The sequence below is a fragment of the Vibrio kasasachensis genome (assembly GCF_050337565.1).
GTDB lineage: Bacteria > Pseudomonadota > Gammaproteobacteria > Enterobacterales > Vibrionaceae > Vibrio > Vibrio kasasachensis.
In genome coordinates this window covers 1-47,820 of record NZ_JAKJTB010000030.1, presented here as the reverse complement: position 1 = coordinate 47,820, position 47,820 = coordinate 1, and the positions used below count along the sequence as shown (strand labels likewise).

40 protein-coding genes and 3 pseudogenes are annotated in these 47,820 nt (G+C 41.2%); 16 read left to right on the top strand and 27 right to left on the bottom strand.

The features are described from left to right. Nucleotides 1-395: 395 nt before the first annotated feature. Nucleotides 396-1,283 (top strand): hypothetical protein, encoded by an 888-nt coding sequence (locus L4C38_RS20255; protein WP_428799351.1) that lies wholly within the window; start codon nt 396-398, stop codon nt 1,281-1,283. 45 nt (nt 1,284-1,328) lie between these two features. On the opposite strand, the pseudogene L4C38_RS20250 reads toward L4C38_RS20255, so the two are convergent. Then, a pseudogene (locus tag L4C38_RS20250) lies at nt 1,329-1,939 on the bottom strand (transposase). A 176-nt stretch (nt 1,940-2,115) separates the two neighbouring features. On the opposite strand from L4C38_RS20250, the gene L4C38_RS20245 reads away from it, so the two are divergent. Together L4C38_RS20245 and L4C38_RS20240 are read left to right on the top strand one after the other, a co-directional pair. Continuing rightward, nucleotides 2,116-2,439, top strand: a complete 324-nt coding sequence (locus tag L4C38_RS20245) for a hypothetical protein (RefSeq protein ID WP_428799350.1) — start codon at nt 2,116-2,118, stop codon at nt 2,437-2,439. A gap of 142 nt (nt 2,440-2,581) precedes the next feature. Further along, nucleotides 2,582-3,382, top strand: a complete 801-nt coding sequence (locus L4C38_RS20240; protein WP_428799349.1) for a class I SAM-dependent methyltransferase — start codon at nt 2,582-2,584, stop codon at nt 3,380-3,382. A 119-nt stretch (nt 3,383-3,501) separates the two neighbouring features. Here the strand turns inward: L4C38_RS20240 and L4C38_RS20235 are convergent, their stop codons facing one another. After that, nucleotides 3,502-4,398, bottom strand: a complete 897-nt coding sequence (locus L4C38_RS20235) for an alpha/beta fold hydrolase (RefSeq protein ID WP_428799348.1) — start codon at nt 4,396-4,398, stop codon at nt 3,502-3,504. Between the two features lie 418 nt (nt 4,399-4,816). On the opposite strand from L4C38_RS20235, the pseudogene L4C38_RS20230 reads away from it, so the two are divergent. Both L4C38_RS20230 and citG read left to right on the top strand, forming a co-directional pair. Next, nucleotides 4,817-4,963, top strand: a pseudogene (locus L4C38_RS20230) (citrate lyase holo-[acyl-carrier protein] synthase); the annotation flags it as partial. 45 nt (nt 4,964-5,008) lie between these two features. Further along, nucleotides 5,009-5,935 (top strand): triphosphoribosyl-dephospho-CoA synthase CitG, encoded by a 927-nt coding sequence (gene citG, locus L4C38_RS20225; protein ID WP_428799354.1) that lies wholly within the window; start codon nt 5,009-5,011, stop codon nt 5,933-5,935. A gap of 215 nt (nt 5,936-6,150) precedes the next feature. Here the strand turns inward: citG and proX are convergent, their stop codons facing one another. The 3 genes from proX to proV are packed head-to-tail and all read right to left on the bottom strand — an operon-like array spanning nt 6,151 to nt 9,424. Continuing rightward, nucleotides 6,151-7,158 carry a glycine betaine/L-proline ABC transporter substrate-binding protein ProX gene (gene proX / locus L4C38_RS20220; protein WP_428799347.1) on the bottom strand — a complete coding sequence of 336 codons (1,008 nt, stop codon included), beginning with the start codon at nt 7,156-7,158 and terminating at the stop codon, nt 6,151-6,153. Then, nucleotides 7,155-8,234 carry a glycine betaine/L-proline ABC transporter permease ProW gene (proW, locus tag L4C38_RS20215; RefSeq protein WP_428799346.1) on the bottom strand — a complete coding sequence of 360 codons (1,080 nt, stop codon included), beginning with the start codon at nt 8,232-8,234 and terminating at the stop codon, nt 7,155-7,157. Before proW ends, proX begins: the two co-directional genes overlap by 4 nt. A 2-nt stretch (nt 8,235-8,236) precedes the next feature. Beyond that, on the bottom strand, nt 8,237-9,424 hold the full coding sequence (gene proV, locus L4C38_RS20210; RefSeq protein WP_428799345.1) for a glycine betaine/L-proline ABC transporter ATP-binding protein ProV: 1,188 nt from the start codon (nt 9,422-9,424) through the stop codon (nt 8,237-8,239). A 556-nt stretch (nt 9,425-9,980) separates the two neighbouring features. On the opposite strand from proV, the gene L4C38_RS20205 reads away from it, so the two are divergent. Then, entirely contained in the window at nt 9,981-13,544 is a 3,564-nt protein-coding gene (locus tag L4C38_RS20205; RefSeq protein WP_428799344.1) for an ATP-binding protein, read from the top strand. A 74-nt stretch (nt 13,545-13,618) separates the two neighbouring features. Here L4C38_RS20205 and manA read toward each other — a convergent pair whose 3' ends face one another. The 15 genes from manA to L4C38_RS20130 all read right to left on the bottom strand — a co-directional run bounded on the left by manA (nt 13,619) and on the right by L4C38_RS20130 (nt 32,350). Further along, the gene (manA, locus tag L4C38_RS20200; RefSeq protein ID WP_428799343.1) at nt 13,619-14,818 is read right to left on the bottom strand and encodes a mannose-6-phosphate isomerase, class I; all 1,200 of its coding nucleotides are present in this window, start codon (nt 14,816-14,818) and stop codon (nt 13,619-13,621) included. Nucleotides 14,819-15,000: 182 nt separating this feature from the next. Continuing rightward, the gene (locus tag L4C38_RS20195; RefSeq protein WP_428799342.1) at nt 15,001-15,633 is read right to left on the bottom strand and encodes a LuxR C-terminal-related transcriptional regulator; all 633 of its coding nucleotides are present in this window, start codon (nt 15,631-15,633) and stop codon (nt 15,001-15,003) included. A 124-nt stretch (nt 15,634-15,757) separates the two neighbouring features. Beyond that, on the bottom strand, nt 15,758-17,125 hold the full coding sequence (locus L4C38_RS20190; protein WP_428799341.1) for a phosphohexomutase domain-containing protein: 1,368 nt from the start codon (nt 17,123-17,125) through the stop codon (nt 15,758-15,760). 22 nt (nt 17,126-17,147) lie between these two features. Continuing rightward, entirely contained in the window at nt 17,148-18,623 is a 1,476-nt protein-coding gene (locus tag L4C38_RS20185) for a mannose-1-phosphate guanylyltransferase/mannose-6-phosphate isomerase (protein ID WP_428799353.1), read from the bottom strand. Nucleotides 18,624-18,638: 15 nt separating this feature from the next. Then, nucleotides 18,639-19,727: an alginate lyase family protein gene (locus tag L4C38_RS20180; protein WP_428799340.1), complete on the bottom strand. Its 1,089-nt coding sequence runs from the start codon at nt 19,725-19,727 to the stop codon at nt 18,639-18,641. Next, on the bottom strand, nt 19,724-21,082 hold the full coding sequence (locus tag L4C38_RS20175) for an alginate O-acetyltransferase AlgX-related protein (protein ID WP_428799339.1): 1,359 nt from the start codon (nt 21,080-21,082) through the stop codon (nt 19,724-19,726). Before L4C38_RS20175 ends, L4C38_RS20180 begins: the two co-directional genes overlap by 4 nt. Nucleotides 21,083-21,084: 2 nt before the next feature. Beyond that, nucleotides 21,085-21,699 carry an alginate O-acetyltransferase AlgF gene (locus tag L4C38_RS20170; protein WP_428799338.1) on the bottom strand — a complete coding sequence of 205 codons (615 nt, stop codon included), beginning with the start codon at nt 21,697-21,699 and terminating at the stop codon, nt 21,085-21,087. Continuing rightward, a complete protein-coding gene (locus L4C38_RS20165) occupies nt 21,696-22,751 on the bottom strand; it encodes an alginate O-acetyltransferase AlgX-related protein (protein ID WP_428799337.1) in 1,056 nt (351 codons plus the stop codon). The genes L4C38_RS20170 and L4C38_RS20165 overlap by 4 nt, the downstream gene beginning before the upstream one ends. Before the next feature lie 6 nt (nt 22,752-22,757). Beyond that, a complete protein-coding gene (locus tag L4C38_RS20160) occupies nt 22,758-23,987 on the bottom strand; it encodes an MBOAT family O-acyltransferase (RefSeq protein ID WP_428799336.1) in 1,230 nt (409 codons plus the stop codon). A 180-nt stretch (nt 23,988-24,167) separates the two neighbouring features. Next, a complete protein-coding gene (locus L4C38_RS20155) occupies nt 24,168-25,592 on the bottom strand; it encodes a NosD domain-containing protein (RefSeq protein ID WP_428799335.1) in 1,425 nt (474 codons plus the stop codon). Between the two features lie 104 nt (nt 25,593-25,696). Continuing rightward, the gene (locus L4C38_RS20150; RefSeq protein WP_428799334.1) at nt 25,697-27,031 is read right to left on the bottom strand and encodes an alginate export family protein; all 1,335 of its coding nucleotides are present in this window, start codon (nt 27,029-27,031) and stop codon (nt 25,697-25,699) included. Then, nucleotides 27,028-28,350, bottom strand: coding sequence for an SEL1-like repeat protein (locus tag L4C38_RS20145; RefSeq protein WP_428799333.1), 1,323 nt, complete (start codon nt 28,348-28,350; stop codon nt 27,028-27,030). Before L4C38_RS20145 ends, L4C38_RS20150 begins: the two co-directional genes overlap by 4 nt. 2 nt (nt 28,351-28,352) lie before the next feature. Beyond that, nucleotides 28,353-29,507, bottom strand: coding sequence for a PilZ domain-containing protein (locus tag L4C38_RS20140; RefSeq protein ID WP_428799332.1), 1,155 nt, complete (start codon nt 29,505-29,507; stop codon nt 28,353-28,355). A gap of 52 nt (nt 29,508-29,559) precedes the next feature. Next, complete coding sequence (locus L4C38_RS20135; protein ID WP_428799331.1) at nt 29,560-31,032, bottom strand: glycosyltransferase family 2 protein; 1,473 nt, start codon at nt 31,030-31,032, stop codon at nt 29,560-29,562. A 7-nt stretch (nt 31,033-31,039) separates the two neighbouring features. Continuing rightward, entirely contained in the window at nt 31,040-32,350 is a 1,311-nt protein-coding gene (locus L4C38_RS20130) for a nucleotide sugar dehydrogenase (protein ID WP_428799330.1), read from the bottom strand. Between the two features lie 651 nt (nt 32,351-33,001). Here L4C38_RS20130 and L4C38_RS20125 point away from each other — a divergent pair. The 3 genes from L4C38_RS20125 to L4C38_RS20115 all read left to right on the top strand — a co-directional run bounded on the left by L4C38_RS20125 (nt 33,002) and on the right by L4C38_RS20115 (nt 34,480). Further along, complete coding sequence (locus L4C38_RS20125; RefSeq protein ID WP_428799329.1) at nt 33,002-33,418, top strand: hypothetical protein; 417 nt, start codon at nt 33,002-33,004, stop codon at nt 33,416-33,418. A gap of 5 nt (nt 33,419-33,423) precedes the next feature. Continuing rightward, nucleotides 33,424-33,672: a hypothetical protein gene (locus L4C38_RS20120; protein ID WP_428799328.1), complete on the top strand. Its 249-nt coding sequence runs from the start codon at nt 33,424-33,426 to the stop codon at nt 33,670-33,672. A gap of 409 nt (nt 33,673-34,081) precedes the next feature. Next, nucleotides 34,082-34,480 carry an NUDIX hydrolase gene (locus L4C38_RS20115; protein WP_428799327.1) on the top strand — a complete coding sequence of 133 codons (399 nt, stop codon included), beginning with the start codon at nt 34,082-34,084 and terminating at the stop codon, nt 34,478-34,480. Nucleotides 34,481-34,793: 313 nt separating this feature from the next. Here the strand turns inward: L4C38_RS20115 and L4C38_RS20110 are convergent, their stop codons facing one another. Together L4C38_RS20110 and L4C38_RS20105 are read right to left on the bottom strand one after the other, a co-directional pair. Next, nucleotides 34,794-36,017, bottom strand: a complete 1,224-nt coding sequence (locus tag L4C38_RS20110) for an HlyD family secretion protein (protein WP_428799326.1) — start codon at nt 36,015-36,017, stop codon at nt 34,794-34,796. Beyond that, nucleotides 36,011-36,340, bottom strand: a complete 330-nt coding sequence (locus L4C38_RS20105) for an MFS transporter (RefSeq protein ID WP_428799325.1) — start codon at nt 36,338-36,340, stop codon at nt 36,011-36,013. Before L4C38_RS20105 ends, L4C38_RS20110 begins: the two co-directional genes overlap by 7 nt. Nucleotides 36,341-36,448: 108 nt before the next feature. Between L4C38_RS20105 and L4C38_RS20100 the strand changes: the two genes are divergently transcribed. After that, nucleotides 36,449-37,459: an AraC family transcriptional regulator gene (locus L4C38_RS20100; RefSeq protein ID WP_428799324.1), complete on the top strand. Its 1,011-nt coding sequence runs from the start codon at nt 36,449-36,451 to the stop codon at nt 37,457-37,459. Here the strand turns inward: L4C38_RS20100 and yjeH are convergent. Then, nucleotides 37,449-38,705, bottom strand: a complete 1,257-nt coding sequence (gene yjeH, locus L4C38_RS20095) for an L-methionine/branched-chain amino acid transporter (protein WP_428799323.1) — start codon at nt 38,703-38,705, stop codon at nt 37,449-37,451. The genes L4C38_RS20100 and yjeH overlap by 11 nt on opposite strands. Nucleotides 38,706-39,002: 297 nt before the next feature. Here yjeH and L4C38_RS20090 point away from each other — a divergent pair, with 297 nt between their 5' ends. The 5 genes from L4C38_RS20090 (at nt 39,003) to L4C38_RS20070 (ending at nt 42,491) form a co-directional block, all read left to right on the top strand. Next, nucleotides 39,003-39,452 carry an Lrp/AsnC family transcriptional regulator gene (locus L4C38_RS20090; protein ID WP_428799322.1) on the top strand — a complete coding sequence of 150 codons (450 nt, stop codon included), beginning with the start codon at nt 39,003-39,005 and terminating at the stop codon, nt 39,450-39,452. Further along, nucleotides 39,445-40,365 (top strand): LysR family transcriptional regulator, encoded by a 921-nt coding sequence (locus tag L4C38_RS20085; RefSeq protein ID WP_428799321.1) that lies wholly within the window; start codon nt 39,445-39,447, stop codon nt 40,363-40,365. The genes L4C38_RS20090 and L4C38_RS20085 overlap by 8 nt, the downstream gene beginning before the upstream one ends. 92 nt (nt 40,366-40,457) lie before the next feature. Continuing rightward, nucleotides 40,458-41,072, top strand: a complete 615-nt coding sequence (locus tag L4C38_RS20080) for a LysE family translocator (RefSeq protein ID WP_428799352.1) — start codon at nt 40,458-40,460, stop codon at nt 41,070-41,072. 5 nt (nt 41,073-41,077) lie between these two features. Next, nucleotides 41,078-42,064, top strand: a complete 987-nt coding sequence (locus L4C38_RS20075; protein ID WP_428799320.1) for a Gfo/Idh/MocA family protein — start codon at nt 41,078-41,080, stop codon at nt 42,062-42,064. 28 nt (nt 42,065-42,092) lie between these two features. Beyond that, entirely contained in the window at nt 42,093-42,491 is a 399-nt protein-coding gene (locus L4C38_RS20070; protein WP_428799319.1) for an OsmC family protein, read from the top strand. A gap of 33 nt (nt 42,492-42,524) precedes the next feature. Here L4C38_RS20070 and L4C38_RS20065 read toward each other — a convergent pair whose 3' ends face one another. Continuing rightward, on the bottom strand, nt 42,525-43,001 hold the full coding sequence (locus L4C38_RS20065; RefSeq protein WP_428799318.1) for a L,D-transpeptidase family protein: 477 nt from the start codon (nt 42,999-43,001) through the stop codon (nt 42,525-42,527). Nucleotides 43,002-43,386: 385 nt separating this feature from the next. On the opposite strand from L4C38_RS20065, the gene L4C38_RS20060 reads away from it, so the two are divergent. Next, entirely contained in the window at nt 43,387-45,492 is a 2,106-nt protein-coding gene (locus tag L4C38_RS20060) for a GGDEF domain-containing protein (protein ID WP_428799317.1), read from the top strand. A gap of 42 nt (nt 45,493-45,534) precedes the next feature. Here the strand turns inward: L4C38_RS20060 and L4C38_RS20055 are convergent, their stop codons facing one another. The 3 genes and pseudogenes from L4C38_RS20055 to L4C38_RS20045 form a co-directional block, all read right to left on the bottom strand. Next, entirely contained in the window at nt 45,535-45,702 is a 168-nt protein-coding gene (locus tag L4C38_RS20055) for a hypothetical protein (protein WP_428799316.1), read from the bottom strand. 129 nt (nt 45,703-45,831) lie between these two features. Then, entirely contained in the window at nt 45,832-47,460 is a 1,629-nt protein-coding gene (locus tag L4C38_RS20050; protein ID WP_428799315.1) for a BatD family protein, read from the bottom strand. Then, nucleotides 47,454-47,820: pseudogene (locus L4C38_RS20045) on the bottom strand (hypothetical protein); the annotation flags it as partial. The pseudogene L4C38_RS20045 and the gene L4C38_RS20050, both read right to left, overlap by 7 nt.

Here is a 47,820-nt window from a genome sequence, read left to right as displayed (position 1 = left end):
GTTTGACGGTGGTTTTCGTTTCAAGTTTTCTGCCAAGTTTGGTTAAGGTTAAATCAGAACCATTGAGAACGCTTTTAGTGGCAAGTATAAGAGATCTAAGTCGTTTTTTGTGAATATTAGGGCATTGGTCTTCAAGAGTTTGCTGTAGAATTTGAATATCGCGCATCGTTAGGTATCCCTATTAAATCCATTTGATAAGGTGTGTTTTTGGCGAAATTCATTAGATCAGAATGAGCGATGCGCGTCTACTCATTGTTTTTGTTGGAAATTATGAGGGGATTCCCGAGAATGCGGCGTTAGTTTGCAACCCCAAAACAGTAGTGGTACATATAGATGTTGACAGAGCTATATCTAGATGGCTCTGTAAAGTAATAAGAGAAAATGGATTGTAAAATATGCAGTGTTACAAACTTTTACCACCTATAGGTGTCTACAAGCAGCTATCAGCAAATTCATATGAAAGGGATACGAAAAAAGAGTTCCCTTACTTCCAAACTATAAATAGTGTTGAACGTTACCTTGCTTGTTGCCCTGGTTGCTCAAACACCATACAGATCGTTAACCTTTATAATGATAAAAAGGTTGAAGCTGATCAAAGAGTTCAAAGAATGCACGCAAGGCATTATAAGGCTTTAGCACAAGGTTTTCCGATTTTTGACCAAGCAGCTTATGACGAGTGCCCGTTTTCAAATCCACTATCGTTTTCAGGGCAGTCCAAGAAGTCAAAAGGTGCAGGTGATAATGAGTTACTGTCTATCTTGCTAGATCATACAGAGACAGTGTTGGCCTTTATGAGGAACGTAACGGGCGTAAAAATATCAGAGAATCTTTTTGAAAGAATGTTGGGTAAGTTTATTGATAGCGATGGTATTAACTTTCGGCACGTAAATAAATTCAATCTACCATATTCATTTTTATATATGTCAGGGAACCAAAGTGTTAACTTTCAATTTCTAAATAGTAGTGATTCCATTTGTCTAGAGTCAGACATTAACAAAAAAAGTAAATATTTTTCAGTACAAAACGGTCAAATTAAGAAAAAAGACCAGAGTAGTCATGCCCAAATTAGGATGTATTTTACAGATCATAAGAGTGTGCTGCGACATGATGAAGTTATACAAAAAATGACGATGGTTTTGCATGAAGAACTTTCAGGAACAGAGAATACTATAACCGAAAAGACCATTGAATTTGATAGTAGTTACTTCTTCAATACTATCTCGAAACATCAAAGGCTAAGAGCCAGTGCGAAGGAAAAATACGGCAAGAAAGCATTTGATTAGATAAATACTAAATCGCAAACTAACAAGAGACTATGGCGTCAATAGTTAATTTTTGGCGCTATCTGCATCCCACACACAGCCATCTCTGAGCATTGAATTTAGGATGACTACCATCTTTCTGACGCAGGCAATGATCGCTACTTTTTTTGGTTTTCCTGCGGCTAAAAGTCGTTGATATGTCTCCTTAAATACAGGGTTACATTGCATCGCTGACATCATGGCCATGTATAAAACAGTCCTTACTTGCATGCGTCCACCTTTGATCATTCTCTTGCCTTTAAAGCTACCACTTTCACGCGTAATTGGTGCGACCCCGATTAATGAAGCGGCTTGTTTATTGGTGATGTAACCTAGCTCAGGAACGTTACTGATGAGTGAGGCTGCGGCGATTTTCCCGATACCAGGGACGCTCTGTAGTATCTCGTTTTTAGCTCTATTGCCAAGAGCGCTAGAAAACTTTTTGATGTGTAATGGGTTCACGATGACATAAGGTAAATTGGCATTTTCACACGCTAAGATGAATGGCATCTCCAATCGACCCGTTGCTTCAATAACAATCCGTTCTGGATGATATTTAGCAATAGTTCGAATGGCTTGTTTGATCCCTTTTCATCATTTGTGACGTTAGAGTAGATATCGAGAGGGCGGATATAGATATCAAGTTGTGTCTTACCCTGATTCGTTAGTTGTTATCCATACAAGCGTTTAAGACAGATTCGCAACGCTTGGCATTTTCGGTTTGCTTTGAATTTAGTGTTTACGGCACAATAGTTTAGGTAAGGTGGTGGCGTCGCTCACGACTTAACGCAGCGTATGAATCATAGGAGTGGAAATGTACAAGGTAGTGTTATTCTCAATCGCAATTTGCATAGGTCTTGTAGCGATACCTTCGTTAGTCTTCGATTTTGGCGACTGGACTGAGCTTATCTTACGCTCTTCGGTTGGTTTCTTTTTTGGCTTGCTTATAGCTCCGGAGATTGATCGGAAGATATTTAGATCTCCAGCAGTATTTCAATCGATTTCGGGTTTTTGCTGCGGTTTTACGTTGGCTTATCTTTTAAACGCCTCTTCCGAATGGGTTCTGTTAAGTGCTCTAATAGGCTTTTTTATGGGTTTTACAGCTCGTTGGTGGGTAAAGCATATCCCCTTACCATAAATTCATAGCAAGACGTTCAGAACGACTCGCCACGCTTGGTATTTTCAGCATGCGTTGAGTATAGTGATTACGGAGTTTACTGCGGCTTTGGGTGGCGCGTGGCTCACGTCTTAACTAATCGTTAACTGCACAGGAGGAAGTCGTGCAAGAAGAATATATGGATTACTACTCAAAATTTGACGAAGAAAAGCGTCTTCTTTCTCAAAATATAACGCGTATTGAGTTTGATACAACGTTAAGTGTGTTGGAGTCTTATATTGCCCCAGCAAGTCACTTAACTGAGTTCGGCGCGGCTACTGGTCGCTATTCACTTCATTATGCTCGACGTGGAATGCATGTGACAGCAGTCGAGTTAGTCCCTGAACTAGTCGAACAACTCAATAATAATGCTAAGAGCCAACATCTAGAATTGGCTGTTTACGAAGCAAATGCAATTAACGTGAGCTTTATAGAAAGCGGCACTCAAGATGTTGTTTTAATATTAGGACCACTTTATCACATACCATTGAAGTCAGACCGAGAAGCGGTGTTAAAGGAAGCAAATCGAATATTAAAACCAAATGGCGTAGTTGCGATTGCGTATATCAGCCGTTTCTTTGTTGCGGGTCTGCTTGCAAAAATGTCCAATAGTTTAGTTTTTCCTGAAGTTCTGAGTGAGTTGAATGAAAGTGGCTTAGTATCATCTCCCGATGTAGATCCATTTTTTAGAACAGGTTACTTTGCTAAGCCTTTAGAAATTGAAAACTTGGCAATTCAATCTGGCTTTAGTGTCGAAAGTCATATTGCAACTGATGGGTATGTTCGGTTTATTGGTCAGGAAGTTAATCGACTCAATGATCAACAGTATCGAGCATGGTTCAAGTATCATCTATCAACTTGCTCCGAGCCGTCATTGCTAGGTAGCAGTAACCATGGTTTAGTTATTGCGAAAAAGTGCAGTTAACAAGAGAGTATTGCGTCAATAGTTGATTTTTGGCGCTATTTGCATCCTACGCACAACCTCCCTTAGCATCGAATTTAAGATAACAACACGCCCCCATTCTTGTGCCTGTTAATATCAGTTTATCTTTGTGGGCAATTAGTATCATCGAGAAACTGTTCAATTTTATTCCCAGCAAATATATATTGTTGCTCTGTCCAAAGATGCCCTGCGTCTTCAAGTATCTCAAATTGAAAATTTACCTTCAATTTAGATATTTCTTCAACTATGTCATCGACTGCCTTGTTAGACGTAATATCTTTAGCACCAAGGATGAGTAGGGTTGGTGATTTCAATTTACAGAGTTCATCTACAGTTAGCGGTCTTGGCGTAATCTTACTAATAATTTTACTTCCAACCATCGCTTTAAGCAGAACCTGAAACAGCTTATTATTCTCATCAACCAAATCGACGGCGTTTTTTTGAATAAAACGTTTTTTGATAGATAAACTTGAAACTAATGATGTAAAAATAACGTTGATGATATAGAAAGGTCTTACACCAGAAACCGTTGCAGCTGGAGCTGTTAATATTACCTTTTTCACTCTTTCAGGATGGGCAATAGCAAACATAGATGCTAGAAATGAGCCCAATGAATTCCCTCCAATTGAGACTTTGTTGAGTCCTAATCCATTTAACGTTTCCTCTAACCACGTGTTGCTATCTTGAGTGTTTTTTAAAACTTTTTTAGGCTGAGATAACCCTACTTGATCAATTATGTCGATACAAAACACTCTTCGCGTCTTTGTAAGTATGGGGATCATTGGCCCCCACATTCCACTTGTTGCTTGGGCCCCTGGTAGTAAAACAAGTGGTTCTCCATCGGTGGGACCTGAAACTACTACATGTGTCTTTCCAAAACTTGTATCAATCCATTTATCTTCATATGGAACCGTCCATTTTTCCATTAGAAGATTGTATGCCTGTAAAAAGCTCTCTTGACTCTCCGAAGTGTTAAATAAAGAAATACTCGAATTCATTATCTTTTAATTCCTTATAGTTCCTATTTTGCGGCGATATTTAAATAACCTTTAGCGTTTGAAAAATTATGGTCAATAGTTGTAACTAATTGACAAGCGAATTCAATCGCAATAAATATCGCGTTGATTTTATTGTGCTTTTTATGTGTAGAATAATGTGATTACAATTCAACTATGTAAAAACCACAGCATAAAAGATTGGTCTGATGTTTGCGCGCAACTTCGCGATATGGTGTTGAGGGGCTCTGTCACGCTCGAACAAATTACAGGCAATGATACCAAATGAAACTCGTCCTGTCCTGTACTGTCTGGCGCGAGATTTTGAAGTGCCAGATATGAATTACTTACCGCCGTCTATACTGATGATGTAATCAGTTTAAATTAGCTGATGGTCGCTATATAAAAGGACCATTCGCTCGGGCATCTATTTGACATTGATGTTATCCCTCAGAATCTTCAGTCAATTTCTTGCCAAGAAGTCAATCGTTCCCCAAGGATCTGTTTAGTCTGTGGTAGCAAAGCCAAGTTTTGTTCTAGAGCTGAATACACGCAAAGTCAGAATTGATAGAAAAAGTGATGGAGATGACCGATGGTTATCAATAGAACGCTGATGTGGTTGCAGGATGATTGCGATATTTATCGCCCAGTGAGAAGTGGGCAATCTCAACTTAATATTTCTGATCTGGTTGGCAATCTTGCCTACCATGCCATGATGTTAGAGGTTCATCTTACGCCTAAGCCTGGCTTGGTTGATTGCGCCAATAGCGGAGCCCACCAAAATATGGATCTCAGCACTTTTGTTGCAAGCTGTGATGCGTTGAAGCCGTTTATGAAAGAGTTCGTTCACGCTGGTTCTCAAGCCTCACATATAGCAGCCAAAAATCTCCTCACACAGCTTCGACCTATTGGAATTGAGGCTGAAAAAGCAATGTTTTATGCAACGAACGGTGTCAATACTCATAAAGGAATGATTTTTACTCTGGGTCTAATTTGTGGTGCGGTAGGTTGGTTGCATCAAAATAGCCAAGCCTACGACGCGAAGCGGGTTCGTGAGGTGATAAGAGCGTGCTGTGCTTCATTGGTTGAGAGTGAATTAAAACAGAACCTGACAAAATCTAATACTGCCGGTGAGCGAATTTATCAGCAGTTTGGCTTAACAGGCATCAGAGGTGAAGCTGCTGCGGGTTACCCGACGATTTTTAAGTATGCACTACCAACTTATACCCAAGCTATAGAGCAAGGGGACTCAGAAGAGAGATCGCTGATCTTAACATTATTCGCATTGATGGCTCAAAATAACGATACTACGGTTATCAACCGTGCCGGGTTAGATGGCTTAAATTTTGTTAAGCAGCAAGCGGGTGTCGTTGTGGCAACATGCTATGACAGCTACCACGATTTTGAGCAGCATATTCTTGCAATCGATAATTCATTTATAGAACGCAATATTAGCCCGGGAGGGAGTGCAGACTTGTTGGCTGCTACGTGGCTGTTGGTTCAACTCGATGTTTGTTCGCAATCACTTATCAAAAAGTAGGCTAATTAATTCAGTGTATTAGTGCAGGTGCATATGGCTACTCATATTCTGATTGGCAATGATGTGCTCATTCGTCCCTTGAAGCTGGTGATAAAATGTCGCAACGGTATACAATTAAAAGGGATTGTGATCATTGGTGGGTAAATGACGTGATGTCAGATAGAAAAAGCCAGTGGTGTAAACCACTGGCTATTGTGATAACCACTTAATATAGATTAAAGCGCGGCTTTCTTCGCTTCAGAAATCCAAGAATTAAATAGTGCTTGGTTTGCTTTGATCCAACCATTGGCATGCGCTTCAATGTCAGCAGCAGAGTTCTTGCCTTTGCTCATGATCATGTTCTGTGCACTGACATCATTGATGTCGACTTTAATGATTTCAAACAGTTTTGCCGCTGCTGGGTTTTCATCAGTGAACTGCTTGTTAGCAACGATGCGCATAGAGTTCATTTCGAAACCGTAGTTTTTACCATTCGGAAGAGTGGTATCTACATCGCTACGCTCGCCAGGAAGTGCAGAGAATGGCACTTCTAGCCAAACAACATCTTTACCCGGAATAAGTACGCCACTCACCCAGTATGGAGTCCATGTGTAGTACACAATTGATTCACCATTTTGGTAACGTGAGATCGTATCAGCAATGATTGCCGCGTAGTTACCTTGCTGGTGTGTAACGGTGTCACGCAGTTTGTAAGCCGTTAGCTGCTCTTCAATCACCATTTCACAGCCCCAACCAGGTGTACAACCTGTTAGATCAGCTTTACCATCGCCATCAGTATCAAATAGCTTGGCGATTTTCGGATCAGAGAGCTGACCGATATTAGTAATGCCATATTTGTCTGCGGTTTTTTTATCAACTAGGTAACCTTGAGCTGCGCCGCTAATGTATTGACCTTCGCGAGAGAAACTGTCGTCACCACCAGCCATGGTGTACTTTTCTGCGTGAAGAGGGAACCAACCCACAGCTAGGAAAGTAGCATCGCCTTTTGCGATTGAAGTGTAGCCAACGTTGTAGTCAACTTCTTTTGTTTCACTTACATCGTAACCTAGCGCTTCCAACGCTTTGTTTACGATAAGTGTTTGGAAGGTCTCTTCAGCAACAGTGGATTGAACTGGTTGCACAGCGATGCCTTCACCAGGCAATTTTGCTGCCCAAGTACTAGTGGATACAACTAATGCAGAGACTGCACCTGCAAGTAGTGTTTTCTTCCATGAATTGTTCATTCAGTTTTCTCCTGGATTGATTTTCCATCAGTTTTGTTCGCGCCGAGTCTAGCGATGATTGAAGCTGGACCTGAGTGATACCAGCGCAGTTTCGTATCTTGTGCGTTTTCACCAAGTTTTTGCGTAACGCGGTCGAGTAAAATGGCGAGGATGACAATACCTAAGCCACCGACAGCAGCTAAGCCCATATCTAAACGACCGATGCCGCGAAGTACCATTTGACCAAGACCACCAACAGCAATCATTGAGGCAATGACGACCATTGAAAGTGAGAGCATGAGTGTTTGGTTAACACCAGCCATAATGGTTGGCATGGCAAGTGGTAATTGAATGCGGTAAAGCATTTGTTTTTTGCTTGCCCCAAAAGAGTGACCAGCTTCAATAAGCTCTTCAGGTACTTGTTGAATACCGAGTATTGTCAGCCTCACCACTGGCGGCAGTGCAAATATGATCGTCACGACTACGCCAGGGACGTTACCAATACCAAATAACATTACGATTGGTACCAAATAGACGAAGGCGGGTGTGGTTTGCATGGCATCGAGTATTGGTCTTACTATTCGTGCTGCTGTGTCATTGCGCGCTAGCCATATTCCGAGTGGTAAACCGAGAAGCAAACAGAAAAAGACGGAAGTCATCACTAATGATAACGTCGTCATGGCTTCGCTCCAGGCCCCAATGAGTCCAATGATCACTAAAGAGGCAAGGGAAGTAAGCCCTAATTTTAAGCCAGAGAATTGCCAAGTGAGTAAAAATAGAATCAATAACATAAATGGCGCAGGTGTTGAAACTAACGCGGTTTCAAATGAGCTGAGTATAAAATCGATGGGTACACGTATTGCTTGAAACAGCGGTCTACCATGATTAACCAACCATTCGAGTCCGTTTTCTACCCAAACATCAAAAGGGATTACGGCATCTGAAAAAGGATTCATTATATCAAAAGGTGCTTTTTCGACGGTTTCCGTTGATAACCAGTTCGCATCGCTTGATGCTGTCACAGCTTCACCCCATGGGTTGCTTTGCTCGGGGGTTGCTTGTGCCCAGGGATCATTGCTTGTTTCTTGTGATGACATGATTAATCCCTATCCAATGCATGAAGTAAACGTGATTTAGAAACCACGCCAAAATACTGACCTTGCTCATCGACCACAGGGACAGAATAAGCAACGCCCGCAACGCTTCCCAATATTTCATTGATTGGCTGGTTTGGCGTAAGAGTTATAGCGGAGTCAATTTGTGCACTTACAAGGCATCGTTGTTGTTGTTTCGCCTCACGTAGCGAGTCAACAGATACAAGACCGGAGTACTTATTCGATTTGTCGATAACCACACCATACTCACGATCACTGTCGCTGAGTAATCTAAGAGCTGAGGCGGGACCATCGTGTTCCGACTTTTTAAACACTGCTGCTGGATTTTTACGCGCAATGTCTTTCGCTGTCAGCACGCTCGCGATGTTAACACCACGAAAGAATGCTTCGACATAGTCATTGGCTGGTTTGTTTAGGATTTCGTCGGGTGTGCCTACTTGTACAACCACACCGCCTTGCATGATGGCAATACGGTCACCAATTCGCATCGCTTCATCTAAGTCATGGGAAATGAACACGATGGTGCGCTTATCATCTCCTTGTAACCGGATTAGCTCATCTTGCATTTCGGTACGAATCAATGGGTCCAAAGCAGAGAATGCTTCGTCCATCAATAGAATGTCGGGGTCACACGCTAATGCTCTGGCTAAGCCAACACGTTGTTTCATGCCACCAGATAATTCATCAGGGTAGGATTCAGAATAAGCATCAAGACCAACGCGGGTGAGTGCCGAAAGCGCCGCAGATTTACGCTCTGAAGGTGTTACCCCGGCGAGTTCTAAGCCGAATGCGGCATTCTCAATTACCGTCATGTGAGGCATCAAAGCAAAATTTTGGAATACCATTGAGATATTGTTACGACGTACCTCTCTTAGTTCCTCTTCAGAGATATGCGCGATATCTTTACCGCGTAAGAGTACGTTACCTCGGGTGGGTTCAATAAGACGATTGAGTAGTCGAACCAGTGTTGATTTACCAGAACCAGAGAGCCCCATGATGACGAAAATTTCGCCTTCATTAATAGACAATGATACATCGTGAACACCAACAGTTAGACCTGTTTGTTCGAAGATAGCGTCTTTGTCTGCGCCTTTCTCAATAAGAGAAAATGCTCGATTGGGATCTTCCCCAAAGACTTTGTAGAGCCCCTGTACTTCCAAAATGGGCGACATTTATTAGTCCTTTAAATATTGTTAATTTTTGTCGAAAAACTTTCGTACTCTAAATAAAAATAGACTAAAAATCAATCTGGGCAAATGTAAGTAATCAAGCGGAAAGAAGGCGGGTGTTATCTATTTCATTGAAAAATATAAAAAAACACACCAAAGGTATAACCTTAAGTCGAAGTGATGTTTCAGGTTGTAAATCGAGTATGCATCTCAATTTTATGCAAAACTTATTCACTAGTTGTTGAATTTACAGCAATGGAAATTACTTCAAACGTAAAGGATTGAATAGTTAGTTGAATTTTTAGCACTAAATCTGTCGACTCTATAAAATGCACCGCCAAGGTTAGACCTCAAATGAATTGTGGTTTTGTTTATATGCATATAGAGGTTTATTTTTCGAGGTTTTTGGTATGGGAGTGTTGGTTTCGTTATTAGTGCTGTCCGCTAAGACCAATTGTGATTTTTTGTCATGCTCATAAATATATTTATAGGTGATATTTCTGGGTATGAGTGCATTTGTGGGGATAATGACCGGATCAATTCAGCATGGATAGTCTTAATGAAGGTTGTGTTTTACTTCTTGCTCTCGCTTATTTTTTTGCCTCATTATTTATTGGCTAATGACTCACCTGAAGTGAGTAAAACCAAGCAAATCAGCTCAGAGAAAGATGCTCTCATTGTAGGGAGACAATACGAAGCTCATAAATATTTGTGGAAATCGGCAAAAGTGAGTGAAGACAACAGTACATATCAAGATCTCGCTGAGCAGCTTGCTCAATCATTGGGCTCTGAGACCCGCTATCGCTTTTTTGCGGATAGGGATGATTTGTTGGCAGCGCTGCATAATGGCGAAATCGATATGGCGATTGGTTACGCGAAATCGAGAGCAGCAACCCAATATTATAACTATAGTCAGCCCATTTTTAATATTCGCTCTGTCGTATGGTTTCATAGCTCGGCACTAATGAACAAAGCAGATCTAAGTCTTAAATGGGGCTGTGTAAGAGACTCGATGTACTGCGATTTGCTACATGACAATGGTGTTAACGATGTGGCGATGTTTAATACCGAACGTGTGTTAATGCGATCATTGTCAAATGGTGAAATTGACGCCATTTATACCGATGTCGTTTCTGCACAGCAGTATCTTTCTGTACGTACTGCGGGCGAGTGGGTGGGAGATATCGATTACTTCTCTACGCTACCTGCTTTTCCATCCTCAATATTGACGTCCAAAGATAATCGGATCTTGCATGCTCAGATCGAGAGCTATCTTTTATTGTCTCAAAGTTCTATTCAACGAAATCAGCGAACATTAATTGACTCTCTGGGTGAAGAGATGATGTTTAACGCGCTAAACTCTGAATATGGTCACAGCGTGATACGGTACAGCTTTGAAGCGGGGATGCGTCCATTTTCTTATCAAGAGGCAGGGACAAACAACCAGATAGGTTATATTCATGATTTGATGTCAATGCTTTCGAGAAAAAGCGGCATTCAGTTTGAATATGTTGATCCAAATAACCGAAATCCTATCGACATGCTTAGCCGTGGTGAAATAGATATCTTGCCAGGCTATGTTGTTGACAAGGATGCAGAATTTATTTTCACGGATTCATTTGGTGATGTTGATTGGACTTACGTTGAGTCCAATCATAAAACAGGTGATGGAACTACCGCCATTTTGGACCGATCTGGGCGTCTCATTTTGCCACAAGCAAGCCAGATGTTTGAGAAAATGCCAATCTTCTTTAGGGATCTAGACAGCTTATTGGAAGAAATGAAGGAAGGTCGCGTCGACTATGCTTACATTCCGTCATATGTTATTGATTATCATGCATATGGCAACAACAACAATGTTTACAAAATTATCTTGGATTCAAATGCGCAAAAGCTGAGTATTGAGTTGGGCTTTACCCTCAATGCTAATAGTACTGTACTGCAACCTATTATGAATGCGGTTCTCAAGCAGGTGAGTTCGAATGAGATTGAAATGTTGCATTTAAAACATCACAAAGTCATTGCGCAATATGGTTACGATAAATCGCAGATCACCATCATTTCGTTATCGATTCTTTCTCTTTTTTTACTGGTTGTATTGACCTTTCAAGTGAAGGCCAGTCGCCTTTCAAAGTCCTTGCTTCGTGCGGATGAAATCGCTCAGCAAAATTCAAGACGATTACGTTGGCTCAGTGATTTGCTTGACCGTTTACCGAGTATGATCGCCATTTACGACGCTAGTGGCTCAATTGTCTTGTCTAACAAAGCATTCAACGAGCATGGCAGCCAGTGCAGGAGTTTCCAAAAGGGTCATTGTTTACTTAAACGTCGCCCTCATCAAAGTACAGAGGTAGGGCACTTGGTCTGCCAATGTCGTTTTTCTAGTCGCTATTTAAGAGTGATAGAGAATGAAATTGGCGGCATGAACGATGACGGTCGCTATAAAATGATGGTGTTTGATGACTATACGGTGCTGGAAAAGCAAAAAGATGAGCTGAAAGCATCAAATGCACAGGCGCTCAAAGCGATAAAATCAAGGGATCTTTTTTTAGCCACAATCAGTCATGAGTTACGGACGCCTATCGCGGCTTTGATTGGTTTGATGGAGTTAATGAGCAGTAAAGTAGAGAGTGATGAAAATATTGAATTGTTGTCAAATGCACAACTGTCCGCCAATCGTCTGAGGTTATTGGTCAATGACATTCTCGATATTTCAAAAATCAAAGCCAACCAGTTTCATCTAGATATCAGAACGGGCAATGTTTACTCTGAATTGTCGTCACTACTGAGAACCTATGAATCAAATGCGTCGATGAAGCATTTGAACTTTCTACTCAATTGGAAGCCAACATCGTACGCAATAGCAAAGATCGATTGGCTACGAGTCGCTCAAATTCTCAATAATTTGCTGAGCAACGCAGTCAAATTTACACAAACAGGTTCGATAGCTGTGAGTGTTGAATTGCAGAAGCAACAATTGATTGTAGAAGTGAGTGATACAGGTTGTGGTATGAACGACGAACAGCTATCTCATATGTTCACGCCTTTTGCACAAGGTGACGTTTCGATTACTCGCCAATATGGTGGAACGGGATTAGGTATGACGATAGTCAAAAGCATCGTCGAAATGATGTCGGGGGAGTTGAACGTCTCCAGCCAACATGGTGAAGGTACAACCATAAGTGTCAAACTCCCAGTGGAGCATACGGCAGTGTTTGACGCACCAGAGTTAACGGCGTCTTCGCAAAATAAGGCTATCTTAGATTGGTTAAAGGTTTGGAATGTGAACATGATGAATGTTGAAGATGTCATTCAACCAATCGCAGGCTGGCAAAATATTTATCCTGATTTCATCTTCAATTCTTTGCAAAGGAAAAATCAAGATATTGGTTTACTAGAAGATAAAAACCGAAAATTTGTCGGTCATGTGTTAGTCGTTGATGATGATCCAATTAACCGGTTACTGTTTAGCAAACAATTCTCAAAGCTAGGGATTTTGCCAGCAATGGCAAATGATGGTGCTGAAGCCTATGAGTATATTTGTGAGCACTTTGATGACTTAGATTTAGTGGTAACGGATTGCCATATGCCAAAATTGGACGGATACGAACTGACGAAGAAAGTGAAAAATAATGCAATATATGCTCACTTACCTATTGTTGGTTGTACCGCGGAAGATTCAAAAATTGTAGTTGAAAAAGCCGCTAATGCGGGAATGTGTCATGTTCTATATAAGCCGTATACATTTGAAGAACTGTTGAATGTGCTTGCTCAGTATCTAGAATTGGAACACACCTTAACCACAAGCATTAAGTGTGATAACGCGGCGGACCTAGCTTGGTTGCAAGGGCATCAACAAAGCGAATGGTTTGAGATCATGGGGATTGTTGTGGGGGCGTTTAAGCAAGATAGGGAGCTCATTGCCAACAGAGAGGATTTAGCTTTAGTCATTCATCGGTTAAAAGGGTCAGCGTCTATACTCGAACTGAATAAACTGACTGATCTAGCCAAAGAGTGGGAGAAAGAAAGTGAAACTGACGAGCAGGCGAGCGTGCAAAATATCCTAACGGAATTAAGTCGCCTAATAGAACTCTTCGATGGGTGGCTTGGTGAGCATGAATAGCTTCTTACTACGTTAAGTTATCAACACAGAGTAATTTAAGCACAGCGGCGATTAGCCGCTGTGCTTATCAAAATCTAGATACTGTGCTCTGAATTATAGGCACGAGCAAATGCCCCTTGGCAACTTGCACTATAACTTTCAGCGTAAGCAGGAATAAACACAGATTCGCCCTTTTCGAAGGTTCTGGTTTCACCGTTAACGTGTGAAATGGTTAGTGGTGCGTCAATAGCTAAAAGTATTTCAGCACTGTTTGTTTGCAGTGGTTCATTTTGCGTTGTTGTATACACACTAAAGCAGAAATCACGTACAGGTACGTCATAATGCTTGGCATTACCGTGAGCAAGTGGCGTTATTAAAAGCTCGTCACTACGCAGGGGAGTACAACGTAAACAGCTTATTAGTTCGGAGACATCCATATGTTTTTGTGTCAAACCAGCTCGCAATACGTTGTCAGAATTTGCCATGATTTCGAGTGCGGAGCCTTTAATATAGGCATGAGGCGTGCAAGCATCTAAAAACATAGCTTCACCGGGTGCAAGTGTAATTGTGTTCAACAACAATGGTGAGAATAATCCCATATCTCCGGGGTATTGTTTCGCTAGGTTGAGAATGAGAGAGAACAGCGCATCAGAGCTATGTTGTTCAGCGTAGGCGATTAGTTTTTCTACACAAATCGTTTTCAAATTACCGTTTAACGACAATAACGTTTCAAATAATTGGCATAAGCCGCTTTCAGTCAGGTTGATTTCAAACTGATTGATAACTTGAGATAACTCATCAATATTTAGCTGGTGGAATAAGGCTAATATGTCAGCAAATTCGCGAAACCCGTTCATTGCTTGGTAGGGGGTTAATGCAAAAACAAGCTCTGGTTTATGGTTTGGATCCTTGTAGTTGCGCGTGCTATCAGTAATTGCGATGCCTGCGGTGTGTTCTTTTTGAAAACCATCCTCTGCTTGCGACTTATTCGGGTGTACTTGAACTGAAAGAGCTTGCTCAGCACAAAGAATTTTAAAGAGGAATGGGAGTTCGCCAAACAGATGACTTGTTTGGGCTCCCAATATGCTATCGATGTCTGAATCTATGAATGATTTGAGAGATATTTCTACGCCATTGTGAGTAATCGTGGAACAACCATTTAAATGAGCTCCCATCCAAACTTCAGCCTGTGGCATATTGTTCGGATTAGGTATATCAAACAAATCATTTAGTGAGGAGTAGCTTCCCCAAGGATATTCTTGAATGACAGTTTTTAGTGGAAAAAAATATTGCATAATAATCCTCAATTTCTGAGTTATTTTAGTGGCGCGCTCTCTTTTATAATTCAGCCATACCTTGAATCGACTGTTTATTTTTATATTGCCGTCCCGATGGAAATAACTATAAGCACTAAAATTATGCTTATAGTTATGTCTATCCGCTAGGAGAATGCTGATGAAGGATGTTGTCTACTTACTCAATTAAGTAAGTATTTATTCGCCCATTGAGTCGCTTGTGCTCGATTCTTAACATTGATTTTTTTATATATGTTGTAAATGTGCGTTTTGGCAGTCATAGGGCTAATATCGAGGGAGACGGCAATATCATTATTTGAATTACCTTCTAGTATCATCCTTAATATCTGTTTTTGGCGTGCAGTTAGATCCCCAATAATCAAACGTTTTTGTTCATGGTAGCCACGAAAATGGTGGATCAACTGTGTGCTTAGTTCTCGAGATACCCAAATTTCGCCCCGAATCATCCTTTTGATGCCAGTGACTAAAAACTCCAAAGAGTCTGAAGGCTTGAATGTGCCAACAACTGATGGCCAAGACAAAAAAGCACTATATTCCGTTTCTTCGTGAACATTGAGCAAAATAACCATGCAAAGTGTTGGGTTTTCTTCCAACTGCATTTTTAAACTACTTAGTTCGCTAACGTCGGTGGTAAGGTCGACAAGGACAAGAGTTGGCTTGTTTTCATTTCCAATGAAGTTAACTTGGCTGATTTGCTCAAGGTTGAGCTCACTACAAATAACTTTGGTAAATGCTGCGCTTTGTAATGACTCTTTTCCAATGTATAGAATTTTTTGCTTCGAAGTATTTTTCATTGTGAGAATCGTGATTCTATTTATTAGTGGATTAAGTGTTCAAATGTGGGTGATATCGCCTAACTGTTAGGCAATACCACCCCCAGCCTTATATAGCCAGATTAATGGCTTTAATCATTAGCATTTAGGAACCATTTAACATTTCAATGAGCAAATTGGTTTTTTCTCTCATTAGTTGTACATCACCTTTACTTTCCACATTGAGTCTAACTAACGGTTCAGTGTTGGAAGTGCGGAGATTGAAACGCCACGTGCCTAAATCCACACTAACACCATCGGTAAGATCAAGTTGAAAACCATCACTCTCGAAATGTGCGGCAATCGCTTTTAGTCTTTCAGGCGCGTTTTCAAGTGTTAGATTTATCTCCCCAGATGCAGGGAAGGTTTCAATTCGACTATCAATCAAATCTGAGAGAGTCGTTTTGCTGCGACAAAGTAGGTTCAATGTCAGTATCCATGGGATCATGCCACTATCGCAGTAATAGAAATCACGGAAGTAGTGGTGTGCGCTCATCTCACCACCGTAGATAGCATCTTCCAGTCTCATTCTTTCTTTAATAAATGCGTGACCAGTTTTCGACTGGATAGGAATACCGCCGCAGGACTCTATAACGTCTATCGTATTCCAAGTGAGCCTAGGATCATGAATGATCTTGCTACCGGGGTTAGACGCTAAAAATGCTTCAGCGAGCATACCGACAATATAGTATCCCTCGATGAATTGACCTTTTTCGTCAAACAAGAAGCAGCGGTCAAAATCGCCGTCCCAAGCAATACCGAAATCGGCGTTGTGCTTTAAAACCGCGTCGCTGGTGGCAGAACGGTTCTCCGGTAGTAATGGGTTAGGTATTCCGTTGGGAAATGTACCATCTGGCTCATAGTTCACTTTAATGAACTCGATCGGAGCATTTGCCTTTTTTAAAGCCGCCTCAATAACATCAAGGAGAGGACCTGCAGCACCATTACCCGGATTGACGACAATTTTTTTAGGAGTAAGCGCTTTGCTATCAACAAATTTAAGTAAAAATTCAGCAAAAGCGTCTTTAATGCATTGTTGTGTGATGGTTCCTTTGCTTTCTACGATAGGGAACTGGTTGTTCTCTGCTAACACCTTAATGTCGTTGAGACCCGTATCACCACTGATAGGTTTGCTGTCTTGAGCTACAAGCTTCATCCCATTGTAGTCAATAGGGTTGTGCGATGCTGTTACTTCAATACCGCCGCAAGCGTTGAAGAATGGTGTGGCAAAATAAACTTCTTCTGTACCTGCCATACCAATATCAATTACATCGGCACCGCCATCAATAAGACCTTTTGACAATGCGGCTTTTAGCGCGTTGCTTGATTGTCGAATATCACCACCAACCACGACTTTGCGTGCAGATAGTTGCAAGGCATAAGCTCGACCTATCCGGTATGCAATATCTTCATTGAGTGATTCACCTAACTTTCCGCGAATGTCATATGCTTTGAAGCATGTGAGTTGTTTCATTCCCATATCCCTATTACGTCGCTTACTTAACTGAATGTAAAAACTGCATTGGTTGCATTAGTCCAGCATCGTGCTTTTCTGTAGTGCTTCGTCCGTAAAGGTCTTCAACGCGTTCGATGTCGTTGTCGCCAAGATATGACCCTGTTTGGATTTCGATCAGCTCCAACGGTATTTGACCGTTATTGGTTAAACGGTGATAGGTTGCTGGAGGAATGTAAGTTGATTGATTTTCTGTCATGACGAAGGAACTGCTATCCACGGTTACAACCGCACTGCCTTTAACCACAATCCAGTGTTCCGCTCGGTGATAATGACGATGCAGAGAAAGGCTATCTCCTGGGTTGATTGTAAGCTTAACAACCTTATAGCGATTCCCGTTGTCGATGCTGTCATTGAACCCCCAAGGACGGTAACTCTTGGTATGATGACTGCCTTCTATTCTAGATTTGCTCTTAAGCTTTTCAACCACGTGTTTCACGTCCTGTACGTAGTCTTTGTGTGAGACCATGACGGCGTCTTTTGTTTCAATTACGATGGTGTCTTTTAAGCCGTTAACGTTGACTAGACGGTGATTGGACTTAACCAAACAGTCCTGATTGTGTTCTCCGATCACATCACCTTGGTAAACGTTGCCAGCTTCGTCTCGAATATCGTCTCGTTCTTCCCATAATGCGGACCAACTACCGACATCGTTCCACCCAGCTCCAAGAGGAACAATGACAGCATCTTGCGTTTTTTCCATTACAGCGTAATCGATCGAAATATCCGGGCATCGGCTAAATACGGTGTCGTCTATTCGATAGAAATCGAGATCTTTATACTTTGAGTTAATCGCAGTTCGACAGTATTCGATCACTTCTGGAGAGTGCGCTTTAAGCTCGTTCAAAACAACACTAGCCTTAAAGAGAAACATGCCACTATTCCAGTAGTAGTTACCTGACTTAAGATACTCCATTGCGGTTGTCACGTTAGGTTTTTCGACGAAGCTATCTACCGTAAAAGAATTGTGCGTAGAGGTTTTACCAGCTTTAACGTAACCATAGCCAGTCTCAGGTCCCGTCGGTTCAATACCAAATAATACAAGTTGCCCTTCAGAAGCAGCGTTTGAAGCTTGCTCTAGCGCACGATGGAAGCTCGCTTTGTCGCGAATGACATGATCGGCAGGCAAGACAAGCATTAATTCTTCACCAAGTCCCATACTCTCGAGTTCCAATGCTGCGAGAGCGACAGCCGGCGCGGTATTTCTACCCATTGGTTCAAGCAGCACAGAACGCGGTTTGCAGTTAATATCAGCGAGTTGATCTTTAACAATAAAACGGTGGTCTTCACTACAAATGAATATTGGTTGTTCTGCTGAGCCTTTAGGTAAGCGCAAAACCGTATCTTGCAATAGAGTGTATTCGCTCACTAAGCTTAGAAACTGTTTAGGAAAATCTTTACGTGAAAGAGGCCACATCCGTGAACCACTGCCACCTGATAGAATTACTGGAACCATGATTAATCCCTTAATGGTTTAATTGTTAGAGTCAAAAAACAGAAATTCCAGATCGCCGCCTAGTCGAGTTGAGCGGAAATTGGAGGTTATTGACATTACTTTTTTAATTTGTGCTTCTTGAGAAGGCGAGTAGGTTAGGTAGGGGGTTAGCCAAGCAGTGCGCCCCTTTATTGTGATGTCAGAATCAGCCTGTACTAGCCCGGTTTTTTGTTCAAAAATAGCTTCGCCAAGAGCATGACGGAAAAGGTTTTCCGTCAACAGTTCGATTTTCGGGCGATGTTGTTCGTACAAATCAGGGTTGTTTTCAAAAACGAAAAGCCCAAGCATCGCAAGAGGTTGCATGGCATAGTTATGGTACATTGCGGCACGAGTTTCTCGTTTTAGTTCATTAGGTAGAAAGCCTTCGCTGTCGATTTGACCTGATGCATAGACAAAAACATCTTCAGCCCATTGATAAAGTTCTGAGTCGTGGAGCACAGCCGCTGACGCTATAACTGCCCATGCTGCCCAATAGTCATGATTGTTAATCTGCGTTGGCTTTCTATCGGAATAGTCATGTTTGACTTGGTAGGCGAGTGTTGAGATCCAGTCCTTTATCTGTTTATCTGTCGTGTCTGGTATGGAGTTAGAATAGTTCAAAGAGACTTTTAAGTAAGAACTAGCAATGGATGCCAAAGACCATTTTTTGACAGCCTTACCGACATAATTGACTTCGCCGGTAGATAGAGAACTGTTCATAGCCCAATTAGTCATGTTGCTCAAATAACAAGTCAAATCGTCCGGGGCTGGCGATTTCACCAGTTTATCGCTGAGTTTAGCGAGATAAGAAGCGAAGCCATTGATAGCTTTAGTACTATCAATGTATTCCTGCGCTTGTTTTTCAACTACCGTGCTTTTGCTCTTTTCACTTTTACTGTATTTGCTGATAAATACCAGATCTTTTGTAAAAGGGGGATGCAGAGTACAGTTAGAACCTTGGCTACTATTAACAACCTTATTTACAGTGTACTGTTGTGGATCCAGTACTACGTTAGCTAGGCTAACCGCAGGGGTCAGGATTGCGCTTAAAGCGAATATTACTGTGAAATGTACTATTAATCGCATCATGCATCCCACTCGTTGCTAAGGCAAACAGAGCCTTCAATCTGGCTTATTTCCCCTGACTTTGCAGAAGAGTCAATGACGTCAATAGCAAGAACTTTGCCCAATTTATCGGTATTAATGTCACCCAATTCGAATACATACCTACCGTCTTTGTGGCGGTTTCTGGTTGCATTTAAGTTAAGGTTGATCTTCTTGCCTGAGTCAAACCACACACGCAATTTAAGACTAGTTGTATCGAATACTCCGGTATCCAGATCGACAATAAGTTGCGAGGGGTAATAGTCAAAAAGTTTAGGGTCGAAAATTAACTCTTTCTTTTGACCATTTTGTAAAGAACCAGAAAAGACAGTTAAAGGATCTGCTGACTTACAACCATTATTAACCATAGGGATTAAGTGTTGAAGGTTGGCGTACTTTGATGGGTTGTAGTAAGAAAGCAGCTCCCAAATAATAATTTTGTGTGAGCTTGTATCATCGTCTAGGTTTTCAAATAACTCCAACCATGCTCCAAATTCACCGCCACCACTCAGCGCAAGGTTAGCAACATGTCGTTGAAGAGATTGTTTTAAAAATCCTTCGAAGTGAAAAGTTTCAACTTTGGAAAAGCTCGTGCCTATCATATAAATTTCAGGATCGTTGCTGGAAAATAAGTCTTCCTCGACGGAGGGGGTAGTCTCATAGATCGTAGTAGATTCATCTATGAATGAATAACCACACAGTGTTTTCAATGTGGTATTAAACGTAGACCGATTCAGCTGTCTATTCCCTTTATTTGTCGTTAAAAACCCCGCTTCGATTTGAGGTATATGGTCGACTAGCCCGTTATCGTCTAGATATTTCGCGATTGTATTTGCTGCGTGGCTTGCGCCTTCAGGTCGCCAGTGTATATCGCGTTTAAAATAGTAGCTGGGTTTAACTGTATCCATGTTTCTTGATAAGTCGGGTACGTGTAGCCCAGCTGAACGATACATTGTTAAAATGTTGTCATAATGTGCTTGTAGAGCTTGTTTAGACGAGAATTCACCATTTTTCCATTTATCCCCTTCAAGTGTTCTTGGAGGAGCTAGTGCGATCACTACCGTCGCGTTTAAACGCTTTTCAACAGTTTGGATAAACCTTTTGAAGTTAGCGATACTTTCTGGGGTAAATTCAGTTGAAAGTTCTCTATTTCCACCAATCATCCAACCATCATCATTGAGAATGAGCGGATACATGTACTTAGTATCTTCGCTAGTAAAGTTAGTTTGTGATTGCGTCGCTTTACAGAGCTCTAATACAGGTGAAATCGTATAGTTTGGTGTTGCTGCAACAGATCCACTGAATAATATAAACAGCAGTGTGAATATGTTTGTCTTCATCGTTACCACTCTGACTCTGAAATAGTAATTTTGTTTCCTAATACGGTGTTAAAAACTATGATATCGCTAGCTTGTCCACGTTTTAGTGATATTAATGGAGTGCTTGCTATAGTTTCACCATTATTTTTTATGCTGAAATCTAGTTTCATTGGGTTAATGTTTCGAGTCGATATTTCATTAGCTTGTACATTTTCGAATACAGTCTTATTTGATTTGGTTGTTGTTAGACTAAGATCTATGTTAGATAGATTGAAAAATGAAATATTGGCTTTTTTCTTGGTGTTGGCTTTATCTTGAATTACGGACCTAATGCTATTGTCATCTATAAAAATAGTCAGCTTCTTATTGCTGTCAAAAGTGATTTCTTTGCTGATTGACTCGATTGTGAAGTTATAGGTCCCACTATCTAATGCTATATAGGAAGAAACACTTAAAGGCATTGTAGCATTTGTTTTTTTTCCATTTATAAGCAATGACTTAGCTGTTCCCGAAACATTTAAAAAGCGAACGAAGCTTGAATCTTTATTAGGTTTAGGGTCATAAAGCGCAGCGTCGTTTGCTTGTGAAGGAAGCGCTAGCATGGCGAACAAAAAATAAAGAATAGTTAGTAATTTCACGAGTTCTCTCCTTGTTTATTTATGTTGAATTGTTCTGACTCAAAATATCGGACGGGGATCTCCCACAAGATAGTGCGGATACTTCCATCCATAAATGATGGATCATCGAGAACTGTTTTCATCGGTATGAATGGACCTTCACCCTCTGAGGACATATCGATGAGGTCTTGGCTAGTTGCTTCCTTTATAAATCCAGAAAAGTTCCAGTTAGGATTTGCACTATAGCTAGTCCCAACGAGTAGTAACTCAGGTAAAGGCATGTCACTAAACAGATCATCAACATCATCCGATACTAGATTGGTTGTATAGAGCGATAGCCTATCGGGTTTCGGACCTAGTTTGCTAAAATGGGGAGCGACTGGAACAAAGTTTAATAAGTCTCCACGCATTACAGTTTCTTTAACTAGTTGAGATGTGAATGTTTCCTCACCATTGGGTATTAAAGTACTTGCGACAGCGGTTGCTGCGATTCGGGCTCCATCAGGTGACCAATGAGTATCGGTTTTTAGAAAGAGTAGCGAATTCTGTTGGTTGTTCATGAAGACAGGAAATAGATCGAGGTATTCAATGCCAATATTATCGAGTTGCTTAGTGACTTGAAGACGTAATGTCTCCCCTCTATTTTGCTGATCAGGCGCAAAATTACTATATACTTCAGCTTTCTCTGGGATAAGAACAACCTTCAAATTGATGTTATTGTTGCTTAAACTATCCAATGTCTCTTTAACAAAATGAATATTGCTATCGATACTCGATTGTGTCGGTGAATAGAATTCTTCGCTGCTAAAGAGCCAACCATTTTTTCCTACAATCACCCCTTTTAATCCCTCATCGAGAAGGACGTAGTCGAGCATGCCCCAGAAGTTTTTCGACCAATCTACAAGTACTGCATTTTCATCATAGCGACTTTCAAATAAACGTGTTCGTTCGCCATTGAAGCTATTTCCTTCAACTGCTTGTTTAGGTAATGAATAAATATTAGCTGCCCCAACGAGCCCAATAAATAATATAAAAACCAGCGATGTAATATATGAAGATATGTTGTTCATCATCTAGCCTCAAAATTGAAAGTAGAGAAATGGAGAATACGCTGACGCAATCAGCTTACTAATAGCTAGCCCGAATAGCCCGGCTATCAAGATTGGTTTCAATGGTTGCAAAACTGGTAATCGGAAGTTTTTCCCTCTTTGATCTATGTTTTCCCAAAGAATATAAGCAACCCCTATTATGAGGAAAAACAATGACCTTGCGGACATCTCCAGTTGTAAGCTAATTGAGCTTAACTGAGTTAAATCAAACATTACTTGGTAGTAACCAAGAGCCTGGCTCATGTTTTCTGCACGAAATGAAATCCATCCTACGATTACAATTAGCATAGTGACGCTATAACGAAGTAGGAGCTTGTTTGTTGATGTAGCCCAGCCAGTTAAACGTTCAATGGCAAGTGCGGTGCCGTGCAATGCGCCCCAGAATACAAATGTCCAGTTTGCACCGTGCCATAAACCGCCTAAAAGCATTGTTAGTAATAAGTTACGGTAGGTCAGCAAGCTACCACCTCTACTGCCACCCAGCGGAATATACAAATAGTCGCGCAACCAAGTAGACAAACTAATATGCCAGCGTCGCCAGAATTCGGTAATGCTTAAACTGACGTAAGGTTTGTTAAAGTTTTGTACGAAGCGGAAACCCATCATCAAACCTAACCCGCAAGCCATATCGCTATAGCCAGAAAAATCGAAGTAGAGCTGAATTGAGTAGGCTAGGGCGCTGAGCCAAGCATCGATAAAAGAAGGTTCAGATAATGCAAAGCCTGCGTCAGCTAGAGACGAAACTGAATCCGCGATAAGGACTTTCTTTGCGAAGCCAATCATAAACAGCAGCACGCCTTCACTGAAAATCTTGAAGTTGTGCTCACGGCTCGAAAACTGATCTGCTATGTCTTTATATCTAAGAACCGGTCCCGCAATAAGCTGAGGGAAAAGGGCGATAAATGCTGCGAAGTCGACCAGACGCTCCGTAACAGGTACGTCTTTTCTGTAAACATCAATCACGTAGCTTATTGCTTGGAAAATATAAAACGATATACCAATAGGTAGTATTACGTTCGCTAGCGGTAGCGGTGCGGCGTCTATTGAGTTCAGCAAAGAGTTTAGGCTGTTAATACCGAAATCTGCGTACTTGAAATAAGCAAGAGTAGATAGGTTCCCGAACACCGCGATGATTAACCATCGTTTTGCGGACTTTCCGCATCCCGAAACCAATGCCTTCGCTATAAATTGTGCTAACACATAATTCCAAAGTGTCACCGCAATAAATAGTAATAAGAAATCTACTCGCCACCATGCATAGAAGCTATAGCTTCCAAGCAATATTACCCAGGATCTGAATTTGAAAGGTGTTAGATAATAAATACCTAAAAAAATGGGTAAAAATAGAAACAGGAAAATGGAAGAAGAGAAAACCATTTATTACTCCTGTATCTTTGTATTAGATTTATGAATCATCAATGATTGACCATTTCTAATCGCAGAATCGATCTGATATTGAAATGGTTTTAATTCACCTTGATACGGTCGATTTGAGAATGCGCCATTATCACTAAAGGCAACCTCTCCAATAGTGGCGTATTCAAAATTAGACATGCTAATTGCCCCAGTTGCATTGGCGACTATTTTGCCACCAATGGCATAAAGCGAAATTTTAGTTTCGAAAGGGTCTAGCTCAAGATCTCGATGCGTATGCTCTTTAAGATCATCGATGTGAGCGTATAATCCCGACCCTCCATTCGCAATTAGATCATTGTCGATAGCGTGAATGTTCTGGCTATTTCGTACATTAATACCATGCTCACGGTTGTCGTAAAATAGGTTGTTCCAAATAATGTTATCGTTGCTTTCTTGTATTGTTAAACCGTCACCGCCATTATTAAATGCCGTGTTTTTTGCAACGATGTTATTTATCGAAGAACGGTCAAGCATTATCCCAGAACGATTATTGTCGTAGCTGATGTTTTCAAAGATGAAACTATTGTTTACTTCGCGTGAAATAATTATCCCATGCTTCTGTATAGTGCCCCATGTTTTATTTTTAGCTATTACAAGTCGCTCAGATATATCATGAGGGTCTATTCCGTAAACGATATTTTTAATATACTCATTATCTATGATTACGACATCTTCGGCTTTGTAGCAATAGAAACCATAGTATATATCAATGAATTTGTTACCCATTAAAACACCGGTTGATCGACTCTTGTCAATCCAAGGCATTTGGGCTAGGTCTTTTTCTTGAATTTTTTGAGATGTTAACGAAACTCCATATGACTTAGTTTTAAAGTAGCCCAAGCTTTCAAATGTCGAATCGTAGAAGTAAGTCCGTGAACCATTCCATGCGCTATAGAATGCGCGATAGGAGTCTCTATCACCTGTCCAATAAGAGGGAGTATTTTCTGATTCTCTCCAAGACTTTAGCGCTCCAGATAAGATGAAAAATTCGCCTCCGCCAGCAAGGAATGAACGTTTTTCTTCTGAAAGCCGCAATTCTTCGCCCTTACCAATTAGGAGTGCTGCATCTCCTCTTACTACAATAGGGTAACGTGCGAGATAAGTGTTTTTTGAACCTTCAACTTTGACTAATGCTTCAGGCAAGGATTTAGAAATATCCGATAGTGTCGCCAACCCATCTTGAACAACGATGATTTTGGGAAGTCCGCCTTGAGCTTTAGCTTGCGTAGCCATATCTGAAATTAATTGGAAGCGACGAATTAGTTGTTGCTCTGGTAAGCGCTCCAAAGAAACCTTGGCGCGCGTTGACCAAAGTGATAGCTTGTCATAGAAGTACGCTTCATTAAACATGGATAGATCTGGTAGTGCTGGCGCGCTAAAAGGTTGCACCGATACAGGCTCTACAACGTATGTATGCTTATCGCTAGCAATTGATGAACTAACGCTAAGCAAATTGATTATAATTAGTGATAAAATTCTCAAAATTTTGTTACCTATAGCTCTATAGTTAGATCTGCACGGAGACGAGTTTCATCTTGGAAATTCGGGATATTATCGTCGACTAAAAAATGAGAAGCTCTAAGGCGAAGCCGCCCTTTCAATGAAGAAGAGAATAAATTGTTGTCCCTGTAGGTCGCTTCAAGATCTAAGCCTGTACCTAGAGTCTTTTGTCCGTCTTCCAAAGGTAGCCAGCGTTGCTTTCTCGCTATAGGGGCAGAGGTGTCTGCTCTTTGATAATGAGAAATGGCACCAGTTAAGCTCCAGCTTTCATTAAATTCATAAGAAGAGAAAATTGAGCCTGTCATTAGATTTGATAGATCGGCATCAAATGCGTAGTTGAATTGATATAGAGCATCCCTGCTACCGGCATAGGTGTTCTTGTTTGATTCAAGACCTGATTGGAAAAAGGTGCTTTTTCCATCTGATGACCCTTCACCATAAGCAAATGTTGCGCCTAGATAAAACGGGTCTTGAGTCAGCTTCATGTGAACCCCTCCTAGCAATGCAAAAGCAGAGATTGAGCGGTCCTCCCAGGTTGAATTCTGTTGTGAGATGAGCTTACCATTACCAAATAAATTAATGGCTTCAAAGCTATATCCGAATGCACTGGTTGGGTCTTCTATGGATTGCCAGTTGTGTGCAACGCCAGCTCCAATCCACCATAATTCACCTTCTAAAACATTCGCATATAGCGATGTTACGTCTGCTTGTTCAAGATCGCTATGTTGGTTGCTGTAAAGTGCTCTAATTGTCCAGTGGTGGTAAGGTTTCCAATCACTTATAATTTCTGTCCAGACAAAGAGTTTACCTTCGTTTTCTTCGTTTATTGACGTTGTTGTGTTGTAGGTTGATAGCTTTTCACCAACACCTAATTGCAGATCCATTTTGGTTGTTTCTAACTGCCAAGAGATAGACTCAATTTCATCATCGATCCAATGAGGAGAGAGTTTTATGCGTTTTAAACCGACGCTTATTGCATTGTGTTCAAAAGAATTAAGAAGTTCATATTGCCACCAAAACTCGTTTAAACGGAAGATGACATGATCACTGCTGTCAGTACTTTGCAAGGAAGTACTATCGTCGAAAGCATTGTATGCAACCGAGTCATTTGTGAAGAGTACTCTGCCATCCATATAAAGTTGATTTGATGGTGACAGTGTGTGCTTAAGTCGACCTCTATACTCCGCACTGAATGCATTTTTATCTTTTTGTGTACTATTTGTGTTGGTTGTTTGTGAGTCGGCAACCATACGAACAGAGTGGCGGTATTCCGCCGCTGTTGCAAATGAAGTTGCACTCAGTGCAAGTGCAATGGTTAGTTTTCTCATGGTGTCATATCCTTTTTGACACCTGAGAGCGCGGCGTTTCGAGCTGCGCGCTCAGCGTTAATCAATGTTTTTAGTTCTGGTGTGATCGTATACGTGGAATGATTTTCCACAATTTCGGAAAATTCGGCATATAGAGCTGAGAAGACGATGGTGTATTTTTCGTTTGGTATTATACCGTTACCATTTTTGAATACGTTTGCTAGCTCTAAATAAGCGAGATGTTCGTCATTTCGGGCTGCTTTTAAAAGCCAGTCAACACCTTCTTGGAGTTTATCGTTACCTAAAGCGCCAGATACATACATCTCTCCAATAAGGCGTTGGACTTCTGGTATTGCTTGAGCTTGCTTCCAATATTGAACCGCTAGTTCGTTGTTTTGTGGAACACCTTTTCCATTTTTATACACATTCCCCAAAAAAATATAGGCGGGTAAAAAATGGTTTTCTGCTAGGGTATTCGCTTCTAGAATAAGTTGATTTATTCGGTTGGAATCATTTTGTATTGAATTATATTCAACACGAGCTGCGTCATACCAAAGAGTAGGATGACTTGTACCAACAATATTTGCGATAGAAATATAAAGAGGGTAGTTAGGCTCACCATAACGGCGATGTTTGGATATGGATGCAATACTGGCAATTTGGTCAGCACCAAGCTCTTTGGATTGGTATTGCGTATTTAGATCACCCAAAAACTCAGACAATAGTTGCGTATCATTGGTGTGCATAGCCTGAAGCAGGGCTAGTTTGGCGCAATTTTCAGCATTTGTACTTTGTTCTCTTTCACAGAATTCCAAGAGTGGAGGGTAGAGTTGTGAAACGTTGCCAAGTCTTGTTGTATAACGTAAAGCTAGCCTAGTTTCATCATTCTCAATTAACGAGGTAATTTCTGGTACCAAGTCATTAGCGTCAAAGATTAAATAGTTGCTACGATAAAAAGATACAAGCAAAGGCAACGCATTGTTATTGATCCGTTGGTGCTCCCATAGACGCTGATGCTGAACATGGAGATCTTCATCACTTGCGTTTGCCATTTCTAATCTCAGAAGAGCTTGATCTATATTTGGATATATGTCGCTTAGCGAACGATATAGTTCTATAGCCTTCTCTGGATCGTAACTCGCTTCATTTGGATCGGAATATAGACGAGCTAACGCGAGCTTAGCCTCAAAGTAACCTTCATCAGCAAGGCGAGAAAGAGCAAGCTGAGCTTGTTCCTTTTCACCTTGTTTATAAAGGTGTTGGGCGTTATTGACATCATCAATAACACACCCAGTAATTAAGGAGACACACAGTATTGTGGTAGCCAAACGCAAAGACATAGTTATTCTCCAGTTTTTGAAGCTAGCTTGTTCACAAACGGATTAAAACGAAATTGGTGAGTGCTGACTTTTACTGGTTGGTTCAAGCGCATATCTTCGATAGTAGTTTCAGGAGTAATGTCGACTGTTACGAAGCCTGAACCAGTATCATTGGTGAACATCTCGATGTTGTTTACGGTGCCTTGTAAGATATCGGAGCTTCCGGCAAGTGAGTAGTCTAGGGTTTGTCCAAGGTCTACTTTACTTACACTTGTGTATGGAAAGCTTGCTTTGATAACAGGGGCTGCATCAATCGGAGCAAGTCCGAAAATAGGATTTGATTTACCAACAAACTGTCCATTAGTGAAAAGCCTTTTAAACACACGGCAATCACAAGGGCTTGTGATTTCAATGATCATTTTTTTCTTCAATATTTCTTGTAGGCGTTCAGTATTAAAGTCTGAGCGTAGAAGAGTAGGTTCCATTAGATCGTAAAGTGGGGATTCTATCGTAGCGACGGTGTCACCAACTTTAACGTTGTCGCCTTCGTTTACCTGGCTAAATACACGTCCTTCGCGCGGGGTGTAGAGGTTGTCATGAGGTAGAGTCACACTAGCTGAAGTGGAATTTTCCACCCAATAAACATTATAAATGTTGGTAACTAGATAGCTAAAGGCGGTCAAACCAACACAGAAAAATAGTGCGGTCCCGAAGATACCTTTGAATTTACCAAATCCAGAGAGTGGCGCTTGAACTGAGCTTTTACGCGGTTTAGCAAAGTTCTCCCGGTTTATGGTAGATAGAAGGTCACCTGCTTGGATGACTTCTCCAGAAAGATACTTGGTAATAATAAGACGAATTGTTGAAATTTCTTGTCGACCAAGATCTTGAAATTCACACCCAATACGACCGTTACCTGGGTCATTAACGACAGTAAAGCGCACAGGAACATTGAAGCTGAAGTCAAGAAAGTCGAAGCCTAAACGACCAGAATAAATCTGGTTTGGTAGGAAATCAGCTTCTTGATCATTGATACCGAAGCCACTTGATGAAAGGTTGTCTAACTCAAAAGATTTGTTGTTGCTATTGTCTAGAACAATAGAAGCCGGAATTTTTACGCGCGCGTGTCTGCGCTGAACTTCTGTTTCGTGAACTAGTGCCGGTTGATCAACTGCCATGTTAAATTCCTAAAGAGATTGTCCGTTAAATATTGGTTATTTATTGTGTGAGTTACACGAGAGTGACGATGACTGCTGCAAATATGCTAACAGCTGAGAATGTCGCTATTCGGGTAGACCATTTGGTAAAACGTGCTTGAAAAGAGGCGTCAACTTGCGTGAGCGTCGTTTTCTGTCGGGTCCATGATTGGCGATTCAATCGGAACACAACGTAGATCTTTATCAGTGCGCCAAAGATCTGATTGAAGTAGAGCATTAATGGATAAGTTGGTCCGATTTTATGCCCCGAAGTCAGTAGCAGAAGCGTAATGAACGTACGGGTAATTGATATCCAAAGGATATAGACCACCAAATAGCCGATGTGGTATTTGAACGCGGCATAAGTTGCAGCTGATAGCCCCAAAATGCTAGTCCACATTGAAATCCGCTGATCCCATATAACGTAATAGGTGAAGAAGCCTAGACGTCTGGCACCCAAAGAGGTCGCTCGAGCGTTTTGCCTTAAGTTGTTGCCATACCAGCGGAACATAAGTTGTTTAGCTGATTTAAAGAAACTTTTATTTGGCGGATGCTCGACGGTCTCTATGATGGCATCAGGTACATAGAAGGTGTCCCATCCTTGCTTCATCATGCTAAACCAGCTTGATTTATCGTCACCGGTTAAGAACTTAAATGTACCTAAGCGCCAATGTTTGAGGTGGTCGTTTTCTACGTCATCGATAAAGTGATGCGAAGTCACGACGCTAGCTCGAAACATAGACATACGTCCGGTCATCGTCAGTACTCGCTTGGATAAGGCCATTGAGCACATAGAGATGTGGCGTTGCGCAAAACGCAATTTGTGCCACTGGCTCATCCAATATGATCCCTCAACTTCACAGACTTCATTAGTAGTCAGTGCGCCTACGTTAGGATAGAGAGAGAAATAGCCAATGGACTTAGCGACGCAACCTGGTTGTAATATTGTGTCTCCATCAACAACGGCAACAAGTGCAGTCTCATCAGGTATGTCACGAGAAATAGCTCTGAATCCATGGGCTAGACCATCGCGTTTACCAGTTCCCGGTATCCGAACCATTCGTAATGACACACGGTCTTCTGGTGGTGATAATTCCTCCCAGAGAGCCGCCATTATCTGTTCGTCACATTGCTCTACGATAGAGGCAACAATCGTTGTAGGGTACTTTGATACAATCGCTTCTTCGATAATCGAACGATAGACTTTGGCGGTTGTTATCGCATCAATACGAAAGCTCGTTACCATCAAATAGATATGAGAAGGAGGCTGACCAGATAGCGCTTTTACTGCTCGTTTTCTTTGAAAAGGGAAAACAAGAAACAAGAAGATCCATCCACGAATGAAGTGAATGAAACCAATGCTATAACGCCAGATACCAATCGCACCGATGATTAAGATGAAGTCTTGGTGGTCGGAACTAAAAACTGACTGCGGCATGAGGCTGGCTAGCCCCAAGATGAAACAAAATAGAAATAGCCAGCCTGTGAGATCTTTGATTGTCTTCATCTGAATACTACCAACAGATTCCTTGTTGTTGTGTATCTGATGTATCTGCAATAAGACCGTGTAGATCGATAACTTTAGTACTATGCGGAAGGTCACCAAGGATAGACTTGTAGCTTTCATCGCCGTTACAAATCAATACGAGCTCAGCGTCTTGAATCGCTTGCACTGGTGAATCTTCTAACAGTGAAGAAATGTGTGGAATATGATTGTTGATGTACTCTTTGTTAGACCCATGAACAGAAGCATATTTTACATTTCTATCTAAAATCGATAAGTCGTAACCTTTACCGATAAGTTTTTCTGCAAGAATAACAAATGGGCTTTCACGTAAATCATCGGTGCCCGCTTTGAAGCTAAGTCCCAACATCGCAACTTTGCGTACTTTTGCATCTTCAACCATGTTAAAAGCACGTTCAATATGCTCATCGTTACTTTGCATAATTGAAGAGATTACAGGTGTTTGTAGATCCATTTGCTTCGCGCGGTAGCTCAATGCACGCACATCTTTTGGAAGACAAGAACCGCCAAATGCAAATCCAGGTTTCATGTAGTAGCTAGATAAGTTCAGTTTTTTGTCTTCACAAACAACTTTCATTACGCGTCTTCCGTCAACATTGACCGACTTGGCAATGCTGCCAATTTCATTTGCAAAGCTAACTTTCAGAGCGTGCCAAACGTTACAGCTGTATTTGATCATTTCAGCGACGGCAATATCTTCACAGATAAATGGCGCGTCTAGATCACTATAAAGTTGTTCAAGAACTTGACCTGTCGTTTCATCTAAAGCACCAACTACAGTCATTGGTGGGTTGTCGTAATCGTAGATAGCCGTGCTTTCGCGAAGAAATTCAGGGTTCACGCCTACACCGAAATCTTCACCCGCGACTTTGCCTGAGTATTTCTCAAGTGTTGGGATTACGACGTCGGCAACGGTACCCGGTAAGACTGTGCTACGAATAATGACAGTATGACGAGAGTCTTTGTCTTTGATTACAGAGCCAATTTCCTTACAAACCTCTTTGATGTAATCAGTATTGAGGTTGCCATTTTTTAGACTAGGGGTAGGAACACAAACCATAGAGATGTCGCTGTTGATAACAGCTTCGCGATAATTGGAAGTAGCTGTGATTAAGTTGCGCTTAACACCTTCACTTAACAACTCGTTAAGCCCTTCCTCGACGATTGGGGATTTACCGCTGCCAATCATGGCAACTTTTTCCTGGGAAACATCAACACCGATAATGTCATTGCCGCGCTTTGCCATACAAGCAGAACATACTGCGCCAACATAGCCCATTCCGAATATACTTATCTTCATTAAATTATCTTCCCTGAAAAGCGAAATCAGTTCGCTCTGTTAATTGGTAATTGAGAATATTTCGCGACAGATTTTATCTAAGTCAAACAATTGGCGTAATACGAAGAAAGTACGCCCATTTCGAGTATTGCTATTCTATACCGCGCTATTTAATCGGGATAAGTGCTTGTCAAGCGATGAATGAATAGTGTTTCATGCTGTTGAGTCGGTAAATTAGGCATTAAGCTGTAAATCGTTATCATTATCAAAATCGATATTGATTATTTTATGTATAAAGGTTGTATAAAAGTATTAGCAAAATAGTGATTTTACTGAAGGTAGTGAGGCTGTAATCAAATATTTTAATGCAACGAAATTAAAATTACAGAATAGTAGGTTAGTAACATCTAATTTATGGGATGGGTGGAGCCGTAACATTATTGACGCTTATTGATTTCAAGCAATGTTATTAGTAATGGCATTATTAAATAATCAAGAAAACTACTACTTAACTAGGACTTGGAGGCACTTTCAAAGCAACAAAATACTCAGGTATCCGAGTTACAGTATACGTCAGCAAACCGATAAATATTGGTCTAGCATTAAACTATGAAATTTATATCATGTTTGCCCACATGGGCAGACCATACCTTTATAAGTTAGGTAATCACGATGAAGTCTGGTACTACTAAGAGACGTTTTGCGCGATATCTCGATGGTATTTCGGAAGAGGCTAAGCGTACCTATATTAGTTGTAGTCGACATATATTAGCCATTCTATTAATTAGCCTGTGTGTGAATGCTTGTATTCGTATCGATGTTATCTATTACGGCTCAACCATCGGCGAAGCGTCCGTGACGGAAATTGTTCAAGTTGTACTATTGATTATTACAACACTTATGTTTTTAAGGCTCGCAAACAAGTTTCCTCACATTCGTCATGCCACAATTCTTATTGTTGGATTTTTTTCCGTCTTAACCATTCGTGAACTCGATCATTGGTTGGATACGGTATTCCATGGTTTTTGGCTGTTTCCCGCTTTAATGGTCACCACAGTTGCGCTTGCATATGCATCTAGGGTGGGGTAGAAACGTTGAACCAACTTGCAGTTTTATTGCGGATTCATGCCGTTAAACAAATGATCGCTTGGGTTGTATTGTTGCTCGTGTTTTCGCGCATCTATGGAATGGGGGCGTTTTGGCAGGATGTTATGAACGAATATTATGTTAGAGAAGTCAAAAATATCGTAGAAGAAGGGATTGAGTTACTTTGTTATAGTTTGATTTGTTTAAGTGGCATACAGGCTTTTCGACAGGTTAGAACAAAAGCAGAACTTAGCTAATTTAACATTGACAAGCATACAAATCGTATCTTTTGGTAAATGGAAACTGTTCCAAAGAACAACGATATTAAAGATAGAAATTCAACATATCATTGAGTAACAATATTGTTGACGCTGTTATATTCATGATTGGGTTTTTCTTATATTTGAGTACAGGAATTTATTTTTTGTATCAAAATAAATTATTTATCTAGTTTCCGACGCTTGAGTTAAATTATAAATGGATAAAATGCCTGAAAGTGGCATTTTATTTCGTCAATTTGCTATCTATGTACGGGTATTATTGACTTTGATTGCCTAACATACACAAGTCGAACTATCTAAGTCATCGTGTCTACGATATAAAGCCTTAAAGGACATAATAAGTACTCCTGGCGAGATGCGATTGAAAGAAACAAAGGAGAATTGAGTGAAACATTTGGCAATGGCCGTGGTGGTTAAGCAAGGTAAAGTGTTGCTCCAGAAGTGCCACCGCGCTGATAAAGGAACGGTTCTTGAGTTTCCTGGAGGGAAGGTTAAGCTTGGCGAAACAGGAACGGATGCTGCCATTAGGGCGCTGATGGAAGAGACAGGCTTGAGTGGATTGTCCCATGCTGCTACTTACACGAAAGAGAATGAGATAGGCGGACGTATTTATTTTGTTATTTTTCGGGCTGGGACTGGAGTGGAGCCAAATTTGGGTGACCTACAGTCTGCGCAGGAATTTAGTTGGTTAAGCCCAGAATGTATTCCACTAGATGATTTTTATAGTGCGGATAGAGAGTTCATCAATCAGTACTTGCAACAATACGCGTTAGTCCCTGCTTAGCTTCCACTGAGCTACAAATCTCTACATATTATAAAAGAAAAAAAGCCAATCACAATGATGTGATTGGCTATATTAATCGTGAACAAATAGGGTTCACTAACAACGTCAGTTGGCTAGGTGACCCTCGGCTTAATAAGGGTCAATCTATAGGTAGCATTTTATGTGCCACTTTTTTCATGCATGTAAATGCACATTCTGCGGTGCTGTGCTGTCTCAATTATGCAGCTTTGAAGCAATTTGCAATTGCAATTTGCAATTATCATGAAAATGCTATTGATAATTTTAAAAACTATTTCAGTTGTGTTCATTTAATCTATATAGAGTAAAAGAAGTAAAGCTGTGACTTCATTCTGATTATGATCCCTCGAATGACATCTAAAAAAGCAAGTAAACTACTTGGTTTTTCTGCGCTTACCCAAGCCAAACCAACAGAACCTACGGGTATGTCATAACCATCAGGTTCATTTACTTTCAGTCTTACAAAGTGGTGTTTATTTTGTAGGTTCTTGCCTGTGGTACTTCGAACTGAAGGGTCAAGACCAAGCAGATTGCTTTGTGATTCACCAGTGGCTTCGACTATACCTTCAACTTGTGCGGAGAAGATTTTTCCGGGGTAAATTGAAGACGAGAATTCCGCAGCTTGACCTGGTTTTACATTACGCATGGCTTGATGGTTAACTCTCATTAGCACGTACTTTTCATTAGTGTACATTTGTAGTCGAGGGACCAGAGATACACGTTGTCCTTCGCGAAGAATAAAGTTAGTTACAAAACCATCGACAGGAGCATAGATCTTAGTACTGTTTAAGTCCCATTGAGCTTTAGCTACATTTTGTTCAGCGGTGTTCTTATCACTTCGCTGACTCTCAATATTTAGTTTTGCTTTGTTAATGGCAAGTTTCGCTTTTTCCAACTCTATTCGTTTGGTCGCTATTTGTGATTCGATAGTTGTCACTGAATACTCTGCTTTCACAGCTGTGGTCTGCTGTTTTTCGATGTCACTTTCAGTGATGGTATTTTTAACTACTTGATTTTGTTTTTGGTAACGAGAAAGCGTATTTAACTGCAGTTTGTAGTCAGCTTGTGCCGTCGCGAGTTGGGCCATACTTGTTTGTAGATCTTGTTTTAAAGATTGGTAATTTGCTTTTGAAATTTCAACATCTTGGATGGACACCTTAAGCGCAACTTCTGCCGCATCTAGCGAGACTTGTGCTTGGCGCAGCATGATTTGGTATTTTGTGTTATCTATCTCATAGATCAACTGACCTTTAGTCAACTTCTGGTTCGGTTTGATGTGGATTTTGGTTACTTTCCCTTTTACGCTTACCGAGTCAGGTCTTAATTGTATATGAGGGGATTGAACGACAGAACCACCAGATAGATCCATAGGCGTGTAGTTAATTAATCCCACCCAGACAAAAAGTAGCCATCCCGTTCCGCCCAAATAGGCGAAAGATTTAGTGTATTTGTTCCACGGCATACCTACAAACCGAAGCAGGTAGATGAAAAGAGCCCAAATAGCTAAGCCTTCTAACATAGAGAGTCCTCTTGGTTGTTGTCACTAGTTGGAGTATGGCGCCAAGTGTCTCGGAAGTTGATGATGGCTTTCTCCATATCAACAAAGGCGAGAATAACTGCGATTACCCAAACCCAATGCCAAATGAAGCCAATCCAAGTTAACGCTGTGATTAAACCGATTTGATGGTGATCTTTGCTATGTGCCTTATTAATGGGCAGTTCGTGAAAGCGCCAAAACCCGTATCCTGCTGCAGCAAGAGTACCAACGAGTACAATAGTGGCAACGATATGCAGTGCTGTGTCTGCTCCAGTGCCTACAAATGGCACACTAACTAAACTCATGTAATGATCCTCTGCTTAATTTCGCATAGGATTGTGATATTGATTTGATTAAGCTGTATTAATGTGACACATTTAGTCAATATTGACTGATATTTGATTGAAATTGTAATGGAAAAAGTGCGATTTATTCGGGCTCTTGGTCTGAGAAATATTCATTTTCGGGTTATGCAACGTTATGGGTTGGATGATAACTCTTTGATCATAGCGGACTCAGTGTTGGCACAGCCGATGACGTTAATCCCTGTATCAGAGGTCAATCGTTGGTATCAAGCTTTGGAACATAAAAGTGGAAACCCAGACATTATTCTTGATGTCGCCAGTGACATTAGCCCTAAAGATTTAGGCGCAGTTGCTCGATGGTTGTTTTCAGGTATTGATTTAGCTTCGGCGATTCGTCGGCTTAACTATGGTATTACGAGCTTACAGTCAGGTGCCTATCTTGTCGCTACGCAAAGTGGTCCAATCATTAAATGGACCTATCAAAATCCATCGATAGATTATAATAATAAGGTACATGATGGCGTTCGAGCTGCGATTTTTCTGTGCAAAGTGATCCGATATTATACCGGTGATGACTTTGTTCCCATGCGAATAATGCTGCCAGGTTCTAGAGCAAACCAAAAAAAATATCAAGACTATTTTGGTTGTGAAATAGAGTGGAATCATTCAAAAACAGAAGTATGGTTTCCAGCTGACCTTAGACTCACGACGCAATCAAAGTTAATGAGGGGAAAAGCACCTCTCGCGATGAGCTTTGCTGAACTGGATGAATTTTTAAATATGCCAGAAGCTGGTGATGAAATAAAAGTAATTTATGAAGTGATTAATTATAGCTGCCATTATGGATTCCCAACCGTGGAGCGTGTTTCGAGTTTGGTTGGTTTATCGCCACAGCAATTCCAGCGCCGTTTGCATGCCGTTGGCATGAATTTTACCAATGTGTTGGGGTATGTATTAAGCAATATCGCGGTGGGTTTGCTTGGTCGCGGTGTTGGTATTGAAGAAGTGGCAAAGCGTCTTGGTTATCAAAACGTTGCCAGCTTCAATCGTATGTTTAAGAAACAGAGAGCACTGACGCCAAAGCAATTTGTTCAGCGCCTAGAGGAGATTAGGTCGTAGCGATGCTTGGTTCTGTTTTTGATTTGGTTTTGAAGACTAAAAATGTAAACAGAACAATCGCATATAGCATTGACCAACCCAAGCACACCATGACGGCTAAGCAGACAAACAATGAAATAGCTGCGAGGATGCGAGCAGGACCAGTTAACAATTTACAGGCAGAGAGCATTGCCATGAAATAGATCAAGATGAAAACACCGTTGGCTAATTTGAGGAATGACTCTAGATTCAGCTGGCTTATTTCTCCGATAAAACAGGATATTAGTAATACTGCCCCAACAGCAAATGTGGCATTAGATGGAACACCTTTTGGCGATACACGAGCAAGGGCACTCGTGGGTTTGTAGTCTCTTGCTTGTGCCCATAGCATTCGAGAAAGGCTCTGAGTGTAAAGATTAATACTGGCAAAACAAGTTGCAAAGCCAATAGCACTGATCAGCGGCACCGTGGCTTTACCAAACAATAGTTCCGCAAGGAAAGGGATAGAGCCAGCATCGAATTGAGCGTCTCCATAGGCGTGAAACTTGATAACAACAACAGAGCATGCCCAATATGTCACACCGGCAATGATACATCCAAGAACAATGGCGATCGGAAAATCCCGCTCCGGTGACTTAAACTCTTCTCCCATATGAGCAAAGGCTTCTATTCCGACAAAGCACCAAAACATAACAGATAAAGCACTGCCAATTAGCACCCAGTTATTATCTGCAAAAGAGGGCATTTGTACATCAGAGAACGTTACGTCACCAAACCACCAAAATGCAGCGACCAGTGAGAATGCACAGATAGCAATAATGCTTTGAATTTGACCAGATACTTTGGCTCCCGAAAGGTTCACTATCATCAATAGAGCGACAGTGATGATTTGTGCAATGAGAATATGGTTAAAGTTATCTGGTAAAATGGGTTGTAAGAAGCTACCAGCAAGCGTTACCGCAGCGGGTACGCCAACCGGAATAACGCTCAAAAATAGCCATGCTATGCTTTTCTCAAACCGTTGGTTAAAGGCTTGTCGAACAAAAAATGCTGTACCACCTGCGCTTGGGTAACGTTTACCTAAAGCAGCAAAGGTCAAAGCAACAGGGCAGATAGCAATAAGCAGTACTACCCAAGACCAAAATGACATAGTACCGGCAATACCAGCGGCAATGGCGGGCACCATAAATAACCCAGTACCAAGCAAAGTGATAGTGAGCTGACCTATCCCAGAAAACAGCGTAATTTCTTTTTTTAATTGCGACATGATTACCCAACGACTCCATATATTTGAAATTGCGCTAAACATCGACGAATAAACCCACCAAATTGCCGACTGGATAACGGTTTTAATGCAAAAATTGATATCTTTTAGCGCAATACCACAGTTAGTTATACAATACGCCTACTGAATAATTAGTTCACCTAGCAAAGTGCGCAATATTACCGTCACTTTGACTTGTTTTAACGTAAGAAACCGTCATTTTGCGGGGGCTTAAAACGTTTTGTTGGGTGTGATTAATCTTAAAGATATAACAAATAGTGAAAGGGTGATTTAAGTCGTATGGACCAGTTTGATGACAAAATACTGTCGTTGCTTAAATATGATGCTCGAGCGTCGATAACTGAGATAGCCAAGCGCGTCAATTTATCGCGCTCAGCGGTAACAACGCGGATAAAGAATTTAGAAAAAGAGGGCGTTATTCTTGGGTATCATGCCAATGTAGTAACCCAAACAGACGCGGCTGTTATTAAAGCTTATCTTGCTCTGAAGTTTAATACGTCGAGCTCTACAAAGCACAGTGAGGCTTACGCTTCCCAAATATACAATATTGAAGGTGTAAAATGGGGACATGGTATTAGCGGTGAAACCGACATGATGCTGTATGTTGAGACATCGAGCATGGAGCAACTTAATAATATTCGTAATGAGCTTCACGATATTCCAGATCTGTACCAATTAACTACTCATACTGTTCTTACAGAGTTTTTTAATACCTTAACCCATGGTTAGTCATATTAATTTAAACCTATTGCGTTCACTGCAAGTATTGCTTGAAGAGTGCCATGTGAGCAGAGCCGCTGTGCGACTAAATCTTACTCAATCGGCAGTGAGTCGGCAGTTATCTCAGTTAAGAGAGCTGTGTGATGATCCACTTCTAGTAAGAAGCGGTAATCGGCTTGTGGCGACCCCGCGAGCCGTGGCTTTGTTAGAGCGTGTAAATTCGGTCGTGACGCAAGCCGACGCACTGTTCAACGACATACCGTTTGACCCTGCGATTTGGAAGCAAGAGTTCGTGTTTGCTTCTAGCGACTATGTCGCTCAATTTGTCGTTCCCCAATTGATCTCTGTACTGGGGCAGCAGTCGCCTTTGGTCGATTTTAGCTACCGGCTTTGGCAGCAAGACTACCTCCATCAATTGCAATCGTCCGGTATTGACCTAGCTTCTACAATGCTGCCTGAGCCCCCTGCAAACTTATCCAGCATCAAACTGGGTGAAGATGGCTCGGTTTGTGTTATGCGTAGCCAGCACCCTCTCAGTAACATTAAAACTTGGTCCAGTCAGGATGTGGTTAGTTTTCCTCACCTCAAAGTAACAGGTGGAGGTGACAAAGACAGCCATGTTGATATGGCACTTAAAGAGGAAGGACTACAACGTCGTATTGCGGTAAAGGTACCGTTCTTTTCAACTGCGGTGAAAGTCATCGAAAATACCGACCTGTTGTTGATTGTACCAGAGCATATTGCCTTGAATTTGGCTAGGGACTCGGCAATAGTTTATAAACCATTGCCATTTGAATGTTTGGTCCAGCAGTATTGGTTGATGTGGCATCCTAAGTTTGACCATGATAAGGGGCATGAGTGGATGAGGGATAACGTGCTCAATGTGATGCAAATATCACCTCGATCGATTGGTATGATTTAAAGTCATAGCCCAAATGATAAATCTTGATTTCAATTCATTTCGATTTGGCGGTACTTTATCAAGCAACAATTCAACTAACGCAATTTACGATTATGACAACAACAGTTTGGTTATCTCTTTTTACGATTTGCTTGCTTGGTGCTATGTCTCCCGGGCCAAGTTTAGCCGTCGTGGCAAAACACAGTTTAGCTGGTGGGCGCTCTAATGGCTTTGTTACTGCTTGGGCGCATGCTTTCGGTATTGGAATTTATGCGTTTATTACCTTGATTGGCTTAGCTGTAGTTCTGCAACAATCACCGATGCTCTTCAAAACCATCACTTATGCGGGCGCTTTCTATTTGATCTATCTTGGTTACAACGCTTTACAATCAAAAGGCGGCGTGGCGGCAAAACTAGAATCGGGTGAGCAGACAAGCTTATTGCAATCGGCGAGAGAAGGCTTCTTCATCTCAATTCTTAGCCCTAAAATTGCATTGTTCTTTATCGCGCTGTTTAGCCAGTTTATCGCGGTAGGCAGTGATGTAACGAGTAAATCAATAATAGTGCTAACTCCTTTTTTGGTTGATGGGCTGTGGTACACGCTGATTACGTTATTTCTCTCTAGTCCAAGATTTATTAATAAAATTCGCAGCAAAGCACAGTTGATTGATCGACTTTCTGGCATCATTCTTATTTTACTCGCGCTTCGCGTGATCTTTACAGTGTAAGAATTATGATCAAACTTGCCGTTATAGGTACTAACTGGATTACTGACCAGTTCATCGAAGCTGCGTTGATTAGCGGTCGCTATCAACTTTCAGCGGTTTGCTCTCGCTCTATCGAGAGTGCGAAGCAATTTGCAGAGAAATACGCACAATTAACGCCTCAGCCGATTTTGTTCGATGATTTACAAGCGCTGGCAGACAGCGATCAAATAGATGTCGTCTATATCGCTAGCCCTAATTCATTGCATGCTATTCAAGCAATGCAAATGATGCGTGGAGGCAAGCATGTCATCTGTGAAAAACCGCTTGCAGCCAATGAAGCATTAGCTAAGCAGATGTTCGCCGTTGCTGATGAAAATGGTGTGCTGCTGTATGAAGCGTTTATGTCAATGCATACACCTAACTTTAAAATCCTCAAAGCTCAGCTTGATGACATAGGTCCAATCAGCAAAGCATTTATTAGCTATTGCCAATATTCTTCTCGCTATCCTAAGTATTTGGCTGGAGAAAATCCGAATACGTTTAATCCAGCTTTCGCGAATGGTTCCATCATGGACATCGGTTTTTATTGCTTATCCTCCGCCATCGAGTTGTTTGGTGAGCCCAACAAAGTACAAGCGCAGGCACAACTGCTTGCGTCTGGCGTTGATGGCAGCGGAAGTGTGATTTTAAATTATCAAGGTTTTGAGGTTGTTTTACAGCATTCGAAAACCAGTGATTCGGCGCTTCCGAGTGAAATTCAAGGTGAGAATGGAATATTACAAGTTGAGATGATTTCTGTCGGACAGAAAGTGACCAAGAAATTGCGTGGGCAAGGATGGGAAGATTTGACAGTGGATCAGAGTCATAATCCAATGCTGTATGAAGCGCTCGATTTTGCCGAGCAACTTGCTAATAATAAAGTAAACCCTAGCGCGACTAAGCGCTCGCTGCTGGTGGCAAAAATACAAACGGAAATTCGCCGTCAAACGGGAGTCGTTTTCCCACAAGATTAATCGCTCAATATTGAAGAAGAGAAAGTGAATGCAAGCAGAAGTGAAGTGGATTGAGGATTTCAAGTTTCTAGGTCAATCACAGTCAGGACATTCGATTGTGATGGATGGGAATGGTGGCGCAACAGCTCCTAGCCCAATGGAAATGTTATTGATGGCTGCTGGTGGCTGCAGTTCAGTTGACGTGGTTGATGGATTAAAACAGGCTGAGCAAAAAGTGCACAGTTGCACTGCGAAACTAACCACTGAGCGCCGAGATACACCGCCGCGTATTTTTACTCAAGTCAATATTCATTTTGAAGTGTCAGGGGATAACCTAGCCCCTGATTTGGTTAAGGAAGTGACAGCTTCATCGTTAGAAAAGTACTGTTCAGTTTGCTTAATGTTGGGTGAAGGCGTAGAAATGACCCATAGTTGGGAGATCATCTAATTTGAAAAGCCGAGCTCTGCTCGGCTTTGTAAATTAAGGTAGGATTTCGATAGGAGTCCCTTGTTCAACCAAAGTAAGAAACTCATCAATCTCCTCATTAGTCAACGCAATGCAGCCATCAGTCCAATCAAAACTTTGCAAAAATTTGCTGGATTTTATTTCACCGTTTTTCTGCCCATGTATCTTTATATCACCACCAGGGTGAACATTAAGGCGCTTTGCGTTAGCAATATCATCGGTATTCGGATAGCTAATATGGATAGAACGATAGAATTGGGAATCTTCCATAACATATTCTAGTCGGTATATTCCTTCGGGAGTTCGTTGATCGCCCTCATAGACTTTATGTCCTATCGGTTGCTTCCCCAACGCGATACGAAACTCTCGTACGACTTGATTGTTGTCGATTAAATAAAGACGACGCTTTGATTTGTCGACAGTGACTTTATCAATGTGTGCTTTTGCAGGCACAGACAAAATCAGAAGAAAGATTGATATCCAAAGTTTCATTATGGTTTTTAGCTGTTATCAAATGTTTAACGTAGCCAGCATGTAATTTTCGCTGAATTAGTGTTTTCGGCGCTAGTATAGGTTCTAACTTCGTTAATCATAACCTTTGAATGCGGCTGTGAGTAGTAGTTAATTTTAGTCAAAGGTGTACGAAGTTAAACTTTTGAATGAGTGATCGCTGTTTTTTTTATTTCAATACGCGAAATTAAGTAACAAAAATGGAAATAAGATCAAAAAATTGCAACTAGAATCATGAATGGAAAAGCTCATACTATTGAACTGCGAGTGAGTTAACAGCACGTCTTAAATCTCATATGATTGCCTATGTTGAGGTGGTAATTTTGTATCGCGAAATTTCCATTTTCAATAAAAGATAAAGGTTGTTATGTTTGCGCGCTCATTGCTAAAAGACATCATGTCAGCAAGAAACCACAAGTTTTTAGCGAACTCGCTGTTTGCTTATCTTGATGAAATTATCGAAGCGAAGGCTATTTGCATCGTATCTGAACAAGATAATTTAGCCACGAATAAGATCGTTTATCGCCAACGAGAACCGATGGAGCCAGCAAGTTACCCTGAAACTTTTTGGTCATGGGCTGCACAGTTTGATACTTCTGATGGAATGATCCCAATTTCAATCGCGGCTTGCCAACGAGAACCGTCTGAAAATAGCGGTCTAAATACCTACGTCTTTGTCATCGACAACTACTCTAAATCGCCAACCTACTTAATTATTGAACGTGCAAATTCCGAAATGATAACAAAGGCGACGGAAGGGAATTCGCTAGATCTTCTCCAAATTATTTCCTCAAGATGGCAATGTATCCGAGCTGAATTGGAAGCAAGCCGAGAGTATCGACAACGTGATATGAAAGAAGCCAAATACCTTGATGTGATTCATCAACGAGACGAATTCATCGAGGATATGAAGTTAGTACAAAAAATTGCTGTTGATATTTCCAACCCCGAAACCTTAGATGAGCTACATCGCTTTGCAGTTGAGGCCATTCGTGGACATTTAGGCTTTGACCGAACAGCCCTAATGCTGCTGGATATTAAAAAACGTTGTTTTAGTGGCACATATGGCACGGATGAAGAAGGTAAAACAACGGATATACATCATACTCAATACGATCTCAACCAGCTGGAAGAAGCCTATATCAATGCATTGTTTGAAGGTACAGAGTGCTTAGTTGTGCTAGAAGATGCCCCTTTGTATAACGATGGCACCGTAATAGGACAAGGCTGGAACGGGATGCTTATTCTGCGAGATGGCGAAGATACTATCGGTTGGGTTGCGTTAGACAACTATATCAATCGCGCGGCGATCACTTCATTTCAAAAACAAATGCTGGAGTCATTTGGTTCGTTGCTTTCCCAGATTTATATTCGTAAACGTCAAGAACAAAATGTTCGCATGTTACATGCGAGCATGGTTGAGCTATCACGATGCATGACGGTACGTGATGTATGTAAATCGGCAGTTACATTCGGAATTAATCGATTGGGGATAGATCGTTTAGCGGTATTTCTGACTGACGAAAAATGTTCCTATATGCAAGGTACTTGGGGGACGGATATCCATGGTAATGTGGTAGACGAATCATACTACCGCTCTGAACTGGTTGATCTCACAATTGTCGATAATGCTCGTCGCAATCCGAATGAAGTGGTTTTTGTAGAGTCTGTACCCATTTATCATGACTTTCATATTGTTGGATTTGGCTGGACAGCGATGACAATGTTAACCAGCAGTAGTGGTGAATCTATAGCCATGATCGCAGCCGATAACTTGATTCGTCGTTCGCCATTAACGCACCAACTGCGCGAAGTTATACGCATGTTTGCCTCAAACTTAACGGAAGTGCTGTTGAGAACAAGGGCGCAAGAAGCAGTACATGTTCTTAACGAAACACTAGAAATTGAAGTAAAAGCCAGAACGAAGGAGCTACAGCAAGCGAACGAACAGCTTGAGATCATGGCAAAAATGGATCCGTTAACACGGTTGGGTAATCGCAGAATGCTGGAGTCTGTACTGGAGGGTATTTGTGCAGATCCTAGTGGTAAAGAAGAAACCTTTGCGCTGATATTGGTTGATATTGATCATTTTGGGCTTTACAACAACTTTTATGGACACATGCAAGGCGATATAGCACTAATGAGGATAGGTGGAGTTTTGCAGCAACTTGCGGCGCAGTCGAATGAAAACTTCTGTCGTATTGGAGGAGAAGAATTCGCGCTATTAGTTGTAAATCAAGATGAGAACAAAGTGAAGAATCTTGCAGAACTGATCCGTTCAAGTATTGTGGAAGAAGCTATCCCACATGCGGATAATGAGACAAGAGGGGTGCTAACGGTTTCTGTTGGTTACACTGTTACTACTATGCTGCGTGATGATTTCAACTTTGATGTCCTTTATAATCAGGCAGATAAAGCACTTTATACGGCAAAAGCTAGTGGTAGAAATTGTATATCAGGGTTTAGTGAATAAACCGAAATTATGGAATAGAAAGGCAACCGATAGGTAACCTTTCTATGGGCATATTGAATAAACATCGCTAGCGGAATATCCGTACTGCTTTAAAATATCTATGGCTTCCTTCCTATTTTCAGCTGAGACTTTGAGTTCCGCTATCTTTTCCCCATCAAAGTAGAGAATTCGATAATAATTGTCTAATTGCTCTATTTTAATTGCAGACATGGCACTCCTTTTTGAATTACCGCGAATTATACTTCTCTTAATTATAGGAGAATAATGACATAAGCGACAAAGCTTCGCTTATTCTAAATTAATAAGCAAAAAGTATTCCTGATATAACATGTTATATGCTTAAAGTTTGGACAGTTTTGCGCTGCTTTCATTAGATGAGCGAAAGTTATTGAGCTTTTTTATGTAATGAATAAGTTTTTTGCTATTCCAATCAACATTCAAGTTGCTGTATTGGGCTGAAGCCATTAGCTTAAGCTCACTTTCAATCTCTTGAGCGAGTTGCTCGTTTTTGTTTCGGTTTTTAGCAAGCCACTGACCAGTCAAATGCTGTGTTTTCGCGTTGTCGCTAGCTGATAATGCCTCGAGTATCTGCTTAACTTCGCCATCTATCTTGCCCTGATTACTACCGCCTTTGAAGGTCGTATTCCTAGTTTTAATGTGCCAACCGAGAGTTATTAGCCATAGTGTCGCAAACAGCACTGTCAAATAAAGCCAATGGTTGGAGACATCATTTGTATCTATAGCAATTGGGTTCTCTGGTACGGATAAAGGCGCATTTAATACTTCATTTGAACGTTCAATCTTTAGCTTTATTCCTTGAGCTTGGCTATTTCTAAAGCTTGTTGATTGGGTATCGAACCACTCGACATCAATCGATGGCAAGACGACTTCTCCAGCATGCTGCGCGATAAGCACCTGTTTTATCGTCATTTGTGTGCTGCCATCTTTGAGCGAAGTGAATTGAGGCTTTTCTGCGTATTGTCGGACTGATTCTGGGTAGTTTGATGCCAGCGTGGGAAAATGCTCAGGCTTCAAACCTTGGACAATCAGAGTTAATTCTCTTGTTATCGAGTCACCAACAGCGACGATAATTTGTTGGTCGTTTTCAACAATATTGTTGTCTTGCGCATCAATCCACTGCTGAGTTAATACCAAATTTTGTGTCGGTAACCACTGTCCTCCGGAACCTTGGGGCTGTTCATTGACGGTAATTTCAAATTGTTCGGGGTTTATTTGAACCGGTAAAAGTTTAGTGGTGCCTGTTCGATTGTTACCAAAAACGAAAGTGGCATCGAAACCCAGGCTACTTAACGTGTGTATACCTGCTTGCTTTGCTGTAATCGTGAATGTCTGGTCGACTATGGTTGCTTCGATACCGTTAATAACACTTTGGTATTGATTCGCTTGTCCCAATTCTTCAACAGTGAAACTCGCGCTTTTCGGCGGGAATATTTGCACGTTTTGCAAGCGTCTAGCGTTTGCTTTAATCACCAAACGAGTCTTTAGTTGGGTACTTTCGTTTGGGTATAATGTGTCTTTGCCAAGTTGGCTTTGTATTTCAGCAAGCTCATCTTGGTTTGGTAAATCAGTATCTTGGCTAACATGGATAGAAATTGGGTTGGATGAAGCTCCTTCCACGTTAAAAGAGGGGATAGTAGTGGTACCGAGCGACTTTGCTTTTAAAGCAATAGTCCATTCACTGCTACTGCTGCGCTTTCCGTTGACATAATTTAAAGAAGTGCCAAAACTAGGTTGCCCCAAAAAAAACGATGTTTCTAAAACACTAAGATCAAGACTGTCTGAGTCGACTTTGTCATCAAAAATGATACGTAGTTGAAATACTTCGGCTTTAGTCACTTGGTTGGTAGAGACTGTGGCAATAAGATTTGCAGCGTATGAAGGCATACTAAATAACCAGCAGAAAATTAGCCCAAATGCCGAGAGAGTTCGAAGAGTAATAGTTACCATTGTTTTGTTGGCTCTTGTGGTGGATTTTTATGCTTTGCTTGTAATAGAAATTGTGCTTTCAGCAACTGACTTGGGTCGCGTGCGAGTTCTACTTGTTCGAGTTTTTTAAATTCGCTATCCAGTTCGGATGAGCTAGGCTCTGCCATGCCTAATGTATTTTCTGGGTCAGATTTGTTGCCCGATTCGTCAGTTTCGCTCATTTTTATGCCAGGTTTTACTTGACCCTGTTCTTGCAATTGTGTGTCCTCTCCCTGCTGAGACTGCTGAGACTGCTGAGACTGCTGAGACTGCTGAGACTGCTGAGACTGCTGAGACTGCTGAGACTGCTGAGACTGCTGAGACTGCTGAGACTGCTGAGAC

Excerpts from the sequence above, each read along its gene's own strand:
- L4C38_RS20060 (WP_428799317.1), top strand. The coding sequence starts at position 43,387 with ATGTTTGCGCGCTCATTGCTAAAAGACATCATGTCAGCAAGAAACCAC.
- L4C38_RS20205 (WP_428799344.1), top strand. The coding sequence starts at position 9,981 with ATGAAGGTTGTGTTTTACTTCTTGCTCTCGCTTATTTTTTTGCCTCAT.
- L4C38_RS20190 (WP_428799341.1), bottom strand. The coding sequence starts at position 17,125 with ATGAAACAACTCACATGCTTCAAAGCATATGACATTCGCGGAAAGTTA.
- L4C38_RS20135 (WP_428799331.1), bottom strand. The coding sequence starts at position 31,032 with ATGAAGACAATCAAAGATCTCACAGGCTGGCTATTTCTATTTTGTTTC.
- L4C38_RS20105 (WP_428799325.1), bottom strand. The coding sequence starts at position 36,340 with ATGAGTTTAGTTAGTGTGCCATTTGTAGGCACTGGAGCAGACACAGCA.
- L4C38_RS20175 (WP_428799339.1), bottom strand. The coding sequence starts at position 21,082 with ATGAAGACAAACATATTCACACTGCTGTTTATATTATTCAGTGGATCT.
- L4C38_RS20080 (WP_428799352.1), top strand. The coding sequence starts at position 40,458 with ATGACAACAACAGTTTGGTTATCTCTTTTTACGATTTGCTTGCTTGGT.
- L4C38_RS20130 (WP_428799330.1), bottom strand. The coding sequence starts at position 32,350 with ATGAAGATAAGTATATTCGGAATGGGCTATGTTGGCGCAGTATGTTCT.
- proX (WP_428799347.1), bottom strand. The coding sequence starts at position 7,158 with ATGAACAATTCATGGAAGAAAACACTACTTGCAGGTGCAGTCTCTGCA.
- L4C38_RS20255 (WP_428799351.1), top strand. The coding sequence starts at position 396 with ATGCAGTGTTACAAACTTTTACCACCTATAGGTGTCTACAAGCAGCTA.
- L4C38_RS20070 (WP_428799319.1), top strand. The coding sequence starts at position 42,093 with ATGCAAGCAGAAGTGAAGTGGATTGAGGATTTCAAGTTTCTAGGTCAA.
- L4C38_RS20125 (WP_428799329.1), top strand. The coding sequence starts at position 33,002 with ATGAAGTCTGGTACTACTAAGAGACGTTTTGCGCGATATCTCGATGGT.
- L4C38_RS20140 (WP_428799332.1), bottom strand. The coding sequence starts at position 29,507 with ATGGCAGTTGATCAACCGGCACTAGTTCACGAAACAGAAGTTCAGCGC.
- manA (WP_428799343.1), bottom strand. The coding sequence starts at position 14,818 with ATGCAATATTTTTTTCCACTAAAAACTGTCATTCAAGAATATCCTTGG.
- L4C38_RS20165 (WP_428799337.1), bottom strand. The coding sequence starts at position 22,751 with ATGATGAACAACATATCTTCATATATTACATCGCTGGTTTTTATATTA.
- L4C38_RS20235 (WP_428799348.1), bottom strand. The coding sequence starts at position 4,398 with ATGAATTCGAGTATTTCTTTATTTAACACTTCGGAGAGTCAAGAGAGC.
- L4C38_RS20065 (WP_428799318.1), bottom strand. The coding sequence starts at position 43,001 with ATGAAACTTTGGATATCAATCTTTCTTCTGATTTTGTCTGTGCCTGCA.
- L4C38_RS20195 (WP_428799342.1), bottom strand. The coding sequence starts at position 15,633 with ATGAAAAATACTTCGAAGCAAAAAATTCTATACATTGGAAAAGAGTCA.
- L4C38_RS20085 (WP_428799321.1), top strand. The coding sequence starts at position 39,445 with ATGGTTAGTCATATTAATTTAAACCTATTGCGTTCACTGCAAGTATTG.
- L4C38_RS20090 (WP_428799322.1), top strand. The coding sequence starts at position 39,003 with ATGGACCAGTTTGATGACAAAATACTGTCGTTGCTTAAATATGATGCT.
- citG (WP_428799354.1), top strand. The coding sequence starts at position 5,009 with ATGTGGTTGCAGGATGATTGCGATATTTATCGCCCAGTGAGAAGTGGG.
- L4C38_RS20055 (WP_428799316.1), bottom strand. The coding sequence starts at position 45,702 with ATGTCTGCAATTAAAATAGAGCAATTAGACAATTATTATCGAATTCTC.
- L4C38_RS20110 (WP_428799326.1), bottom strand. The coding sequence starts at position 36,017 with ATGTTAGAAGGCTTAGCTATTTGGGCTCTTTTCATCTACCTGCTTCGG.
- L4C38_RS20145 (WP_428799333.1), bottom strand. The coding sequence starts at position 28,350 with ATGTCTTTGCGTTTGGCTACCACAATACTGTGTGTCTCCTTAATTACT.
- proV (WP_428799345.1), bottom strand. The coding sequence starts at position 9,424 with ATGTCGCCCATTTTGGAAGTACAGGGGCTCTACAAAGTCTTTGGGGAA.
- L4C38_RS20150 (WP_428799334.1), bottom strand. The coding sequence starts at position 27,031 with ATGAGAAAACTAACCATTGCACTTGCACTGAGTGCAACTTCATTTGCA.
- L4C38_RS20050 (WP_428799315.1), bottom strand. The coding sequence starts at position 47,460 with ATGGTAACTATTACTCTTCGAACTCTCTCGGCATTTGGGCTAATTTTC.
- L4C38_RS20075 (WP_428799320.1), top strand. The coding sequence starts at position 41,078 with ATGATCAAACTTGCCGTTATAGGTACTAACTGGATTACTGACCAGTTC.
- L4C38_RS20100 (WP_428799324.1), top strand. The coding sequence starts at position 36,449 with ATGGAAAAAGTGCGATTTATTCGGGCTCTTGGTCTGAGAAATATTCAT.
- yjeH (WP_428799323.1), bottom strand. The coding sequence starts at position 38,705 with ATGTCGCAATTAAAAAAAGAAATTACGCTGTTTTCTGGGATAGGTCAG.
- L4C38_RS20245 (WP_428799350.1), top strand. The coding sequence starts at position 2,116 with ATGTACAAGGTAGTGTTATTCTCAATCGCAATTTGCATAGGTCTTGTA.
- L4C38_RS20180 (WP_428799340.1), bottom strand. The coding sequence starts at position 19,727 with ATGATGCGATTAATAGTACATTTCACAGTAATATTCGCTTTAAGCGCA.
- proW (WP_428799346.1), bottom strand. The coding sequence starts at position 8,234 with ATGTCATCACAAGAAACAAGCAATGATCCCTGGGCACAAGCAACCCCC.